The following is a 54,548-nucleotide window of genomic DNA, read 5'->3' on the forward strand; positions in this document are numbered from 1 at the left end:
CTACACCGACGACGCGGTGTTCGAGGCGGAGAACGAGCTGATCTTCGAGAGCCAGTGGTACTACGTCGGCCGCGCCGACGAGATCCCGGCGCCCGGCCGGTTCCTCCGCCGCCGGGTCGGCCGCGAGACCGTCCTGCTGGTGCGCGGGCGCGACCAGGTGATCCGCGGGTTCCTCAACGTCTGCCGGCATCGCGGGGCGCAGCTGTGCCTCACCGAAACGGGAGATACCGGCAAGGCGATCCGGTGCCCGTACCACGCGTGGACGTACGGGCTGGACGGCCGGCTGATCACCGCGCCGAACTGGCAGGCCATGGACAGCCTCGACCGGGACGGGTACGGCCTGCACGACGTGCACGTCGAGCAGTGGGAAGGCCTGCTGTGGGTCAGCCTCGCCGAGCGGCCCGAGCCCCTGCGTGACCAGCTGCGTCCGCAGATCGAGGCCCGGCTGGCCGACTACGCGAAGTTCGAGCGGTACGACCTGGGCGGGCTGAAGGTCGGCGGGCGCGTCGAGTACGACGTCGCGGCGAACTGGAAGCTCATCTACGAGAACTTCCAGGAGTGCTACCACTGCGGGACGATCCACCCCGAGCTGGTGCACACGATCCCGGAGTTCCAGTCCCCGGCCATGGGCACCGGCGGATACGACCCGACCGGGTACGCCATCGCGGCCGAACTGGACTCCTTCTCGCTCAGCGGCCGCACCGTGCTGCCGACGCTGCCCCACTTGCTGCCGGAGGACGACCGGCTCTACTACGGCATGGTCGTCCGGCCGAACTGCTTCATCTCCCTGGTGTCCGACCACGTCATCGTCCACCGGTTCGAGCCGCTCGCCCCGGACCGGACCAAGGCCGTCTGCGAGTGGCTGTTCCCGGCCGAGGTCGTCGACTCGGGCGACTACGACGTCAGCGACGCGATCGCGCTGTTCGGCAAGGTCAACGAGCAGGACTTCGCGGCCGCGCAGTGGTGTCAGCCGAACATGTCCTCGCGGGCCTACCGCGACGGCGGCGTGCTCGTGCCCAGTGAGCAGACCCAGATCGGCGTCTTCTACCGGTGGTACCTGGCTTCGCTCGGAGAAGTGGCATGACGCGGGCGGCCGTCTTCGCCGGGCGGGCGGCGGACATCCCCGAGGGCGCCGCCGTCGTCGTGGAACTCGACGCCCGGGTCGCGGTGTTCAACGTGGACGGCGAATTCTTCGCGGTCGAGGACCGGTGCAGCCACCAGGAAGCCTTCCTGTCCGAAGGCTTCGTCGACGGTCGCACGGTCGAATGCCCGCTCCACGCCTCCTGTTTCGACCTGCGGACCGGGCGTCCGTCCGGGCCGCCCGCCGTGCGTCCGGTCCGGACGTACCCGGTGGTCGTCCGGGACGGCTCCGTCTTCGTCACCCGGCCGGCGCCGTGATCGGCTCGGTCGCCGTCGTCGGCGCGTCCCTGGCCGGTACCGGCACGGCCCGCGCGCTGCGTGAACTCGGCTTCGACGGGCGCCTGGCCCTGATCGGCGCGGAGCCCCACCGGCCTTACGACCGGCCACCGCTGTCCAAGGACCTCTTGGCGGGCAAGGTGACCGCCGCGGACATCGCCCTCGACGAAGACCTCGACGTCGAATGGCGACTCGGCCGCAGGGCCGTGTCGCTGGTGCCCGGCGACCGCGCGGTCCGGCTCGACGACGGTTCGGACGTCCGCGCGGATGCCGTGGTCGTCGCGACCGGCGCGCGAGCCAGGAGCATCCCGGCGCCGCGCGGGGTGCACGTCCTGAGGACGCTGGAGGACGCCCGCCGGCTCGCCGCCGTGCTGCTGCCGGGTGCCCGCCTGGTCGTGGTCGGGGGCGGGTTCATCGGGTGCGAAGTCGCCGCGACCAGCCGCGGCCTCGGCGTCGAGGTGACCATCGTGGAAGCGGGGCCGGCGGTGCTCGCGCCGCTCGGACCGGCCGTGGCGGGCCGCCTGCTGCGGACCCACCGCGAACACGGCGTCCGGGTCGTCTGCGGGGCTCCGGTCTCGGCGATCACGCCGCACGCGGTGGTCCTCGGCGACGGGACCGAGCTGCCCGCCGACGTCGTGCTGGTCGCGGTGGGCGCGGTCCCGGAGACGGACTGGTTGCGGGGCTCCGGCGTCGCGCTCGCCGCGGACGGCGGAGTGGCCGCCGACCGGTACTGCCGCACAACGGTCCCGTCGGTGTTCACGGCCGGCGACGTCGCCACGGCCGAGTTCCCGTGCGGTCCGGCCAGGGTCGAGCACTGGACGAACGCCGTCGACCAGGCACAGGTCGCGGCCGCGGCGCTGCTCGGCTCGCCGGGCCCCGCGGTCGGGGACCGGCCGCCGTACTTCTGGTCCGACCAGTACGGGAGCCGGCTGCAGCTGGCGGGCCGCCCCGGTCCGGGCGACACGTTCCGCGTCGTCGAAGGGGAACTGGACGGCGAGAGCTTCGCCGGGGTCTACGAAGACGAAACCCGGGTGACGGCCGTCGCCGCGCTCGATCGGCCGAGAGCGTTCGGTGCGCTGCGTCGCCGGCTTCGACAGCTGTAGCAGCGCCGGCCACCAGGTTCCGACATCGGCACGACGTCCCGGCGGGTCCGGACTTGCCACGATTCCCGCACCCCACGCCAGAGCGGAGGGCATCATGCAGGACAGCACCCCAGCCCGGACGGCCGTCGACGCCGTCCAGACCACGCCCGGCGCGGTCCTGCGGCTGTCAGGCCTGACCAAGACCTTCCACCCGCACCGCCACGCGGAGGTTCCGGTGCTGCGCGGGGTCGACCTCGACGTCCGCCGCGGCGAAGTCGTCGCGATGATCGGCCCGAGCGGCTCGGGCAAGAGCACCGCGCTGCGGTGCACCAACCTGCTCGAACGCCCCGATGCCGGCTCGGTCCGGCTGGACGGCGACCTCGTCTTCGAGGCCGTCGACGGCGCTGCCACCGTGTGCCCGTCGGTGCGCGAGCTGCGGGAGCTGCGCCGCCGGATCGGGATGGTGTTCCAGGGATTCCACCTGTTCCCCACGATGTCCGTCCTGGACAACGTGACCATGCCGCAGGTCCGCAGCCTCGGCCGCAGCCGGGACGCGGCCGTGCGCCGGGCCCGCGAACTGCTCGAGTCGGTGGGCCTGGCGGACAAGGCCGGCGCGCGGCCGCTGACGCTGTCCGGCGGGCAGCAGCAGCGCGTCGCGATCGCCCGCGCACTCGCGCTCGACCCGGAGATCATGCTGTTCGACGAGCCGACCTCGGCGATCGACCCGGAGCTGCGGATCGAAGTCCTCCGCGTCATGCGCGGCCTCGCCGACGCCGGCATGACGATGATCGTCGTGACCCACGAGCTCGGCTTCGCGCGGCAGGTCGCCGACCGGATCGTGTTCTTCGACGCCGGCACCGTCCTCGAGTGCGGCCCGCCGGGCCAGGTGCTCGACGACCCGAGGCACGACCGGGTGCGGAACTTCCTGGCCGCGGTGGAAGGGACACTGGGATGATCGACTTCCTCGCCCGCGGCATCCTCGCGACCGTCCAGGTGACACTCGGCGCGTTCGCCGTCGCCGCGGTCCTCGGCGCCCTCGTCACGATCGCCCGGCGCAGCCCGCTCGCCGTGCTGCGGCTCGCCGGGGGAGCGTACGTGGCGGTGCTCCGGGGAGTTCCGCCGGTTGCCTGGCTGCTGTCCGTCTACTATGGACTGGGCAACGTGGTCGAGCTGCCGCCGATCGCGGCCGCCGTCGTGGCACTCGGGCTGGTCGGCGCCGCCTACATGGCGGAGATCTACCGGGCGGCGCTGGAGGCCGTGCCGCAGGGGCAGATCGACGCGGCTGACGCGCTCGCACTGACCACCTGGGACAAGTACCGGCGCGTGATGCTGCCGAACACGGCCGCTCTGCTGGCCGCGTCCACGGCGTCGTACGCGATCTCGTTGCTGAAGGACAGCTCGCTGGCCTCCCTGCTCGCCCTGTCGGAGCTGACCTTCCGGGCGAACCAGTACCGGCAGGCCCTCGGCGAGCCGATCCAGGTGTTCGCGGTGGCCGCGGCGTTCTACATCGTTCTGAGCGTCCTTGTCGCCGTGCCCGCGCGCCGGGTCGAACAGCGCATCCTGCAGGGGCGGTCATGACCGGCGTGCCGCACGACCTCGCGCTGCTTCTCCCGGGGTTCGTGACCACGCTCGGGCTGACCGCGCTGACCCTGGCGATGGGACTGCCCCTTGCGGTCGTCGCCGCCGTCTGCCTCCGCAGCGGCCGCCGCTGGGTGACGGTCCCCGTGATCGTCGTGATCGAAGTGCTCCGCGGCATGCCCGCGCTGGTCACCCTCTACTTCGTCTACTACGGACTACCCGCGGCAGATGTCGTCCTGACCGACACCTTGAGCATCTGTGTCGCGTTCGGGCTGACGTTCGTCGCCTACACGGCACCGATCCTGGCCGCGGCCATCGCCACCGTGCCCCACGCCCACGTCGAGGCGGGGGACGCGCTGGGGCTGCCCCGCTGGACCGTGCACACCAAGGTGGTGCTGCCGCAGGCGATCCGGGCCGCGGCGCCCCCGCTGATCTCCTGGACGGTGATCCTGTTCCAGGGTACTTCCCTGGCGAGCGTGGTCGGCGCGTCCGACCTGTTCGCCCGCGCGACGAGCCTGGGCGCGCAGCAGTTCGCCTACACCTACTACATCCTGCTCGCCGCCGTCTTCTACGCCGCGCTCAGCATCCCGTTCCTCGCGCTCGCGGCCCGGTTGCACCGGCGCCGTCCCGCTCTCTGAAAGGCAGACGCACCATGGCTCGACGCACGATGACCGCCGTGGCCGTCCTCGGCACCCTGTCGCTGGCCGCTTGCTCCGGTGCCGACGCCGGAACGTCGCCCGCCGTCGCCGCTGACTGCAAACCAGCTCACACTTTTCCGACGGTCAAGCCGAAGACGCTGACCGTCGGGGTGATCTCGTCGCTGCCGTACTCCGCGGTCAACCCGGTCTCCCAGAAGTGGGAAGGTATCGACGCCGAATTCGGAGCTGCCATCGCGGCCAAGGAATGCCTTACCGTGACCGCGGTCGCGGTCGGCGGCGCCGACGCGATCCAGAGCCTGAACGCGGGCAAGATCGACCTGCTGTCCGCGGGCGCCTACATCACCCCGGCGCGCGGCGAGGTCGTCGGGCAGACGGATCCGTTGTACTACCAGTACACCGTGACGGTGTCCGCGACGCCTGCCGCCACGATCGACGCCCTGCGCGGACGCCGGATCGGCGCACTGTCGGGCGCCGCGTACGTCGAACCGCTGCGTGCCGCACTCGGTGCCGGCCGCGTCCGCGAGTATCCGTCCACATCGGACCTGCTCGCCGACGTGAAGAACAACCGGGTGGAAGTCGCGGTCGCCGCGTCCGCCGAAGCGCGGTACCAGATCGACAAGTCCGGCTACTCGGGACTGCAGGTGACCCGCCTCGTGCCCGGTGCCGCGACGCCGGATCTGCGGCCGATCTACGGCGTCGACATGCCCTTCGCCAAGACCAACACCGAGTTCGGGAAGGCCCTGAACGCCGACATCGCGGCGCTGCGGGCGGACGGCACCACGCAGAAGATTCTGGCGAACTGGAAGCAGGACGACAGCTTGACCCTCAACGGGAAGTAGCTGCGAACATCGACGTATGATGGCCTATCTGCTGCTGGCGGCGGCCGTGCTCTGCGGCGTCGCGGGAACCGTGCTCGTCAAGCTTTCCCGGGGATTCCGCCGGTGGCGCCCGGCCCTCGGGTCACTTGTCGCGTACACCGGCGCCACCGTGCTGCTGGCCCGATTGCTGGAAGTGCTGCCGGTCGGTGTGGTCTATGCCGTGTGGAGCGGCGTCGCGGCCGTCGTGCTGCTCATCATCGACCGCGTGTTCTTCGGGGAACGGCTGACCTGGCGCCATGCACTCGGCGCCGGCCTGGTCGTCAGCGGCATCGCGCTGGTCCACGTCGGCGGCGCCCTGTGACGAAGGCACGGAGCCGGCTGCTCCTGGGACTGACGATCGCCGTCGAAGTCACCGCCACTTTGCTGCTGAAGGTCTCGGACGGCTTCGCCCGGCCACTGCCGTCGCTCGGCGCGCTCGCCGGCTACCTCGCCGCGGTGGTGCTGCTCGCCCGGACCGTCACGACGATTCCGGCGAGCATCGCCTACATCGTGTGGACCGGAACGGGATCCGCCCTGGTCGTCGTGGCGGGCGCGGTGCTGTTCTCGGAAGTCGTCACCGTCCCCGCACTCGCCGGAATCGTCCTGATCGTGTGCGGCGTGATCGTGCTCAACGCGCGGACGTAGCGTCAGCCAGCCGGGTTGTCGAGCACCGGTTGCGCCCCGGCAACTGCGTGCACCCTGCGGTGCTGCTTCGGTGGTCAACCCGCCCGGCAACTTCCACGCCCTGCTCGTCGGTGAGCCCGCGCGGGTTGGGGAGTTCTCCGTGTTGGCGGTCGGCACGCCGACGTGAACCGGCTGGCGTTTGGCTGCGATGCAGCGCTATGGTGATCGCATGAACACGCATCTCGCGCAGGGATGCTACGAACATGTGTTCGAGTCCCCTTGAGCACGCAGACATGGGAGATTTCCCGTGCTCCGCTCGGGTCTTATGAAGCGATCGGCGACCGTTCGCGTCGTTCGCGAACCGGGCCATCGTCACTCGAGCAGCAGGTCGGTGGCGAACTTCAGGTTGGGGTTATAGATCAACTCGGTCCTCCGACTGGTACCAAAGCCCATCGGAAAGAGCGCGGTCGGGCAGACGAAACGTTACGTGTTGTGCCCGATGGACCGGGCATCTACCGCGACCCGTCGGAGGCCGAGACGTACCGGCGGCTGTCACCTTGGGAACACGTGCGCTGGAAGGCTGGTCTCCGCATGTCTCCAGTAGAGCCGATTGCCGGAGTTAGGAGCGCCGGTGTGCCGCACTCGGCACACCATCGCTACTTCGGAGGAGTCATGAGAATACAGACGTGCTTCGATGCTGAGGGAGCATCATTTTCGTGGTTTGGTGCGCCGCTTAGCCACTGTTCCGGTCGGACGCTTCCGACTGGTTTCGGTGCTGCCGTGCTGGCGAGATGAGTGGTATGCCTCGACCACTGTCTTGGAGATGCGCCCCTGATCGGCTACTTCGTACCCGTTTGCTCGAGCCCACGTGCGAATATCGTGAGTCGCCGTGTAATTCAAACTTGGCTCCGATTCCTGTTTCGTGCTGTCGGTCGGCTGGCCGACGGCGACCTTGATCCGGCGGCCTCCGGTTCGGCGTGCCGCCGCCACATACGGGGCCAGTGCTTCGCGTAATTCGTTGGCGTTCGTTGTGGACAGGTCGATCTCGTAGGCGACGCCGTCGAGTCCGAACGGGACGGTCTGCTCGGCCCGGCTGCCGTCCGTGTCGTCGAGTATCTCGATCGTGACCCTCTTGGTCATCTGCTCATCCTTTCGTTCTGGTGCCGTTTCGGATACCGGTGCGTCGAACAGTAGCGTCGCGGAATCGCGGGGTGTTGCGGGGTTTGCTCATGTACGAGGCTCTTTGAGTTTCTTTCGAGAGCCTATTGACTGCCGGTCGTGTTTCGGTGTGGATAGGTGTATGCCGGGGCGAACACTTCCCTGACCGACTCGATTTCTGACAACAAGAATGGAGTGCGTGATGGAGAACGAATGCGACCACGGAAACGGAGACGGCTGTGCCGTCGCCATGGCCATTCGTGAGCTGGCCGCGGCGGTGCAGGCGACCGTGCCGGAGCCGCCGGCGGATCCGGATGCGTTGCTGACCGCGGAGCAGGTGGGGGAGTTGCTGCAGCTGTCGCCGAGGACGTTGAAGGACCAGGCAGCCGCCGGGGTGTTGCCGCATCACCGGTTCGGGAAGCACTACCGGTTCACCCACGCCGATGTCGCCGAGATCGTGCGCCTCAGCGCTACCCCCGTGAAGGCGCCGCGGCGGCGGGTGTCCGTTCAGGACGTTGCCCAGGACTTCCGCGCCGCGTGAGGCGGGCGGAGCAACAGAGAAGAAGAGGAGCTGAAGGATGGCCCACGGCCAGGAAGAGCCCGGCACCGGTGAGTGGCGTGCCCGGTACAAACGTCCCGACGGGACATGGGGGAGCAGGTCAGGATTCCCCACCAAGAAAGCCGCCGAGGAGTGGGGGCTGGAGCAGGAGGCCCTGATCCGGCGGAACCTCTGGCTGGACCCCCGCGACGGCGAGACCCGGTTCGACGACTTCGCCGAGGAATGGCTGGCGGCTGTCGCGCCGCGGCTGGAGTTGAACACTGTCGCGAAGTACCGGTCGTTCCTCGACACCCAGCTGCTCCCGCAGTGGAAGGCGTGGCCGCTGATCGCCATCTTCAACGGCTACGTCGAGATCGAACGGTGGCTGTCGGAGCTGCACGAGGACTATGCCGAGTCGTCGGTGGCCTCGTACTTCGCGCTGTTCTCCACCATCCTCAACGCCGCCGTGCGGGCGCGGATGATCCCGGCCAACCCGTGCAGCGGGGTCCGGGTGTCCAGCGGCGAGTTCGACACCGAGCGATTGGTCGCCACGCCAGCCCAGGCGCTGCGGGCCGCAATGCGGCTCTACGAGCTCGGGCTGGGCAAGTCAGGGTTCGTGTTGTGCTTGATGGATTTCTATACCGGCGCCCGATGGGGTGAACTTGTCGGGCAGCAGCGGCACGAGTACGACTCCGAGCGTCGTGGCATCGAGATTCGGACACCGTTGAAGGAGGTGGCGGGGAAGGTCTACAAAGGAGGCCGGAAGAGTGATGATCATCACGCGGATGGTCGTCAGCGGCCGCCGACGCGGCGCGGGAACTCCCGGCCCAAGAAGGGCCGGACCAAGACCCCTGCGGGTACGAGGTTCGTGGCGTTGCCGCCGGGGATTGCGGTGCTGTACGAGGAGTTGATGGACAGCCATCGGGAGCCCTTCGTGCTGTGCACGCCGGAGGGGTATCCGTGGCGGCGGTCGAACTTCCGGATCCGGTTCTGGCGGCCGGCGTGGGACGGTGTCGAGCTCGACGATGCCGGGGCGGGGGAGCGGCGGCCGCCGATCCTGCCGACGTTCACCTTCCACGAGGGCCGCCACACCCACAGCACGTGGCTGACTGAGGAGGGGATCCCGGAGGTCGCGCGGCGGGCGCGGCTGGGGCAGAAGATGAAGGGCATCGCGCGGGTCTACGACCACGTGACCCCGGCGATGGTGAACCAAATCCTGGACGCCCTGGAGGAACGCTGGCTGCGATCCGTGGCATCGCTGTACCCGGGGGAACGGGCCAAGCTGGTGTCGTGGTTCCCGCACCTGCGGTCCCAGCGGGCGATCGGGCCGGGTCCGGGGGCCGTCGCCGGATCGTCGCCGACTGACAGCTGAAAGCCCCGCCCCTCCGGGGAGGGACAGGGCTTCTGACCTGCGTAAACATGTGGTGCGCGATACTGGGATTGAACCAGTGACCTCTTCCGTGTCAGGGAAGCGCTCTCCCGCTGAGCTAATCGCGCGAGGTGGAGACGGGATTCGAACCCGTGTACACGGCTTTGCAGGCCGTTGCCTCGCCTCTCGGCCACTCCACCGTGCCAGGCTCGAGAGCCTACCGAGCGGATGACGGGATTCGAACCCGCGACCCTCACCTTGGCAAGGTGATGCGCTACCAGCTGCGCTACATCCGCACTCCGCCGCTCCGGGAACCCGTGTCCCCGTCGCCGTGGTGTGGGAAAACCATATCGGACCCCGAAAACGGGGCCGACACCGGGGTGTCACTTCGCCGTTGCGAGCCTGTCATCAGGCCAGATCGTGGGGGATGAGGTGGGTGAGCGCGTCGTCGACGTCGACCCACAGGTGCTCGTTGCCCGGGAGGACCACGTCATACGTCCGGTCGAGGAAGTCGGCCAGCTCCTGGGCCGATGCCTCGAACATGGCGTGCCCGGACGGCGAGTTCAGCTCGATCAGGACCGCTTCGGGGTCCTCGACGGAGGGGCGGATGCGGACGTCCCCGTCACCCGCGTCGGCCAGGAGGCCGTCCGCGAGGAGGTCGCGCGCGTACACCCACTCGACCCAGCCGGCGCGGCCGGTGCGGAAGGCGGCGACGACCGCGTACGGGTCGCGTGTGTCGTAGCGCAGCTCCACCTTCACCGGAACCGCGGGAGTCCGCGGTGCCAGCAGGTCGAAGACCGCCGTCGAGCGGAGCGTCACGTGATCGTTGCGCATCGTCCTACCCTTCGTCTCCCTTCCCGGCCCGGCCCGGCCGAGGGCGTCACCACTTGGACGCATCAGGAGGCCGAATCCGTCGCGGGTGCGCCGCAGATCACCCGTCCGGGCTCTTCGGCCCCCGTCTCCACCCGTGACCACCCGCGACGCGCAACTGACCGGCGCGCCCCGCGGAGCCCACGCCTCCATACTGCGCGGTTTAGTCGCCGGGCGATAGCACCGTCGCACGGATGTCGAACGTGGTGTCGGGCGGCCCCCTGCCGGCACAACCCCGGCTAGCTCGGGGTTGTGCGTTCCGTACTCACCGGTAAGCGGAGTGTGGTTGTCCAGGACCACCCGTTTGCAGGCGCCTGAAAGTCGTACGCTAAAGTTCACCACAACACCGCGAGCGGGCGATTAGCTCAGCGGGAGAGCGCTTCGTTCACACCGAAGAGGTCACTGGTTCGATCCCAGTATCGCCCACCCGATCGCCAAGAGAGCCCTGTCTGCGGAAAGCGCAGACAGGGCTCTCTTGGCGTGTCCTGTGGGGGCCGAGCCCCCACGCCCCGTCCGGGGGCAAGCCCCCGGACCCCCCAGGTTGGGTCGCCTTTTTGAGGCAAAGCTCGGCAAGTGCGTGGTCGCGTCGCAAAAACGGAGTGAACGATCCGTTCGGGTCATGCGTATCAGCTTGCGAGAGTGGTTCGCGCCCCCCGCCGCCCGGGCCCGCTGGAACCGCCTTCGAACGCTGTCGCTGCGGCCGCTTTTTGTCGAACGCCGTCCCTTCGGGAGGTCCGATGTGATTCTCGGCACGTCGTGCCCCTTCGATGCGGTTCGACGTGTGACAAAAGCCGGTGTGCGTGACGTGGTGACGGCGAATGTCACCGTCGGTGGCGACCGGGTCCGCGAGCCGGCGTCCGCAGCTCCGGCTGGTCCACTGTGGACCTTCTTGATCGGGAGTGTCCACAGTAGATTCCACGGGGGTCGGCTGGGCCGTTTGGCGGTGCTTGGTCCACCCGGGTGCGGGCATCGCCCTGTTCGTTACTCAACGTAATTTTCACGGGGATACGCCCTATTACGCATCGTCATCATCTTGTTATGTTCCGGCCATTTTCTGGCCGGGAAGTCCCGCAGGATGTGGCTGGAAATCCTTGTAACACTGCCGAGACAGCCGCCGATAACTTGCCGTGTGATGCCTCCGCGGGCGCCGCGCGACTACCGAGATGTAGTGACTCTCCGAAATCGTTTTCGGTGACGCTGCGTGCCTGCGGCTCAACTCGATCCAGTTCCCGGGAGGTCAGATGGAAGAGTCGGTGCGGCCTTCGTACACGGTGAGCCAGCCACCGCCGCACATCGACCTCCAGGCCATCCCGCGTCCCGCCAAGCGGGACGACCGACCCGGCGACGCCGGGGACCCGGCCGCCAAGGCGTGGCCCGCGGCCTGGGAAGCGCGGTACAGAGCCTGGGTCATCGGCAGCGACGTCTTCATCACGCTGCTGGTGATCGCGATCAGCGCGTTCGTCATCGATCGCGTTGCCCCCCATGACATGCACGCCTTCGGCACGATCCTCGCGGTGTTCGTCTCGCTGCCCGCCAGCCGGGCCTGGAGCCCGCGCGTGCTCGGCGAAGGCGCGGAGGAGTACCGCACCCTCGGCCGCGGCTTCATCACCGCCGCCGTCCTGGTCGCCCTCGGCGGCCTGCTGTTCGGCGCGCTCGAGGTCCAGGTCTGGGTGTTCGTCGTCGTCCCGGCCATCGCGCTGGTCGCCTTCCCGCAGCGCTACCTGCTGCGCCAGGTCCTGCACCGCAAGCGCGCCAGGGGACTCTGCCTGCTGCCGGTGATGGCGGCCGGCAGCCCGGAAACCGTCGCCGACCTGATCGCCCGCACCCGCTCGGAAGCCCACGTCGGCTGGCGCGTCGAAGCCGCCTGCACGTTCAACGGCCACGGCGCCGACCGCGACAGCGGCGAGATCGACGGCGTCCCGGTGGTCGGGCGGCTGGACGAGCTTTCCCGGCACGTGCGGCGCGGCGGCTACCGCGTCGTGGCGATCACCGCCGACCAGTACTGGACGCCGAAACGGCTGCAGCGGCTGGCCTGGGACATGGAAGGCACCGGCGCGGAGATGGTCGTGGCGCCCGTGCTGATGGAGGTCGCCGGGCCCCGGCTGAACGTCACCGGCGTGCTCGGCATGCCGCTGCTGCGGGTCACCGCGCCCATGTTCACCGGCGGCCGCCGGGTGGTGAAGGAGATCGTCGACCGCTTCGGCTCGGCGCTGCTGCTCACCCTGCTCTCCCCGGTGCTGGTGGCGATCGCCGTCGCGATCAAGCTGAACGACCGCGGCCCGGTCATCTACCGCCAGCGCCGCGTCGGCCGCGACGGCGCGACGTTCACCATGCTCAAGTTCCGGACGATGGTCACCAACGCCGACGAAATCCGGAAGACCCTGGAGCAGGACAACGAAGGCGCGGGCCCGCTCTTCAAGATGAAGCACGACCCGCGTATCACCCGCGTGGGTGGTTTCCTGCGCCGGTATTCGCTCGACGAGGTGCCGCAGCTGTTCAACGTCCTGGCCGGGAAGATGTCGCTCGTCGGGCCGCGGCCGCCGCTGCCGGAGGAAACCGCGCAGTACGCGCCCGACGCCCGCCGCCGGCTGCTCGTCAAGCCGGGCCTCACCGGCCTCTGGCAGGTCAGCGGCCGCAGCGACCTCACGTGGGCGGAGAGCATCCGGCTCGACCTGCGCTACGTCGAGGACTGGTCGCTCGCCCTGGACCTGGTGATCCTCTGGAAGACGTTCCGCGCGGTGATGGGCGGGCAGGGCGCCTACTGACCCGTCTCCGCCGCGCCGCGCGCCACGGCCGCCGATTCCCGCCGCGGGGAGCCGGCGGCCGTGCTCGTTTCCGGGTCGCGCCCGCTGCAGCGCGCTACCGGCCACGGCCGCGGGGGTCGTCGGACGGCCCGCGCACCGCTGAGTGCCCCAGAGGTCTGCACCTGTCCGGGTGATCCGGAATGCGCCTGCTCGCCCGGATTACCGGCAGGCCTGTGGGCCACATCACCGCCGATGGGTAGTTGAGCGCGAAATAGTTCAACGCTCAACCTGGTTGCACGGGATACCGACCCAACGGAAGGAAGCACAGCCCCATGACCACCTTTGCCGAGCAGACCGAGGCCCTCGAGCTCCCCGCGGACGTCCAGAACCTGCTGTTCCGCGAGGCGCGCACGGCCAACAGTTTCAGCTCCGAGCCGGTGACCGAGGAGCAGGTCCGCGCGATCTACGACCTCGTCAAGTGGGCCCCGACGTCGATGAACACCCAGCCGCTGCGCGCGCTGGTGCTCCGGACCGCCGAGGCGAAGGCCCGCCTGCTCCCGCACCTGTCCCCGGGCAACCGGGACAAGACCGAAGCCGCTCCGCTGACCGTGGTGCTCGCCGCGGACGTCGACTTCCACGAAAACATCCCCCAGGTGTTCCCGCACAACCCGGGGGTCAAGGACAACTTCGCCGACGAGCAGGGCCGAGTCGAGTTCGCCAAGCTCAACTCGCTGCTGCAGGTCGGCTACTTCATCATCGGCGTCCGCGCCGCCGGCCTGGCCGCCGGCCCGATGACCGGCTTCGACGCCCAAGGTGTCGACGACGAGTTCTTCGCGGACAAGAAGTGGCGCTCGCTGGTCGTCGTCAACGTCGGCAAGCCGGGCGAGAACCCGTGGTTCGACCGCCTGCCGCGGCTGGATTTCGACCAGGTCGTCGAGACCCTCTGACCACGATCGGACGGGCCGCCTCCGGAGCCGGGGGCGGCCCGTCCGGCGTTCGCCCAACGCGCGTGAGGCGCGCGAGCGCAGCCGACTAGCATCGACGACGTCATCTTTGTCACTCCAGCTTGAGGAGCCGATCGTGTCGCAGTCGCCCCCCGTTTCCCCCGTGGCCGCCTCCCGCGTGGTGGTACCGGCGGGCACTACGGCGGGCGCGGCGGTCCGCGAGGCCGGTCTGCCGACGAAGGGCGAGGACACGATCGTCGTGGTCCGCGACGCCGACGGGAAGCTCCGCGATCTCGCCTGGGCACCGGAAGCCGACGCCGAGGTGGAGCCGGTCGCCGCGAACACCGACGACGGCCGCAGTGTCATCCGCCATTCGGCGGCGCACGTGCTCGCCCAGGCCGTCCAGCAGCAGTTCCCGGATGCCAAGCTGGGCATCGGCCCGCCGGTCAAGGACGGCTTCTACTACGACTTCGCGGTCGACAAGCCGTTCACCCCGGAGGACCTGCAGGCGCTCGAAAGGCGCATGAAGCAGATCGTCAAGGGCGCCCAGCAGTTCTCGCGGCGCGTTTTCGACTCCGTCGACGAGGCGAAGAAGGAGCTCGCGGACGAGCCGTTCAAGCTCGAGCTCGTCGACCTCAAGTCCGAAGTGGACACCTCCGAGGTGATGGAGGTGGGCGAGGGCGAGCTCACCATCTACGACAATCTCGACCCGCGCACCAAGGAACGTGTCTGGAGTGACCTCTGCCGCGGCCCGCACGTGCCGACGACGAAGTTCATCCCGGCGTTCAAGCTGACCCGCGTCGCCGCCGCGTACTGGCGGGGGAGCGAGAAGAACCCGCAGCTGCAGCGGATCTACGGCACGGCGTGGGAGTCGGCCGAGGCGCAGGACGCCCATCTCGAGCGCATCGCCGAGGCCGAGCGCCGCGACCACCGCAAGCTCGGCGCCGAGCTGGACCTGTTCTCCTTCCCCGAGGAGATCGGCTCCGGCCTGCCGGTGTTCCACCCGAAGGGCGGCATCATCCGCCGCGAGCTGGAGAACTACTCGCGCCGCCGCCACGAGGAGGCCGGCTACGAGTTCGTGAACACGCCGCACATCAGCAAGGGCGAGCTGTTCCACACCTCCGGCCACCTGCCCTACTACGCGGACACGATGTTCCCGCCGGTGCAGTTCGACGAGGAGAGCTACTACCTCAAGGCCATGAACTGCCCGATGCACAACCTGATCTTCCGCTCGCGCGGGCGGTCCTACCGCGAGCTGCCGCTGCGGCTGTTCGAGTTCGGCACCGTCTACCGCTACGAGAAGTCCGGCGTGGTGCACGGCCTCACCCGCGTGCGCGGCCTGACGATGGACGACTCGCACATCTACTGCACCAAGGAGCAGATGCCGGGCGAGCTCAAGTCGCTGCTCAAGTTCGTCCTCGACCTGCTCGCCGACTACGGCCTTTCCGACTTCTACCTCGAGCTGTCCACCCGCGGTGACTCCGACAAGTTCATCGGCGAGGACTGGGAGTGGGAGGAGGCCACCGAGACGCTGCGGCAGGCCGCGATCGACTCCGGCCTCGAGCTGGTCCCGGACCCGGGCGGCGCGGCGTTCTACGGCCCGAAGATCTCGGTGCAGGCCAAGGACGCCATCGGCCGCACCTGGCAGATGTCGACCATCCAGCTGGACTTCAACCAGAACAAGCGGTTCGAGCTCGAGTACACCGCGCCGGACGGCTCGCGCCAGCGGCCGGTGATGATCCACCGCGCGCTGTTCGGCTCGATCGAGCGCTTCTTCGGCGTGCTGACCGAGCACTACGCGGGCGCGTTCCCGGCGTGGCTCTCGCCGGTGCAGGTGGTCGGCATCCCGATCACCGCCGACCAGGTCGAGTACCTGCAGGACGTCGAGAAGGCGTTGCGCGCCAAGGGCATCCGCGCCGAGGTCGACGCGAGCGACGACCGGATGCAGAAGAAGATCCGCACGCACACCACGCAGAAGGTGCCGTTCATGCTGCTGGCCGGCGCCAAGGACGTCGAGGCGGGCGCGGTGTCGTTCCGCTTCCGCGACGGCGGCCAGATCAACGGCGTCCCGGTGGCGAAGGCGGTCGAGGCGATCGCGTCGTGGGTCGAGCGCCGCGAAAACGCGTCGCCGTCGGCCGAGGCGCTGGAGACGGTCGTTCGGTGAGCGATGGTCCCGAGCTCGTCGAACAGCAGGGCGTCGGGGTCCAGGACGCGTTCCAGCGCCTCTGGACCCCGCACCGGATGGCCTACATCAAGGGCCAGGACAAGCCGGACGGCGACGACGAACCCGGCTGCCCGTTCTGCCGCATCCCTTCGCTGGACGACAAAACCGGCCTGGTCGTCGCCCGCGGCGGCGTCGTCTTCGCGGTGCTGAACCTGTACCCGTACAACCCGGGGCACCTGATGGTGGTGCCGTACCGGCACGTCGCGGACTACACCGACCTGACGGTCGAGGAGACGCGCGAGGTCGCCGAGTTCACGCAGCACGCGATGAAGGTGATCCGCGCGGTCTCCGGCGCGCACGGGTTCAACATCGGCCTGAACCAGGGCCACATCGCGGGCGCGGGCATCGCGGCGCACCTGCACCAGCACCTGGTGCCGCGGTGGGGCGGGGACGCCAACTTCATGCCGATCATCGGCCAGACGAAGGTGCTGCCACAGCTGCTGGGGGAGACGAGGGACCTGCTCGCCGACGCCTGGTGAAATCGTCTGGACCACGGGTGGCGGACGGGCGAAAACTCCTGATTGAGTGTTCAACCGAGAGTATGATGGGGTTATGTCCGGAACCCGATGGCTCAGCGATGACGAACAGCGCGTCTGGCGTGAGTTCAACGCGGCCACCCGCATGCTCAGCGCGCACCTCGAAGGGCAGCTGCAGCACGATTCGGGCATGCCGCACACCTACTACGAGGTCCTCGTCGCCCTCTCGGAAGCGCCCGGCCGCCGGCTGCGGATGAGCGAGCTCGCCGACGCGCGCCAGGCGTCGCGCAGCCGCCTTTCGCACGCCGTCGCGCGGCTGGAGGCGAACGGGTGGGTGCGGCGCGAGGCGTGTCCCACCGACAAGCGTGGCGCCTGGGCGGTGCTGACCGACGCCGGCTTCGCCGCGCTCGAGGCGGCCGCGCCCGGCCACGTCGAGGCCGTCCGCGAAAGCCTGTTCGACCCGCTGACGCCGGAGCAGGTGACGGCGCTCGGCGAGATCAGCGCGGCCATCCGCCGTCAGCTGTCGCCGAAGTGCGCCGCCGCCGCGGCCGCCGAGGAGGCGCGGGAGCACGAGGGCCAGCTCACGAAATCCGGCTGACCCGGGGCGGCGCGTCGGGGCCGTGCACAAGGGTCGATAGGCTGCATTCGCCCACCCGACCCTCGTAGCCAGGTGCCTCGACGAACCGATGCTCAATATCTTCGCGCGTGCCTCCGTCTCCCGCGTCACCGATCCGATCGGCCAGGCGCTGGTCCGCGCCGGGCTGACCCCGAACGTGATGACCGTGCTCGGCACCGCCGGCGCGGTGGTCTCCGCACTCGTCTTCTTCCCGAACGACCACCTCCTGTGGGGCACCTTCACGGTGTGGGGCTTCGCCATGCTCGACATCCTCGACGGCGCCATGGCCCGGGCCCGCGGCTACGGCACCCCGTTCGGCGCGGTGCTCGACGCGACCTGCGACCGCCTGGTCGACGGCGCCCTGTTCGCCGCCATCGCCTGGTGGTGCTTCGTCGTCGACGACAACCACCCGGCCGCCGCCGCGGCCCTCCTGTGCCTGGTGCTCGCCCAGGTCATCTCCTATGTGAAGGCCCGGGCCGACGCCTCGGGCCTGCCGGTCGACGGCGGGCTCGTCGAGCGCGCCGAGCGGCTGATCATCGCGCTGGTCGGCACCGGCCTGCACGGCTTCGGCATCCCGTACACCGTGGACGTGACGCTCTGGCTGCTCGCCGCCGGGTCGGTCGTCACACTGCTGCAGCGCTTCGCCGCCGTGGCGAAGGCGGCCCGCGAGGCCGCCGCCGGGGAGCAACGGGCATGAGTGCGCTGTCAGAGCGGTTGAGCGCCTTCGGCTACGCGGCCGGGTGGAAGCTCGCCGGCTGGCTGCCCGCCGGGTTCGGCGGCACGGTCTTCTCGCTCGGCGCGGACCTCGCCGTCCGCCGCGACGGCGGGGGCGTGCGGCAGCTGCGCGCGAACCTCGCCCGCGTGGTGCCGCAGGCCGACCCGGTCGAGCTCGACGAGCTGACGCGGCGCGCGATGCGCTCGTACGCCCGGTACTGGCACGAGACGTTCCGGTTGCCGTCGATGGACCACAAGGAGGTCAGCACCAAGGTCGCGGCGTCGATCACCGGCGTGGAGAACCTCGACGCGGCGCTGGCCGAGGGCAACGGCGCGGTGATGGCCCTGCCGCACAGCGGGAACTGGGACATCGCCGGCGTCTGGCTGGCCGACTACCTCGGCGGCTTCACGACCGTCGCCGAGCGCCTCAAGCCCGAGTCGCTCTACCGCCGGTTCGTCGAGTACCGGGAGTCGCTCGGCTTCGAGATCGTGCCGCTGACCGGCGACAGCTCGGCGATGCGCGTGCTGCTGAAACGGCTGCGCGAGAACAAGGCCGTCTGCCTGGTCGGCGACCGCGACCTCACCACCAGCGGCATCCCGGTGAAGTTCTTCGGCGAGCAGGCCCGGCTGCCCGGCGGCCCGGCGCGGCTGGCCGCGACGACCGGCGCGGCGCTGATCCCGGCCGGCTGCTGGTTCACCGAGGACGGCTGGCAGATCCGGCTGCACCCGCGCATCCGCGTCACCGCGCGCGCCGAGGTCCCGGCCGCGACCCAGGCCCTGGCGGACATCTTCGCCGGCGACATCGCCGCGCACCCGGCCGACTGGCACATGCTCCAGAAGTTCTGGCCTTCCGACCTCGAGGCCGCCGAGCAGGCAAGCCTCGAAGAAGCGAGCTGAACGGTGGCCACGCGGCCGATGCGGGTCGGGATCGTGTGCCCCTACTCCTTCGACGTGCCCGGCGGGGTCCAGGGGCACGTCATCGACCTGACGAAGGCGCTGCTCGCGCGCGGGCACCAGGTCTCCGTGCTGGCGCCCGCGGACGAGGACGCCGAGCTGCCGGAGTTCGTCCACCCGGCGGGCAAGGCACTCGGCATCCCGTACAACGGCTCGGTCGCGCGGCTGCAGTTCGGCCCGGTGTCCTACGCCCGGGTGCGGCGCTGGATCCGCGAAGGCGACTTCGACGTCCTGCACCTGCACGAACCGGCGGCGCCGAGTCTCTCGCTGCTGGCGCTGCTCATCGCGGACGGCCCGATCGTGGCGACGTTCCACACCGCGACGACCCGCTCGCGCACGCTCTCGGCGTTCCAGCCGGTGCTGCGGCCGCTGCTGGAGAAGATCACGGCACGGATCGCGGTGTCCGCGCTGGCCCGCCGCGTCCAGGTCGAGCACGCGGGCGGCGACGCCGTGGAGATCCCCAACGGCGTCGACGTCGAGTTCTTCTCCTCGGCACCGCCACTGGCCGGGTACCCGCGGGCCGGCGGCACGGTCGGGTTCGTGGGCCGGTTCGGCGAGCCGCGCAAGGGCATGGGCGTGCTGCTGGAGGCGCTGCGGCGGATCCTCCCGGAGTTCGAGGACCTGCGGCTGGTCGTGGTCGGCCGGGGCGACTCCGAGCAGCTGCGCCGCGACGCCGGGCCCGAGCTGGCCCCCCACCTGGAGCTGCTGGGCCAGGTCGACGACGCCACGAAGGCCCAGGCGCTGCGCAGCGTCGACGTCTACTGCGCGCCCAACACCGGCGGCGAGAGCTTCGGGATGATCCTCACCGAGGCGATGGCGGCCGGCACCCCGGTGCTGGCCAGCGGGCTCGACTCGTTCCGGCGGGTGCTCGACGACGGCCACGCCGGGATGCTCGTCGAGACCGGCGACCCGGCCGCGCTCGCGGACGGGCTGCGTGAGCTGCTCGGTGACCCGGCGCGCCGGGCGTCGCTGGCCGCGGCGGCGGGGGAGCGCGTCACGATGTACGACTGGTCGGTCGTGGCCACGCAGGTGCTGCGCGTCTACGAGACGGCCGTTGCCGCCGACCCGCGGCGCGTCGCGGCGCCGGAGGGGGAGCTCGCCCGGTGAACGTGCTCGGCTGGCTGCTCCCGCTGCTCGCGCTCGTCGTGGTGCTCGGCGGGCTGTTCCTGGTGGCGACCGCGAACCGGCTCGACCGGCTGCACGTCCGCACGGACGCCGGCTGGGCCGCGCTGGACGCGGCGCTGGCCCGCCGGGCGGTCGTCGCGCGCGCGGTCGCTTCGGTGCTGGGTTCTCCGGGCCTGCGGACGTCGGCCGAACGCGCCGAGGCGGCGCCCCGGGCCGAGCGCGAAGCCGCGGAGAACGAGCTGACGCTGCACCTGGGCCGCGTCGACCGGGACCGCCTGCCGGCCGAGCTGGCCGAGGAGCTGACCGACGCCGAGCACCGGGTGGTGATCGCCCGCCGCGTCCACAACGACGCCGTCCGCGACACCCTGCGGCTGCGGCGGCGGCGCAAGGTGCGGTACTTCCGCCTGGCGGGGACCGCGCCGTTGCCGGAGTACTTCGAATTCGCGGAGCCGGAGGTCTGACATGTGGTGGGTGGTCGTCGAAGAACAGCGTGGCGGCGGGGACGCGCGCGCCTGGAACGTCACGAAGACGAAGCCGGCGGGCGGCGATCGCGAGCACGCCGACGCGGTGGCGCGGAGCCTGGCGTTCTCGCATGAGCCGATACACCCGTCGAAGGTGACCGAGCGGAAGGTGCTGCAGGTCGCCGACGGGTATCTGGTGATCGCGTCCGGCCCTACGGCTAAGTTTCACTTCCGTGTGACACTTGGCCATAGGGTGGCGGCACCGTGACCTGGTGGGTGGTCGTCGAGGAGCAGCGCGGGTCGGAGCGGAACTGGGCGCTGTCGGAGCGGGTGCGGTTCGCCGACCGGGAGACCGCCGAGGCCGAGGCGCTGCGGCTCGCGCGTGAGCACGAACCGGCCCACCCGTGGTCGGTGAAGACGCGGACGGTGCTGCGCGGCCCGGGCGGCTACCTGGTGATCGCCGAGGGCCGGACGGCGACGTTCCACTTCCGGGTGAGCGTGCTCGAAGAGGTCTGAAGCTGCCAAACTGAGCCCATGAGCGAGACTTGCGACGTCGCCCACGGCACGGCCCCGGCCGACCCGGGGGTGCGCACCCTGGTGGCGGTGTTCGCCTCGCCGGTTTCCCGGTTCCTGCTGAAGTTCGCGAAGGACCTCGGCTACCACGTCGCGCTGTACGAGCCCGACCCCGCGCGCGTCACCGACGTCCCCGAGGGCTTCGACGCGGACACGGTCCTGCCGCCGCTCGACGCCGCCACGGACGTGGTCGTCACCGACCACCACCGGCCGGAGCTGGGCGCGGTGCTGAAGGCGGCACTCGAAGGCGAGCCGCGGTGGGTGGGGGTGCTCGGCAACCCGCGTCACGCCGGCCCGCACGTGGCCGCCCTGCGGGGACTCGGCGTGCCCGACGCCGACATCGCCCGCGTGCACCGCCCGGTCGGGCTCAACATCGGTTCCCGCACCCCGCCGGAGATCGCCCTGGCCACGCTGGCCGGTCTCCTCGCCGACCGCAACAACCGCCCCGGCGGCTTCGACTTCACCCCGTGACCCGCGTGATCGGAGCCGTGACTCGCGTGATTGAAGCCGTGACTCGCGTGATCGGGGCCGTTCCGCCTCGAAGCACGCGAGTCACGGGCTCGATCACGCGAGATCCGGCTTAGTGCACGGCCATTCCCTCCGGCATCGGCTCGAAGCGGGCGTGGCGGCGGGTGAACGTGGCAGTGCCCGAAGTCATCGAGCGCAGGTCGATCAGGTACCGCACCAGTTCCGTCGCCGGGACTTCCGCGCGGATCACCGTCCGGCCGCCTTCGCCCGCTTCGGTGCCCAGCACCCGGCCGCGGCGGGACGACAGGTCGCCGAGGACCGTGCCGAGGTGCTCGTCCGGGAGGCGGATCGCCACCTCCTCCAGGGGTTCCAGCATCGTGATGTGCCCGTTCGCCGCGGCCTCGCGCAGGGCGAGCGCGCCCGCCGTCTGGAACGCCGCGTCCGACGAATCCACGCTGTGCGCCTTGCCGTCGACCAGGGTCACCTTGACGTCGACCACCGGGTGGCCATCGGCCAGGCCGCGTGCCAGCTGGGCCCGCACGCCCTTCTCCACGCTGGGGATGAACTGGTGCGGCACCGCGCCGCCGACGACCTTGTCCACGAACTCGAACCCGCTGCCGCGCGGCAGCGGCTCGACCTCGATGTCGCAGACGGCGAACTGGCCGTGCCCGCCGGACTGTTTCACGTGCCGCCCGTGGCCCTTGGCCGGCTTGCTGAACGTCGAGCGCAGGCTGACCTTCACCGGTTCGGTGTCGACGTCGGCGCCGCCCGCGCGCAGCCGCGAGAGCACGACGTCGGCGTGGGCCTCGCCCATGCACCACAGGACCAGCTGGCCGGTCTCGGCGTTGCGGTCCAGCCGCAGCGTCGGGTCGCCCGCGACCAGGCGCGAGAGGTTGCGGGCCAGCGTGTCCTCGTCGCTGCGGGTCTTCGCGACGACCGCCACCGGCAGCAGCGGCTCCGGCATCGCCCACGGCTCCATGAGCAGTGGGTCGTCGGGGGAGGAGACGGTGTCGCCGGTTTCCGCCGAGCCGACCTTCGTCAGCGCGCAGAGGTCGCCCGCGACGCAGTAGGGCACTTCCCGCAGGGCGGAGCCGAGCGGCGAATACAGGTGGGCGACGCGCTCGTCGGCGTCGTGGTCCTCGTGACCGCGCTCGGCGAGGCCGTGGCCGGACACGTGCACCGGCCGCTCCGGCCGCAGCGTGCCGGAGAACACCCGGACGAGTGATACCCGGCCGACGTAGGAGTCCACCGCCGTCCGGACGACCTCCGCGGCGAGGGGGCCCGCGGGGTCGGCGGTGATCGCGGCGTGCTCGCCGCCGTCCGGCGTGGTGACGTCGGGTGGCCGGTGCTCCAGCGGGGAGGGGAACGCCCGGACGATGCCGTCGAGCACCTCGGCCAGCCCGATCCCGCTGGTCGAGCACACCGGGATGACGGGGTGGAAGGACCCGCGCGCGACCGCGGTCTCCAGGTCGGCGATGAGGGTCGCCTCGGCGATCTCCTCGCCGGCGAGGTAGCGGTCCATCAGGGACTCGTCCTCGCTCTCGGCGATGATCCCTTCGATCAGCTCGTTGCGGGCCTCGGCCAGCCGCTCCAGGTCGGCCGCGGCGGGCTCGCCGATCTTCGGCGGGTGCCCGCCGGAGTAGTCGAAGTACCGCTGGGTGATGAGCCCGACCAGGCCGTCGGCCGCGGGGAGGTACAGCGGCAGTACCCCGGCGCCGAACGCGGCCTGGCAGGCGGCGATCTCGGCCATCGCGTCGGCCCGGTGGTGGTCGAGCCGGGAGACGACGACCGCGCGCGGCATCCCGACCGCGGCGCACTCCTCCCACACCGCGACCGTCGAGGCGTCGACGCCTTCGGCGGCGGAGACGACGAACAGCGCCGCGTCGGCCGCCCGCAGCCCGGCCCGCAGCTCCCCGACGAAGTCGGCGTACCCGGGCGTGTCGATCAGGTTGATCTTGTGGCCCTGGTGCAGCACCGGGGCGACCGAGAGGCCGACCGAGCGCTGCTGGCGGACCGCCGCCGGGTCGTGGTCGCACACCGTCGTGCCGTCGACCACCGAGCCCGCCCGCGGCACCGTGCCGGAGACGGCGAGCAGGGCCTCGGCGAGCGTGGTCTTCCCGGACCCCGCCGGCCCGACGAGCACGACGTTGCGGACCTTGGCGGGGTCGTCCACAGCGACGGCGGCCCCGGTGTCGGCGTGCTTGGCTTGTTTGTCTGCCATGACGACTCCTCGGCGAACGGCTGGTGTACGGGATGTGTCCTCGATCACACACCCGCTACCCTGGTCACGGCAAGGCAAGGCCCCCGGGACCAGCCGAATGCCCGGGGGAAGTGCGGCGCGGGGGAGCGGTATGGACAGGCGGGCGTTCTTGCGGATTTCCGGCGCGGTGCCGGTGGCGGGCCTGGCGGGGTGGCCCCCGCCGGACGACTGGGAGCGGCTCCGGAAACGGCTTTCGGGGCCGCTGTTCCGGCCGGGCGACCCCGGCTACCCGGAGGCCAAGCAGGGCTTCTTCACCATGTACGACCACCGGATGCCGGCCGCGGTCGTGGGCGCGGCGCGCGTCGAGGACGTCCAGGCCGCGGTGGGGTTCGCCGCCCGGCGCCGGCTGCCGGTCGCCGCGCGCAGCGGCGGGCACAGCTACCCCGGCTATTCCACTGTGGACGGCGGCATCGTGGTGGACCTGAGCCGGTTTTCCGGCATCGACGTGCGCCCGGACGGCCGCGCGGTGATCGGCGCGGGCGCCCGGCTGGGGCCGATCGCGACGACGCTGGCCGCGCACGGCCGGGTCCTGCCCGCCGGCTCGTGCGAAACCGTCGGCATCGCCGGGCTCGCCCTCGGCGGCGGCGTCGGCCTGGTCGACCGGAAGCACGGACTGACGTGCGACCACCTGGAGGCGGCGCGGATCGTCACCGCCGACGGCCACGTGCGCACGGTGTCCCCGGCGGCGGAGCCGGACCTGTTCTGGGCGCTGCGCGGCGGGGGCGGTGGCAACTTCGGGATCGTCACCGGCTTCACCTTCCGGACCGTGCCCATCGCCGACGTCGTCACCTTCAAGCTCGTCTTCCCGCCGGGCACCCAGGCCGCGCTGCTGGCCGGGTGGCAGGAGTGGCTGCCGGGGATGCCCGACGAGCTGTGGTCGGGGGTGTATCTCGACGCGGGAGCCGCCGAAACCAGCGGGACGTTCCTCGGCACCGAAGCCCGGCTCAAGGCGTTGCTCGACGACCTCGTCCGCCGCGTGGGCACCCCGCCGGCCGGCCGGGAGGCGCGGCGCACCGACCACCTGAGCGCGCTGCGGTCGTTCGACGACCACGAGACCCGGCCCGGCGTCGTCGCGAACCGGGCGGCGTACGTCGGCACCTCGCGCATGCTGCGGCGGCCGGTGACCGACCCGGCCGCCGTCGTCGAGGTGCTGACCCGGGCGCCCCGCGTCGGCACGCTCATCGACTCCGCCGGCGGCGCGATCGCCCGCGTCGGCGCCCGCGAGACGGCCTTTCCACACCGCTCAGCCCTGGCGAGCTTCCAGTTCCTGCACGGCGCGACGCCCGAAGACGGCGGCGAAGCCGAAGCGCGGCGCGCGCTGGCCGCCGTGCGCGACGGGCTGGGGCCGGAGTTCGGCACCACCGGGTACGTCAACTACCTCGACCCGGACATGCCGGACTGGGCGCGGGCGTACTACGGGGTGAATCTGCCGCGGCTGCGCGCGATCGCCCGGAAGTATGACCCGCGCGGGCTTTTCGCCTTCCCACAAGGGCTTTCCGGGCCCCGCTCGACTGTCCAAAGGGGAGAGTCCTAGACTGCGCCGGACCCGGCCGGCAGGAGGCAGCAGTGCTCGACCTGGCATTCTCCACCGAGGACCTGGCGCACACCCGGTTCGCGTTCTCCCCGGCCTGGGAGGTCGTCGCGAGCGTCCGCGTCCTGAACTCCCCGGGACAGCACGCGCTGCACCTGCCGTGGATCAAGCGCGCCACCGCGGCGCTGGCCGAGGCCGGCCTCGACATCGGGCTGCTGCGCGACCTCGTCCCGCTGCGGCACCTGCCCGGGTTCCTGGCCGGCACGCCGTCGACGCCGCTGCCCGACCTGGCCGACGAGCTCGCCGACCTGCGGGACGTGCCCGCCCGCCTGGTCCGGCGCGAACTGGACGCGATGGCCGGGCCGCGCTCGCCCGCGCTGACCCGCTTCCACCGCGAGCCCGAGGCGGGCCTCGAACGGCTCGCGACGCTGATGGAGCAGTACTGGCAGCTCGTGCTGGCCCCGGACTGGCCCCGGATCCGCGCGCTGCTCGAGGCCGACGTGCTGTACCGGTCCCGGCTGCTGGCCCAGGGCGGGGCCGCCGAGCTGTTCAACGACCTCACGCCGCTGGTCCGCTGGCAGGGCGGCACGCTCACGGTGGCGCACCGGCACCTGCACGCCGCCGTCCCGCTCGACGGACGCGGTCTCGTGCTCGTGCCCTCGGCGTTCGTCTGGCCGCGTGTCTTCTCCAAGACCGACACGCGCTGGCAGCCGGTGCTGCGCTACCCGCCGCGTGGGATCGCCACGCTGTGGGAGACCGGCACGGCCACGGCGCCCGGCGCGCTTGCCGCCGTGGTGGGCCGCGGCCGGGCGATGCTGCTGGCCGAGCTGGCCGCACCGGCGTCCACCGCGGAGCTGGCCCGGCGGACCGGGCTGAGCGCCGGCGCGGTGTCGCAGCACCTGGGCGTACTCCATGCTGCGGGCCTGGTCAACCGGCATCGTGCCGGACGTCACGTGCTCTACGTGCGCACTTCGCTCGCGGAATCCCTGGTCGCGGGCACCGGCGAAGTGGACTGCTGAGATACCCGCGTACTGGCCTGCTTGAAGGGGCCACCGCCGACCTACCCTCGGACTCGTCCACCCCCGAACCGTGTCGAAAGGCCTCGTCGTGTCCGAGCAGCAGCCCACTCCCTCCAGCGGCACCGTCCAGTCCGTCACCGGCACCGCCAAGGTGAAGCGCGGCATGGCCGAGATGCTCAAGGGCGGCGTCATCATGGACGTGGTCACCGCCGAGCAGGCCAAGATCGCCGAGGACGCCGGCGCGGTCGCGGTGATGGCCCTCGAACGCGTGCCCGCCGACATCCGTGCCCAGGGTGGCGTCGCCCGGATGAGCGACCCGGACCTGATCGACGGCATCATCGAGGCCGTCTCGATCCCGGTGATGGCCAAGGCCCGCATCGGCCACTTCGTCGAGGCGCAGGTCCTGCAGTCCCTCGGCGTCGACTACGTCGACGAGTCCGAGGTCCTGACCCCGGCCGACTACGCCAACCACATCGACAAGTGGGCCTTCACCGTGCCCTTCGTCTGCGGCGCGACCAACCTCGGCGAGGCCCTGCGCCGGATCACCGAGGGCGCGGCGATGATCCGCTCCAAGGGCGAGGCCGGCACCGGCGACGTCTCCAACGCCACCACGCACATGCGGCAGATCCGCGCCGAGATCCGTCGCCTCACGTCGTTGCCGGAGGACGAGCTGTTCGTCGCGGCGAAGGAGCTGCAGGCGCCGTACGAGCTGGTGCGCGAGGTCGCGGCCAACGGCAAGCTCCCGGTCGTGCTGTTCACCGCGGGCGGCATCGCGACCCCGGCCGACGCGGCGATGATGATGCAGCTCGGCGCCGAGGGCGTGTTCGTCGGCTCGGGCATCTTCAAGTCCGGCAACCCGGCCCAGCGCGCCGAGGCGATCGTCAAGGCGACGACGTTCTACGACGACCCGGACGTCCTGGCCAAGGTCTCGCGCGGCCTGGGCGAGGCGATGGTCGGCATCAACGTCGAGGAGCTGCCGGAACCGCACCGCCTCGCCGAGCGCGGCTGGTAAGGCGGCTTCGGTCGATCGAGGCCCCGTGAACGTCTGCTCACGGGGCCTCCCCGCGTCTTGCGTCTGACCCGGGTCCGTGCGGAATGGGAAATCCGCGGCTGTTCGCCGGTCTCGCCCTGCTGCACCTGACGCCGCCGGCACTCCTCTCGGACGCGAGGCTGCCCAGGACGAGGCCGCGCGGGTGGCGGCGGACGAGGTCGCGGATCGGGATCCTGGCCACCGCGCCGTCCCGCTTGACGCGCTCGAACTCGGGCGTGTCCCGCAGCCGGGAAGGGACCAGGAAGCCGACGACCACCAGCACGACGCTGATCAGGAACGGAATGCGCCAGCCGTAGGCGAGCAGGCCGTCGTCGGCCATCCCGGACCCGGGGAGGAACGCCAGGTTCGACGTCAGCACGCCGATCGGCACGCCAAACTGCGCGAAGCTGCCGTAGAGCGCCTTGCGCCGCGGCGACGCGTTCTCGGTGGCGATGAGGATCGCGCCGCCCCACTCGCCGCCGACGCCGAAGCCCTGGACCAGCCGGAGTACCACGAGCAGGCTCGGCGCCGCGAGACCGATCGAGGCGTAGGTCGGCAGTACGCCGATCAGCCTTGCAGCCGGTCCGGTCGCCGAAGTGCCCGATCACCGCGGTGGGGGAGGTCCTGGGGTAGAAGAGTGTGCCGAAGACCAGGGCGGCGGCAGTGCCGAGGATCTAGTAGTCGTACCACTCGATGGACGTGCCGACGATGCTGGCGGCGAAGATCCCCTTCCGCGACTGCTTCGCCGGAACCGGTCCTGAAGCGATGGACGCCTCCCGCTCGGTGTCGGTCCCCGGGAAGACCGCCCGGCCCGATCTCGTCGAGCCGCCGGCCTTCGCCGCGATCGCGGAGCTGCGGTGCAGGAGAAAAAGTATTCCGAGGCGCCCGGTCCGGCGGCAACACGTGCGCGGCAAGATACGTCAGCCGGCCGTCTTTCAGCGGCCCAGCGGCGCGGTGAACTGCTTGTCCGAGGACGCCTGAAGCGTGCAGACGGCGTGGAACTTCCCGGCCAGCCAGGCCTTCGAGTCCGGGTAGAACACCCCGAGTTCGGCCTCGACCGGCGGCGTGTGGCCCGGCCCGAACTTCGCGGCGCGACGCAACTCGCAGCCGGTCTTCGCCTGGTCCTCGAGGTAGTCCTCGCCGGGGTACTCGCCCTTGAGGTAGCCCTTCAGCGGCACGGTGTCGAACGCCTCGCCGTCGTGCGGCTGGGCGCAGTCGGCCTTCGTCGCGTCCAGGCCGTACCCGTCCGGGGTGTTGTAGCACTCGCCGACCTTGAGTCCCACGATCGTGGGAGTCGTCCCGGTCGTCCTGGCCTTGTCGGCGATGTAGATGACGCCGATGGTCAGCCCGCCCGCCCACAGCAGGCTCAGCACGATGCCGGCGATGGCCCGGCCGCGCCCCGCCTGCCCGGTCCGGCCGATCTGGACCAGCGCGACGATCCCCAGGACCAGGCCGAGGACCAGGGAAAGGCCGCAGAGGCCCAGGATGCCGAGGATCAGCGAGGCGGTCGCGAACCCGTTCGTGCCCGTCGGTTTCGGCGGAGCCTGCACCCCGGGCATCCACTGCGGCGGGTTCGGCGGGTACTGCTCGGACATGGTCCCCCCCTGCGTGATCGACATCGAGCGATGGCCAGTATGGACAAATATGGGGGAAAGTGTCACATCGGGTTAGACCATCCGGCAGAATGGCCCCGACACGGGCGGGCGAGGACCGGAGGCGCTGTGCAGGGGCGGGACGTGGTCGTGGCCGGGCGGACGACCGAGATGTGGGAGCGGCTCTTCCAGCCGACCGAGCGGTGGGGCTGGGAGTTCGTGAAGCCCGTGCCCGCGGCGGTCAGCCCGGAGGCGAGCACCCCGCCGATCGCGGAACAGGTGTACGCGCCGCAGGACTACCAGCTGCGGGAAAAGCGCAGCAAGCGAGCGTGGATCGGGCTGCTCGGCTACGTCGTGCTGGCCTTCGTGGTGGCGCTGATGGCGGCCGGCATGGTGCAGGCGGTCGCGAAGCAGGTCCCCGCCGCCGTCGAGGTGACGGGCTGGGTCGTGCTGGGCATCGGCGTCCTGCTGGCGGTCTGGAACCTCCTCCGCACGCGGCGCCGGTTCAGCGTGATGAAGCGGGACTACACCACCCGGTACAACGGCGCCGTCGAACGCTACAACCAGGCGTACACGTCGTGGCAGCAGCGCGTCGCCGAGCACGACCGGCGCGAGGCGCAGCGGGTGGCGTCGGAGATGCGCTGGTACCCGGTCCAGCTGACCTCGCGCCCGGCCCGGATCGACGTCTTCGGCGGTACCGAGGACGGCTGGGCGAGCCTGCTCATGACCGTCGGGTCGACGCAGCTCGCCGCCGGTTCGTCGGTGTTCCTGCTCGACTTCACCGACCTCGCGGTGGGGGACAACCTCGCCGTCGCGGCCGCGGGCAAGGGCTACGCCGTCGCCGTCCAGGAGCTGCCGCGCGACCTGGCCGAGCTCGGCATCATCGCCGACCTCGACGCGACGGAGCTGGCCGAGGTGATCGCCGAGACCATGCACACGATGAACCGCACGCAGTTCGGCGCGGACCTGCGCGGCCTGCACATCGACCTGCTCACCGCCGTCGGCGAGCGGCTGAGCGGCCCGCCCACCTTCGCCAAGCTGGTCGCCGGGCTGCAGGTGTTCCGCCGGGTCTACGACGCGGGCTCGGACGACACCCTCTCGCCGGACGAGGTGCGCAACCTCAACTCCTATGTGGACACCGTCGGCAGCACCGAGCAGACCCGGAACGAGCTCCAGGCGCTCGAAGGCGAGCTGCGCGGGCTGGCCAGGGCGGAACGCGCCGCGGAGACGCAGACGACGGCGGGGTTCCGCGCGCTGTGGCCGGTGCGCGGGTACTCCGTCGTCGCGACCAGGTCCAAGACCGGCCGGCACCGCCGGCTCGTCGAGCACATCGTCTTCCACCGCACGCTCCAGGAGCTGCACACCCGCGAGCCGACCGGCCGCGAGACGCTGATCGTCGCGGGTGCCGACCAGATCGGCCTCGAATCGCTCGAGGCCATGGCACGCCAGGCACGCCGCGCGGGCGTCCGGCTGATCTTCCTCGTCCAGCACCTGCGCGACGACATGCAGAAGCTGCTCGGCGCCGCCGGCACCGTCACGCTGCTGATGCAGCTCGGCAACGGCGACGAGGCGGCGACCGCGGCGGAGTTCATCGGCCGCGGGCACAAGTTCGAGCTGTCGCAGCTGACGCTCCAGGTCGGACGGACGCTGACCCACGGCACGTCGTCGACCGAGGGCGGATCCGTGGGCGTGCAACGGTCCCGTGGCTACACCTACGGCGGGTCGTCCGGCGGATCGACGGGGCCCGGTGGCTCGAGTTCGAGCTCGAGCAGCTCGTGGAGCACCACCAACACCACGACCCACAGCCGGGAACAGAACTGGTCGGAGACGGTCTCGCAGTCCGAGGCCGACTCCCAGAACCGGGGCGTGACCGCGGCCCGCGTGTACGAGTTCGAGGTCGAGCCGACCGCCCTGCAGGGGCTCGCGCCGACGGCGTACGTGATGGTCGAGAACGGGGTGTCGGGCCGGCGGGTGCTGACCGGCGACTGCAATCCGGGCACCGTGCTGCTCGACCGGGTCGCCGATCGCCCCCGCATCGGCTGAGGCCCGCCGTGCTGGAAGGGTTCGCGTTCCACGACCTGCTGGCCGTCCCGCGCGGCGACGACCTCGCGGCGGGGGTGGACCGGCCCGACGAAACCGGCGGACGTTCCCCGGCGCAGTTGTTCGCCGCGCTTTCCGCGGCGCACGCCGACCTGCGGTTCCGCGGCCCGGACGCGGCCTTCGCCGTGGCGTGGGAGCGCCCGGCGGGCAGCCGCGCGCTGCGTGTCCTGGTCGGGGGCCGCCCGCACTCTCCCGTCGCCCGCGTCAACGGGGGCGGGGTCGTCCCGGTGCTGTACCCACCGGGCGGGCTCGGCCGGGCGGCGGACACCGCGGAACTCGCGGACCGGTGGGCGGCGCTGCCGTCCTGGACGCGCTGCGCGGGCGGCTCGGATCCACTGTGGACACCCCAGTCCGGCGCCGAGGCGCCCGGCCGGGGCGGGTTCGACGACTACGTCGCCCACATGCCCGGCGCGTTCGCCTGGCTGGTCGTGGCGGAACCCGTGGGTGCCGAAGCGATCGAACGCGAGCTGCTCGGGCTGGAGACCACGATGCCGCGGCTGCGGCAGCGGGAGAACTCCGAGCCGGACCGGATCGCCCTGCTGCGCGCGGAAGGCCGGTACCGGGAGCTGTCGCGCGCCCAGCCGGCGGGCCTGTGGAGCGTGCACGTCCTCGTCGGCGGCCCGGACGAGGCGGCGACCCGCGCGGCGGCCGCGTTGCTGTGCAGCGCCAGCGACCTCGACGCGCTGCCCTACGTGCTGACGCCGGGCACTGACTGCGCCGGGTTCGCCGAAGTCTGGGACAAGCCGCTCGAGAACGGCACCCTGAGCTCGCCGTTCCGGGCGACCGGCGAGCTCGTCGCCGCGGTCGCCCGGCCGCCGAGGCGGGAGCTGCCGGGCATCCGGATGACCGAGCCGCCGCTGTTCGACGTCACCCCCGAATTCGACGGCGACGTCCCGCTGGGCACGGTGCTCGACGACGCCGACCAGCCGGTCGGGGAGTTCGGCGTCGCGCTGGACACGCTCAACCGGCACACGTTCGTCGCCGGGGCCACCGGCTCGGGCAAGTCCCAGACCGTGCGGCACCTCCTGGAGGGGCTGCACCGCGCCGGGGTGCCGTGGCTGGTGATCGAGCCCGCGAAGGCCGAGTACGCCGCGATGGCGGGACGGCTCGGCGACGGCGGGCCGGTCACGGTGATCCGGCCCGGCGACCCCACGGCGTACCCCGGCGGGCTGAACCCCCTGGAACCCGTCGCGGGCTTCCCGCTGCAGACGCACCTGGACCTCGTCCGCGCGCTGTTCCTGGCCGCGTTCGACGCCGACGAGCCGTTTCCGCAGGTCCTGGCGCAGGCCTTGACCCGGTGTTACACCGACCAGGGCTGGGACACGGTGACCGGGCAGGTGCGCGGCCGGGTGGGGCCGGTGAAGTACCCGAGCCTCGGCGACCTGCAGGCGACCGCGATCGAGGTGGTCAAGGGCATCGGCTACGGCAAGGAGGTCGCCGACAACGTCCGCGGCTTCGTCGACGTCCGGATCGGCTCGCTGCGGCTGGGCACGCCCGGCCGGTTCTTCGAGGGCGGGCACCCGCTGGACGTCGCGGCGCTGCTGCGGGGCAATGTCGTGCTGGAGATCGAGGACATCGGCTCCGACGCCGACAAGGCGTTCTTCATCGGGGCGGTGCTGATCCGGCTGTTCGAGCACCTGCGCGTCCACCACCGGCACGGCTCGCGCGGGCTGAAGCACGTGCTGGTGCTGGAGGAGGCGCACCGGCTGCTGAAGCGCGCCGAGCCGGGCAGCCCGGCCGAGCACGCGGTGGAGCTGTTCACGTCGCTGCTGGCGGAGATCCGCGCGTACGGCGAGGGAATCGTGGTCGCCGAGCAGATTCCGGGCAAGATCGTGCCGGACGTCATCAAGAACACCGCGTGCAAGATCCTGCACCGGCTGCCCGCCGAGGACGACCGGCTGGCCGTCGGCGCGACGATGAACCTGAGCGAGGCCCAGTCCCGCCACGTCGTGACGTTGCCGCCGGGCCGCGCCGCGGTGTTCACCGACGGCATGGACCGGCCACTGCGGTTGCTGATGCCGCTGAACGAAGCTGCCGAGGACACCACGCGGGTTTCGAAGTCGCCGCCGGTGCTCGCGCGCCGGAGTGCCGCTTGTGGACGGTTGTGCGCGGCATCGCCGTGCACGCTGGGCCGGATCGGCGACGCCGCGCACCGGGCGGACAACGATCCGAAGCTGGTGCTGTGGCTGGAACTGCTGACGGTCTCGCACATCACCGGCCGCCGGGCACCCGAGCCGGACCAGGCGTGGATCGCGTCGCTGCGGCGTTCGTTCGACGAGCAGACGCTGGAATGCGCGGTGGCGCACCGCATCCAGGCCGCGGTCGACGCGCGCTACGCGGGCATCGCGGAGTACAACGCGCCCGGCGAGTTCGTCGCACACCTGGCCGGCAGTGCGACGCGCACGCTGAACGGCGAGCCTGGTTGCGCCTTCCCGGAAGTCCGGTGGCAGGCAGGCACTTACCGCTGGTTCGACGTCAAGCGCGCCTTGAAACCCCGAGGTGGCTCGGACGACGCACCGCACCCCGCGACGGAATCGTGGGCCGCGCGCGGCCTGGTTCTGGCCGGGCGCACCCGGGCCGAGCAGCTGGCGGAGCTGCTCGACCGCCCCGAATGCTGGCGCGACGACGACGCAACGGTCCTCGGCACGGTGCGGCCGACGTTGATCGACACGGCGGTCCGGAAGCTCAGCCGGGAGACCGACCCGGCGAAGCGGCTGCTGCACGCGGCCGGGTTCCTGAACCTTCCCAACAGCTGGGCGGTGGCGGTGCTCAAAGTGGCGGGGAGGGACTGATGCGGGAAACCGGCGGCTCGGCGGCGGTCACTCCGATCGCGCGGGACGCGTACGAGAACCGGGGGCGAGAATGAGCGAGACGAGCGAAACACCGGAGCGTCCCGAACCCGCGGATGAGGGCGACGACCCGGGCCAGGGCGCCGGAGAGCCGGAATCGGCCGACCGGAGCGGCCCGCAGGAAGCCGACGACGAGGACGATGCGCCTTCCCCGGAGTCCGATGCTTCCGAGGAGACGCCGCTGCCGGACGAGCAGGAAGACGACAACGTCGATTCACCGCCGGCCGCCGATAACCAGCAGGACGGCGAGCCTCCCACCGCGGGACCCCAGGAAGCGGAGGACGAGGGCGACGGCTCGGACCACGAGGTTCCTGCAGCCGAAGGCGAGGAAACCGGCGATACGGAGGGCACGGAGGTCGAGGGCGCGGAGACTGCGAGCGCGGAGGCTGAGGCTGCGGAGACCGCGAGCGCGGAGACTGAGGCTGCGGAGACCGCGAGCGCGGAGACCGAAGCCGCGGAAACCGCGAGCGCGGAAGCCGACGACACGGAAACCGACGACGCGCAGACCGATGCGGACGACGCGGCTCAGGAGAACGCACAAAACCCGGAGGCGGCCGACAACCAGCCTCCGCCCGAGGACCACGAACTCGAGCTGGAGCTGAAGCCGCGGGAGCCGGGATGGGATGGCAACTGGTCGTCCCCGGAGTCGAAGCCGCAAAGCGAGCAGCCCGTCGCGCAGCAGGAAACCGTGGTCACCACTGAGACCGAGCCGAGCGGTGAGGCCGCCGGGCAACAAGCCGAGCAGCAAACCGAGCGCCAAGCAGACCAACAAGCCGAGCAGCAAACCGAGCGGCAAGCCGACCAACAAGCCGAGCGGCAAGCCGACCAACAAGCAGACCAACAAGCCGAGCAGCGAGGGCCCGAGGCGCCCAACCCCTACCGCGGCGAGTTCGACCCCAAGACCGGCGAACTGGAACTCGACCGGGACGCTCCCGGCAAGCCCACGGAAGCCCAGCGTGAGCACGAGGCCGGAGACGCCGTCGCCGGGCCGTGGAACACGGACTTCGACAACAGTGAGGTCGTCGCGCGGTACGAGGACGGGGACGGCTGGGAGGTCGGCCCCGATACGCCCGCCGAACGCGAACAGCGGATGGAAGACCTGGCCGAAAAGCTCAAGGGCGAGCAGACGGTCGCGGAGCGGCTCGCCGAAGACGGGGCCGATCTCGCCGAGCCGGCCGTCAAGCTCTGGGAGGCCGCGCAGGCCAAGAACGAAGCCCAAGCCGAAGCCAAGGCGGACCCGGCGCACGAACACACCGTCACCACCGAGGACCACCCACACTTCGAGCCGGCCGAGTCGCAGGCCTCCACCCCGGACATGATCGGCTCCGTGGCCATGACCGGGGTGGCGCTGGCGGCCATGGCGCGGCAGTGGCTCGCCGATCGGCGCGGCGGCGCGACCGCCCCCGACGAAGACGACGGGTGAGCCGCTAACCCTCGGGGTAGAAGAGGAACAGCGTGCAACCGGTAGCGCTGGCGGGCACGTGCCAGGATCCGGCCGGGGCGTGCAGGAACGTCCCGGCCGGATGACTGCCGGCGCCGTCGTCGAAGGTGCCCGCTACCACGTAGACCTCCTCCGGACCGGGCTCGTGCACGTCCCGGTGCGGCCACGACGTGCCGGGGTCCATCTCCAGGACGTGGGCGTGGGCGCCGTTCGCACCCGTCCACAGTGGACGCAGCCGGATGCCGGGGAACAGCTCCCGGACGGGAGCGTCGGCGACGGACACGGACGTGTAGCCCTCTTGGGCGAGGATCTCCGGGTGCATGACTTCACCGTGCCGGGCGCCGCCGCGGCGGGACAGTGTCCGAAAAGACGCCGTGGGGTACATTCCTGCCATGCATCGCGTGGTGGCCCTCGTCCGGCCGGTGCAGTCGACGTTCGAGCTCGGCATCGCCGCCGAGGTGTTCGGCACCGCGCGGGCCGGGATCCCGCGGCACTACGAGTTCGAGGTGTGCGCCGAGACGCCGGGTCCGGTGCCGACGACGGCCGGGTACGCGATGGCCGTGCCGCACGGCCTCGAGGCGCTGGAGACCGCGGACACCGTGCTCGTCCCGGGCTGGGCGTCGGTGGAGGCGCCGCTGCCCGCCCGCGTGCGGCGGGCGCTGCTCGCGGCGCACGCGCGTGGCGCACGGCTCGTCACGATCTGCTCGGGGGTCTTCGCGCTCGCCCGCACCGGGCTGTTGGACGGCCGCTCGGCGACGACGCACTGGGCGCGGGCCGCGCAGCTCCGGCGGGAGTTCCCGGAGGTCAGCGTGGAACCGGACGTCCTCTACGTCGACCACGGCGACGTCGCCACGAGTGCCGGGGCCGGCGCCGGCTTCGATCTGTGCCTGCACCTCGTCCGGAAGGACCACGGAGCGGCGTACGCGGCCCTGCTCGCGCGGCACATGGTGCTGCCGCCGCACCGCGAAGGCGGGCAGGCGCAGTACGCGCCGCCGCCCGGCGCGGACGACGACCTCGACGGCCTCCTGGAGTGGGCCGGTGCCCGCCTCGGCACGCCGTTGCCGGTGGGTGAGCTGGCCGCGCGGCTCAACGTCTCCCCGCGCACGCTGGCCCGGCGCTTCGCCGACCGGCTCGGGACGAGTCCGGGCGCGTGGCTGCTGGCCCGCCGGGTGGCGGCGGCGCGCACGCTGCTGGAGGAGACGGACCTGCCGGTGGAGGCGGTCGCGGCCCGCGTCGGCCTGGTCTCGGCGGTCAACCTGCGCCGCCGGTTCCGCGAGCGCGTGGGCACCACGCCGGGCGCTTACCGGCGGGCGTTCCGGGCTCCCTAGATGTACTCGGAGATCTCGACGCCGTACGTCCCCGGCTCGAGGGCCTCGAAGATGTGCGGGACGTCGCCGGGGTAGCAGATGTAGTCCCCGGGCAGGAGCTCCTCCGGGTCGTCCATGACGCCGACGCGGGCCCGGCCCGCGCACAGCACGATGTGCTCGACCACGCCGGTCATGTGCGGGTCGGAGCGCCGGGGCGTGCCCGGCTCGCCGCGGACGACGTAGATGTCGCGGCGGGCGCCGGTGGGGCAGGCCGACAGCAGCGTGCACGCGTAGTCGGCGTGTTCGGCGAACACCGTCGGTCCCTTGCCCGCGCGGACCACCCGGACCTTCGGCCGCTCCGGTTCGACCAGCCGGGAAAAGGGTACGTCGAGGGCGACGCCGAGGGCCCACAGCGTCTCGACGCTCGGGTTGCCGGTGCCCGACTCGAGCTGCGAGAGCGTCGACTTGGCCAGGCCGGCGCGCCGAGCGACCTCGGTGAGGGACAGCCCCGCGCGGGTGCGTTCGCGGCGCAGGGAGGCCGCGATGATCTCCAGCGGTGCCCCGCCGGCTTCCTGGGACATACCTGTTCGCTCCATCGGTCTTCTCGTTCGCCTTGACGAACACGGGGCTGTGCGTTCACTCTAGAACACATGCGTTCGATATGGCGAACACTCGATCGTGGCCTCGCCCGTGACATCGGCCTGGTCTGTCTCGCCGATTGTCTCGTGGGGGTCTCCTACGGCGCCATCGCGGTGAGCTCGGGCTTCCCGCTGTGGCTGCCGATGCTGATGTCGGTGCTGGTCTTCGCGGGAGCGTCCCAGTTCATGTTCATCGGCATCGTGGCGGCGGGCGGCAACCCGTTCGCGGCCGTGCTGGCCGGGCTGCTGGCCAACGCCCGCCACCTGCCCTTCGGCTTCGCGATCGGCGACGTCCTGGGCAAGCGGTGGGCGGCCCGGCTCGCGGGCAGCCACCTGATGATCGACGAATCGGTGGCGTTCGCGCTGGCCCAGCAGGAGGCACACCGCCGCCGCGCGGCCTACTGGGCGTGCGGGATCGGCCTGTTCGCCTGCTGGAACCTCGGCGTGGTCGCCGGCGCGTTCGCCGGGACGGCGATCAGCGACACGGACGCGTTCGGCCTGGACGCGGCGTTCCCGGCGGTCCTGCTGGCGCTGGTGCTGCCGTCGCTGCGCGACAAGGCGGCCCGGCTGCCGGTGCTGATCGGGGTGCTGGTCGCGCTGGCCGCGACGCCGTTCCTGCCGGCCGGGCTGCCGGTGCTGCTGGCGCTGGCGGGCGTGCTGGCCGGGGTGTTCGCGAAGGAGCCGGAACCGGCGGAGGCGCGCTGATGGACGGGACGGAACTGCTGGTCGCCACGGCGGTGCTGGCGCTCGGGACGTTCGCGTTCCGGTTCGCGGGGCCGGCGTTGCGCAGCCGGGTGAAGCCGACACCGAAGGCGGAGCGGCTGATGGCGCTGGCGGCGGTGGTGCTGCTGGCGGCGCTGGTCGCGGTGAGCGCGCTGACCGAGGGGCACGGGTTCGCGGGGATCGCCCGGCCGGCCGGGGTCCTGGTCGCCGGGGTGCTGGCCTGGCGGAAGGCCCCGTTCGCGCTGGTGGTCGTCGCGGCCGCGGCGACGGCGGCGCTGCTGAGGCTGGCCGGCGTCCCCTGACGGCCCGCGCCCGGCTCGGCTTGACGTGCGGAAAGGGGCATTACGCGTGATCGGAGGGGCATCATGCGTGATCAGGCGGGCATCACGCGTGATCGGAGGGGTTCTGACCTGCCGGTAAGCTGCCTGGCCGGTACGTCTAGGCTGGTGGGAAGGTCTTTCGGGAGGTCGGGTGTCGTCGGAACCACTCATCGGGGTGCTCGCCATGCAGGGTGCCGTGCGCGAGCACGTCGCCATGCTGGCCGAAGCCGGCGCGCGGGCCGTGCCGGTGCGGCGCGCCGCTGAGCTGTCCGAAGTGGACGGTCTGGTGCTGCCCGGTGGCGAGTCCACCACCATGTCGCGGCTGCTGGAGAGCTTCGAACTGCTGGAACCCCTCAAAGCGCGGATCGCCGGCGGGCTGCCCGCCTTCGGCTCCTGCGCCGGGATGATCCTGCTCGCCCGGCAGACCCTCGACGGGCGGCCCGACCAGCAGCAGCTCGGCGGGCTCGACGTCGTCGTCCGGCGGAACGCCTTCGGCAGGCAGGTCGACTCCTTCGAGGCCGACCTGGACTTCGCCGGGGTCGACGGACCGGTGCACGCCGTCTTCATCCGCGCTCCCTGGGTCGAGAAGGCCGGTGACGGCGTCGAGGTGCTGGCCACCGTCAGCGGCGTGCCCGGCGTCGGGGAGGACACCGCTAGGATCGTCGCGGTCCGGCAAGGGGCGGTGCTGGCGACCGCGTTCCACCCGGAACTCACGCCCGACGTGCGGGTGCACCGGCTGTTCGTCGACCTCGTGCGAAAGGCTGCCTGAGACGCGGTGCCCGGCCGGGGTACGGAACAGATGGAGGAGAGATGAGCGGCCACTCCAAGTGGGCCACCACGAAACACAAGAAGGCCAACCTCGACGCGAAGCGCGGCAAGCTCTTCGCGCGGTTGATCAAGAACATCGAGGTGGCCGCCCGCACGGGCACCGGTGGTGGCGACCCGGACGGCAACCCCACGCTCTACGACGCCATCCAGAAGGCGAAGAAGAACTCGGTCCCGCAGGACAACATCGAGCGCGCCCGCAAGCGCGGCGCCGGTGAAGAGGCCGGTGGCGCCGACTGGCAGACCATCACCTACGAGGGCTACGGCCCGAACGGCGTCGCCGTCCTGATCGAGTGCCTCACCGACAACCGCAACCGCGCGGCGTCGGAGGTCCGCACCGCGCTGACCCGCAACGGCGGCTCGCTCGCCGACCCCGGCTCGGTGGCCTACCTGTTCAACCGCAAGGGCGTCGTGCTGATGCCCAAGGGCGACGCGGCCGAGGACGACGTCCTCATGGCGGTCCTCGACGCCGGTGCCGAAGAGGTCAACGACCTCGGCGAGAGCTTCGAAATCGTGTCCGAGGCGACCGACCTGGTGCCGGTCCGCAAGGCGCTGCAGGACGCCGGCTTCGAATACGAGTCGGCCGACCTGACGTTCCTGCCCTCGGTGAGCGTCCCGCTCGACGCCGACGGCGCGAAGAAGGTCTTCAAGCTCATCGACGCCCTCGAAGACTGCGACGACGTCCAGAACGTCTTCGCCAACTTCGACGTCTCCGACGAGGTGCTCGCCGAAGTCGGCTGACGGGGTCCAGAACGTCTTCGCACTGCGTAGCATTCCACGTCTCCGACGAGGTGCTCGCCGAAGTCGGCTGAGTTTTGCTGCGCCGTTTCCCTTGCGCCGCAACGCTTTCGTGCCCGGGCCGGAAATTTCCGGCCCGGGCACTGGGCTGTGGCGGGCCCGTCAGGCAGAATGTGCGCCGTGACCTCGACGACCCCCGCCGCAGCCGCCGACATCACCGCCGAACTCTCCGCGGAAGAACTGCGCCTCATCGAATGGATCGAGGGGCAGGCGAAGGAACGCGGCAACGCCGTCATCAACGTCGCCTCCGACGACGAAGGCGCCGGCTACTCCTTCACCGCTTGCGCGTGGGCGCTGCACAACGTGCCCGAGGCGGTCGTGGTCGGGCTGCCCGGCCAGATGGGGCAGGTGCTGCTCGACGCCTACGTCGACCGCGCCGCCAACGGCGAGATCTTCGAGGTCGGCAAGCGCTACGACGACTTCTTCGAGGGCGTCCCGGTGGTGCTCGAGCGCGTCAACAAGGGCCACTACCCGGAGTACTTCGGCACCGCGTTCCTGATCTACCCGGACGGCGACTTCCCGGCCCTGCAGCTGATCGTCGCGACGCCGGAGGGCAAGTTCCCCTGGCACCCGGACGCACCCGAGGGCTTCGACCGGTGGCAGCCGGTGCTGACCGAAAGCGGTGACCCCGAGAGCTGGACCCCCGGGGTCGACGGCCCCTAACGCGGTTCCTGGAACTTCCGCAGGTCGGCGGCCGCTTCCGGGTACCGCAGCGCCAGCTCGGCGGCAGGCGCGAACTCCACGCAGTCGTCGGTGTAGGGCGGCACGACGATCGTGCCCAGCAGGCTCCACTCGCCCCGCGTCACCGTCGCCTGCCAGGTCCCCGCGGGCACCACGACCTGCGGCCGTTCCCCGGCGGCGACGTCGGTGCCCAGCACCGGCCGCGCCACCGAGCCGTCCGGGTGCAGCAGCAGCATCTCCGCCGGCGCGCCCGCGTGGTGGACGTACACCTCGACGCGGTCCAGCCGGTGCGGCGCGGAGAACTCCGGCGCGACGAGCAGGTAGTAGATCGCGGATCCGTCGGGTGAACGCCAGCTCTGCGCCCACCGCCCGCCTTCGACGGGAAGCGGCTGAAGACCCAGGTGGGTGACGAAATCCGACGGCTGCGGCATGTCCTCCATCCTGCCGCAGACGCGCCCAGTAGCCTGCAAGCTCGAACTGATGTTCGCGGCGGGAGGAATGCGGGTGCGGGTGCTCGGGGTCGACCCCGGTCTGACCAGGTGCGGCCTGGGGGTGGTCGACGGCGGCAAGGGCCGGGCCGTCCGCTGCGTCGCCGTCGACGTCGTGCGGACGCCGGCGGACGCCGACCTGGCGCACCGGCTGCTCGGCATCTCCGACGAGGTCGAGCGCTGGATGGACCGGTACAAGCCGGCCGCGGTGGCGGTCGAGCGGGTCTTCGCCCAGCACAACGTCCGCACCGCGATGGGGACCGCGCAGGCCGGCGGGGTGGTCGCGCTCGCCGCCGCGCGCCGCGGGCTGCCCGTCGTCTTCCACACGCCGAGCGAAGTCAAGGCCGCCGTCAGCGGCTCGGGCCGGGCGGACAAGGCGCAGGTCACCGCCATGGTGATGCGCCTGCTCAACCTCGAGGTCGCGCCGAAGCCCGCGGACGCCGCCGACGCGCTCGCCCTCGCCATCTGCCACCTCTGGCGGGAGCCGATGCGGGCCCGGCTCGCCGAAGCCGAAGCCCGCGCGGCCGAAATGGCCCGCACGCATAAAGCCCGCCTCGCCGCGGCGGCGAAACAAGTCAAGAACCCAGGAGCAGCACGATGATCTCGTCGGTACGCGGAGAAGTCCTCTCGGTCGGTCTCGACCACGTCGTGGTCGAGGTCGGCGGGGTCGGCTTCGCCGTGCAGGCCACCCCGGCGACCCTGGCCACCCTGCGCCGCGGCGAAGAGGCCCGGCTGCACACCGCGCTGGTCGTGCGCGAGGACTCGCTGACGTTGTTCGGCTTCGCCGACGCCGACGCGCGCGAGCTGTTCGGGCTGCTGCAGACGGTCTCCGGCATCGGGCCGCGGCTCGCGCTGGCCACCCTCGCCGTGCTCGACCCCGACAAGCTGCGGGCCGCGCTGGTGGAAGGCAACATCACCGTGCTCACCTCGGTGCCCGGCATCGGCCGCAAGGGCGCCGAACGGCTCACCCTCGAACTGCGCGACAAGGTCACCGCGCTCGGTGGCGCCGGCGACGCGCCCGCCGTCACCGCGCCGGGCGCGCTGCGGGCCGAGGTTGTCGAGGCCCTCGCCGGGCTCGGCTTCCCGGCCAAGCAGGCCGAGCAGGCCGTGGACAAGGTCCTCGCCGACGGTGACGGCCACACCACGTCCAGCGTGCTGCGCGCCGCGCTGGCCACCCTCGGCCGGAAGCGGTAGGCCCGGCCGTGGAGTATGAGGCGGTGGACGAGGAAGAGGCCCTCTCGGCGTGGGCCCAGACCGGCGAGGAGAACGTCGAGGGCACCCTGCGCCCGCGCAAGCTCGACGAGTTCGTCGGCCAGCCGCGCGTGCGCGAGCAGCTGGAGCTGGTGCTGGAGAGCGCGCGCCGCCGTGGCGTGCCGCCCGACCACGTCCTGCTGTCCGGCCCGCCCGGGCTCGGCAAGACGTCCATGGCGATGATCGTCGCCGCCGAGCTGGGCGCGGCCATCCGGATCACCTCCGGCCCGGCCCTGGAACGCGCCGGCGACCTCGCCGCGATGCTGTCCAACCTCGCGCCCGGCGACGTCCTGTTCATCGACGAGATCCACCGGATCGCCCGGCCCGCGGAAGAGATGCTCTACCTGGCGATGGAGGACTTCCGGGTCGACGTCGTCGTCGGCAAGGGCCCGGGCGCCACCAGCATCCCCCTCGAGATCGCGCCGTTCACGCTGGTCGGGGCCACCACCCGGTCCGGCTCGCTGACCGGCCCGCTGCGCGACCGGTTCGGCTTCACCGGCCAGATGGAGTTCTACACCGATGCCGAGCTGGAGCTGGTCGTCCGCCGCGCCGCGACGATCCTCGACATCCCGATCGACCGCGACGGCTGCGCCGAGATCGCCCGCCGCTCGCGCGGCACGCCCCGGATCGCGAACCGGCTGCTGCGGCGCGTCCGCGACTACGCCGAGGTCCGCGCCGACGGCAAGGTGACCCGCGAGGTCGCCCGCGCCGCGCTGGCCGTCTACGACGTCGACGAGCTCGGTCTCGACCGCCTCGACCGGGCCGTGCTGACCGCGCTGACCAGGTCGTTCGGGGGCGGGCCCGTGGGCATCTCGACACTGGCGGTGGCCGTGGGGGAGGAGGCGACCACCGTGGAAGAGGTCTGCGAGCCGTACCTCGTGCGCGCCGGTATGCTCGCCCGCACCCCGCGTGGGCGCGTCGCTACCGCGGCCGCGTGGGAACACCTCGGCATGGTGCCGCCCGCGGACCTCCCGGGGCGCCCGGACCAGGGCGGGCCGTCGCTGTTCGAGCAGGACTGAGCGGCCCGTACCGGCGGGTGGGTGCTGGCGTCCGCGCTGGTACCTGGCACACTTGACCGGAGCACATACCCAAAAACCGGACATTTCGGCAGGGCCCGGGTGTCCGTCGAACGGAGAATCATGCAACAGCTATTGCTGCCCCTGCTGCTCGTGCTCGTCCTCGCCGTGCCGCTGGTGATGAGCACGCGTAAGCAGAAGAAGCAGCAGGCCGCGCAGCAGGAACTGCAGAGCAGCCTGGCGCCCGGTGACCGCGTGATGACCACGTCCGGTCTCTACGGCACCGTCGCCGACGCCTCCGGTGACACCACGATCGACATCGAGATCGCGCCCGGTGTCGTCACCACCTGGCTGCGGCTGGCCGTCCGCGAGAAGGTCGAGCCCGTCGTCGAGACCGACGAGGACTCCGCCGACGAGGTCGAGGAGACCGTCGAGGAGCCGAAGGCCGTCGAGGCGGCCTCCGTCAAGGACAGCGAGCCGCAGACCACCGCGCAGGTGGCGCCGCCGCTGGAGCACGGCAAGAAGTAAGCCCCCGCGGCACTCCTGGGCGGGGCCGGGAATCCCGACGAAAGTCGGTACGGCCTCGCACGCCGGGCTCACGCAGCACCGAGTAGTGTCTCGGTGCTGCGTGCGTGTCCGCCGTCATACCCGTGCCCGGGGGTGAATCGCACACAGTCCCTCCCGGTAACCCTCCGGGCGGGCACCGCAACGTTGGGGTCCACCCCGTCCGAGGAGACCGAAGCACCGTGGCAGCTTCAGCCGGGCATCTCCGCCCGGGACGCTATCTCGCCCTGTTCGCCCTGATCGTGATCGTCTTGTACGCGCTGGTGTTCCTCACCGGCAACCACAAGCCGACCCCGAAACTGGGTATCGACCTGCAGGGCGGCACCCGGGTCACGCTCACCGCCCGCACCCCCGACGGTGGCCAGCCGACCCGGGAGTCCCTGAACCAGGCGCGCCAGATCATCGAACGGCGCGTCAACGGGATCGGCGTCAGCGGCACCGAGGTCCTCCTCGACGGCAACAACGTCGTGATCACGGTCCCGGGCGAGCAGGGCGACCAGGCGAAGAACCTGGGCAAGACCGCGAAGCTCGGCTTCCGGAAGGTCGTCTCGAACGCCACCCAGCCGGTGGTGCCGCCGCAGCCGAACACGCCGCCGCCCGCCACGGGTACCCCGACCTCGGGCGCGCCGACCACGCCGACTTCGGGTGCGCCGAACAGCACGCCGCCGACGTCGAGCGCGCCGCCGACGGCAGGCGGGGGTGGCGGGGCCGCGGCCGCGCCGCAGCAGAACACCACGCCGGCCCCGCCGAGCAGCAGCACCCCGCCGCCGCCCGCGTCGACCCCGGCGCCGGCGCCCTCCGACGGCTCGGTGGACGCCAAGACCGCGCAGGAGATCCAGGCCGCCAAGGCGGTCCGGCAGAACCCGCAGCTGATCGGCGCCGACGGCCAGCCGAACCAGGAGCTCGTCGCCCAGGCGATGGCGTCGCTGACCTGCGCGCCGAACGCCAAGGACCCCCTCGAGGGCAACGACGACCCGAAGCTGCCGCTGGTCGCCTGCGGTGACAACGACACCTACAAGTACCTGCTGGAGCCGGAGTTCCTGCCGGGCACCGAGATCGCGGACTCGACCTCGGGCTACGACCAGCAGCGCGGCCAGTGGGTGGTGAACCTCAGCTTCAAGAGCGAGGGCACCAAGACCTGGGCCGACTTCACCTCGAAGAACACCGGCCAGCAGGCCGCGTTCGTGCTCGACACGCAGGTCGTCTCGGCGCCGAACATCCAGGTGGCCATCCTCGACGGCAACACCCAGATCACCGGCAAGTTCACCCAGACCGAGGCGAAGAACCTCTCGGACATCCTCAAGTACGGCTCGCTGCCGCTGTCGTTCGCGTCGTCGGACGCGACCACGGTGTCGGCGACCCTCGGCCTGGCGTCGCTGCAGGCGGGCCTGATCGCCGGCGGCATCGGCCTGCTGGTGGTCTTCGTCTACTGCCTGTTCTACTACCGGCTGCTCGGCGTGCTCACCATCCTGTCGCTGGCGTTGTCCTTCTCGCTGGTGTACGCGGTGCTGGTGCTGCTCGGCCGCTGGATCGGCTACACGCTGGACCTGGCGGGCGTCGCCGGCCTGATCATCGCCATCGGTATCACGGCGGACTCGTTCGTCATCTACTTCGAACGGCTCAAGGACGAAATCCGGGAGGGCCGGACGTTCCGGTCCGCGGTGCCGCGCGGCTGGGTCCGCGCCCGGCGCACCATCCTGGCGTCGGACGCGGTGAGCTTCCTGGCCGCGGCCATCCTGTACGTCATCGCGGTCGGCGACGTCCAGGGCTTCGCGTTCACCCTCGGCATGTCCACGGTCCTCGACCTCGTCGTCGTGTACCTGGTGACGCACCCGCTGGTCGCGCTGGTGTCCACGTCCAAGAACGCGTTCCTGTCCAATCCGAGGCACCTGGGCCTCGGTGCCGTGCAGCAAGTGGGTTCGCAGCGGAAGAAGTCGACCTCGGTCGGCCGCGCGAACGTGAAGGAGGCCTGACATGGGGGTCGAAGAACTGGGCACGGACGCCGAAGGCAACGCCAAGGTGGCGGCGAAGCCGGGCAAGAAGGAAAGTGTCTTCCGCCGGCTGTACGTCGGCACCGGCGCGTTCGACGTCGTCGGCAAGCGCAAGCGCTGGTACGTCTTCTTCGGCGCGCTGGTGCTGGTGTGCCTCGCCTCGATGATCATCCGCGGCTTCAACCTCGGCATCGACTTCGAGGGTGGCACCCAGATCCAGATGCCGGCCAACGGCATCCACGGCGTGATCACCGAGGAGCAGGCGAAGGAGTCGTTCCAGAAGGCGCTCGGCCGGCCGGCCACGGAGGCGCAGAAGGTCGGCACGGGCAACGCGGCGACCATCCAGATCCGCACCGACACGCTGAACGCGGCCGACGTCGCGAAGGTCAAGCAGGGCCTGTTCGACGATCTCGGGCCGAAGGGCTCCAACGGCCAGCCCAGCGTCCAGGCCATCAGCGACAGCGCGGTGAGCGCGTCCTGGGGTGGCGAGATCTCGCAGAAGGCGCTGATCGCGCTGGGCGTGTTCCTCGTCGCGGTGGTCATCTTCCTGGCGGTCTACTTCGACACCCGGATGGCGGTGGCCGCGCTGATCTCGCTGCTGCACGACATCCTGGTGACGGCCGGTGTGTACTCGCTGGTCGGCTTCGAGGTCACCCCGGCGACCGTGATCGGCCTGCTGACCATCCTCGGGTTCTCGCTGTACGACACGGTGGTGGTGTTCGACAAGGTCCGCGAGAACACGCGCGGCCTGCTCGGGCTGACCCGCCGCACCTACGGCGAGGCCGCGAACCTCGCGCTGAACCAGACCCTGATGCGGTCGTTCAACACGGCGTTCATCGCGCTGCTGCCGATCCTCGGCCTGCTGGTCGTCGGGTACATCCTGCTCGGCTCGGGCACGCTGCAGGACCTGGCGCTGGTGCAGCTCACCGGTACCCTCGTCGGCGTCCTGTCGTCGGTGGCACTGGCGACGCCGCTGCTGGTCGACCTGAAGATGCGCGACCCGAAGTACAAGCAGCAGGCCGAGCGGGTCCGCCAGCGCCGTGCCAACCAGGAGCGCAAGGCGGCGGGCGAGGACTTCGACGCCTCGGACGACGACGCTTTGGCGAAGGAACTGCGCAAGGAGAAGGCGTACGCGGCCGCGGCCAGCGTTCCCGCCCGGATCCAGAAGCAGCGCCCGGCCGGCAAGCCCGCGGGCAAGCGGAAGCGCTGACGTGGAGCTCGACGACGCCCTCGGCCTGATCGCCGAGGTGCCGGACTTCCCCGAGCCCGGCGTGCTGTTCCGCGACCTGAGCCCGCTCTTCGCGGACGCGGGCGCGTTCAAAGCGGTGACCGACGCGCTGGCGAGCACCCTCGACCCTTCGGTCGAGGCTCTCGCCGGCGTGGAGGCCCGCGGGTTCCTCCTGGCCGCGGCCGTCGGGTACGCCCGCGGCCTCGGCGTGGTGCTGATCCGCAAGCCGGGCAAGCTCCCGGCCGTCGCGGGCCGCGTCGACTACGCCCTGGAGTACGGCACGGCGACGGTGGAGCTGCCGGCCGGCGTGGTCCGGCCGGGTCAGCGCATCGCGGTCCTCGACGACGTCCTGGCCACGGGCGGCACGGTCGCGGCCACGGGCAAGCTCCTGGAGGACGCGGGCGCGGTGGTCGACAGCGTGTCGGTGGTCCTGGAACTGGCCGCCCTCGGCGGCCGGGACGTCCTGGGCGACCGCAAGGTCCACGCCCTCCGCACCTGCTGAACCGCCGCACCAGCCGGAACGTGCGCGTTCCGGCTGGTGACGGGTCCCACATCCCCCTGAACGGGCGCACTCGACAGGGCTGCGAGGCGCAACGGCTACCCTGGTGGTCCGAAGGCCGCACGAGCAGCAGGAGGTGCGGGTGAGCCAGGAGCTCGACGCCGCGGTGCCCGCGAAGCAGGGCGCCCAGCAGAACGGGCAGGCGGCGGCACAGCCCGCGTCGCCGAAGCCGAACGGTGCGGCGCCGAACCCGTCCGCGACCCGGCGGGTCCGGGCGCGCCTGGCCCGGCGGATCACCGCGCAGCGGGCCGCCCCGGTCAAGCAGGTCCTCGAACCCCTGGCCGTCATCCACCGCGAACTCCACCCCAACGGCGACCTCGGGCTGCTCCAGCGCGCCTACGACGTCGCCGAGGAGCTGCACCGCAACCAGCGGCGCAAGTCGGGCGACCCGTACATCACCCACCCCCTCGCCGTCGCCACCATCCTCGCCGAGCTGGGCATGGACACCACCACGCTCGTCGCGGCGCTGCTGCACGACACGGTCGAGGACACCGGCTACGCCGTCGAGAGCCTGAAGGCCGACTTCGGCGAGAAGGTCGCCGAGCTGGTCGACGGCGTCACCAAGCTGGACAAGGTGCAGCTCGGCTCGTCGGCCGAGGCCGAGACCATCCGCAAGATGGTCATCGCGATGGCCAAGGACCCCCGGGTGCTGGTCATCAAGCTCGCCGACCGGCTGCACAACATGCGCACCATGCGCTTCCTGCCGCCGGAGAAGCAGGCCCGCAAGGCCCGCGAGACCCTCGAGGTGCTCGCGCCGCTGGCCCACCGGCTCGGCATGGCCACGGTCAAGTGGGAGCTCGAAGACCTCGCGTTCGCGATCCTGCAGCCGAAGAAGTACGACGAGATCGTCCGCCTGGTCGCCGACCGCGCGCCCTCGCGTGACATCTACCTGCGCTCGGTCATCACCGACCTGACCAGCAACCTCGTCTCGTCGCGGATCACCGCGAAGGTCGAGGGCCGGCCGAAGCACTACTACTCGATCCACCAGAAGATGATCGTCCGCGGCCGCGACCTGGACGACATCCACGACCTGGTCGGCGTGCGGATCCTGGTCGAGGACGTCCGCGACTGCTACGCGGCGATGGGTGTCGTGCACGCGCTGTGGCAGCCGGTGCCCGGCCGCTTCAAGGACTACATCGCGCAGCCGCGCTTCGGTGTCTACCAGTCGCTGCACACCACGGTGATCGGTCCGGACGGCAAGCCCCTCGAGGTGCAGATCCGCACCTACGAGATGCACCGCACGGCCGAGTACGGCATCGCCGCGCACTGGCGCTACAAGGAAACCAAGGGCACGCACACCGGCAACGCGATGGACGTCGACGAGATGGCGTGGATGCGCCAGCTCCTCGACTGGCAGCGCGAGGCGGCGGACCCGGGTGACTTCCTCGAGTCCCTGCGCTACGAGCTGGCCGCGCGCGAGATCTTCGTCTTCACGCCGAAGGGCGACGTCATCACGCTGCCGGTCGACTCGACGCCGGTCGACTTCGCCTACGCCGTGCACACCGAGGTCGGCCACCGCTGCATCGGCGCCCGCGTCAACGGCCGCCTGGTCGCCCTCGAACGCAAGCTGGAAAACGGCGAAGTCGTCGAGATCTTCACGTCGAAGGCGGAGAACGCCGGGCCGTCGCGCGACTGGCTGCAGTTCGCCGGCTCGCCGAAGGCACGCGCCAAGATCCGCCAGTGGTTCGCCAAGGAACGCCGCGACGAGGCGATCGAGGGCGGCAAGGAAGCCATCACCAAGGAGATCCGCAAGGTCGGCCTGCCGATCCAGCGGCTGGTCTCGGCGGAGTCGATGGGCGCGGTGGCCACCGAGCTGCGCCACGCCGACATCTCGTCGCTGTACGCGGCGGTCGGCGAAGGACACACGAGCGCGAAGCACGTCGTGCAGCGCCTGGTGGCGCTGATCGGCGGGGTCGACGCGGCGGAGGAGGAGCTCGCCGAGCGCGCGACACCGTCCACGGTGACCCGCCGCCGCGGCTCCAACGACGTCGGCGTGGTGGTCAAGGGCGCCAGCGACGTCTGGGCGAAGCTCGCCCGCTGCTGCACCCCGGTCCCGGGCGACGAGATCCTCGGCTTCGTGACCCGCGGCGGCGGCGTTTCGGTGCACCGCACGGACTGCACGAACGCCGGCGACCTGCAGTCCCAGCCCGAGCGGCTGGTCGAGGTCGAGTGGGCGCCCTCGGCGTCGTCGGTGTTCCTGGTGGCGATCCAGGTCGAGGCGCTCGACCGCCACCGCCTGCTGTCGGACGTCACCAAGGTGCTGGCCGACGAGAAGGTCAACATCCTGTCGGCCTCGGTGACCACGTCCCGCGACCGGGTCGCGGTCAGCCGCTTCTCGTTCGAGATGGGCGACCCGAAGCACCTGGGCCACGTCCTGAAGGTGGTCCGCGGCGTGGAGGGCGTCTACGACGTCTACCGCGTGACGTCGGCTTCCTGAGGCTGCCGGTCCGGTCGCCGCGCCCGCAGGCGGCCATCGCGGTGCGCAGGGCACCGGAAAGGCGCTAGAACAGCGCGGCGACCAGCGCGCCCAGCGGCGGCAGCGCCTGGGCGAACGCGCCACCCCGGCCGGCCCCACGGGGACGGCTGAGGGCCAGCACGTCCGAGACGCCGAGGGCGATCCCCGCCAGCAGCAGCCGGGCGCAGGCGGTGCGGCGGGACGTCGCCGCGCTCCCCACCGCGGGCCTCGGCGTCGCCGAGCTGCACGCCGCCGCCATCGAGCTGGTCGACCGGGTGGTGCCCGCCGAGCTGACCTGCTGGGCGTCGCTCGACCCGGACACCGCGGTGATCAGCTCGATGACCAGCGGCCGGGCCCGCATCCCCGGTGAGTACGAGCCCTTGCTGGCCGCCTACGAGTACGACGGCGCCCAGCCCACACCTTCGCTGACCTGGCACAGCTGCTTGTGGGGGTTCCGGGTGGCGGAGCCCCCGGCCCGGGGCGGAGCCCCCGGATGTCGCAGCGGCCGGTGCCGGTGGCGCGCCTGTCCGACCTGCCCCGCCGGGCCGTCGAGCGCAGCGGACGGCTCACCGAGGTCTGGCGGCCGCTGGGACTCGGTCACGAACTGCGCGTGGTGTTCCGGGTCGACGGCACGGCGTGGGGCGCGGCCGGCCTGGTGCGCCGCGGCGAGTTCGGCGACCGCGAGGTCGAGTTCCTGACGTCGGTCGCCCCGGCACTGACGGCGGCGACGCGGGTGGGGCCGCCCGCACCCGCGGTGCGGGGGAGCGGGCGGACCCGGCGATCGTGGTCGTCGGCCCGGACGGCAGGCAGCGGACGGCCACCGCGGCGGCGGAGACCTGGCGGTCCGAGCTCGACGAGATCGCCCCGGGCCGGTTCGCGGTCATGGTGCGCGCGGTGGTGACCGGGGCCCGCGCGGCGGCGACGGGGACGTTCCGCGCCCGCGTCCGCGACGCCCGCGGCGGGTGGATCGTGGTGCACGCCGGCCGGTTGGTGGCCGGGGAGGACGACGGCGAGACGGTCGTGACGTTCGGCCGCGCCTCAGGTGCCGAGCTGCTGGGCGTGCTGCTCGCCGCCTACGGCCTGACCGCCCGGGAACGCGACGTCTGCCACGAGGTGCCGGCCGGACTGTCCACATCGGACATCGCGGCCCGGCTGGCCATTTCGGCGCACACGGTGCAGGACCACCTCAAGTCGGTGTTCGGCAAGGTCGGCGTCCGCAGCCGTGGGGAACTGACCGCCGCGCTGTTGTCGTGACAGAACCGCGCCGGAATTACCGTCCCGGGGGCCGCGGCTGCATGATACGGTCCGCAACTTGCGGGGGAGCGACCCCGCTCCCGGCCTGACAAGGGGAGCCGCATGGCCGACGACACCACGCGCTACCTCTGCGCCGCGTCCTACCTCGATCCCGCCTACGGCAAACGGGCCATCACCGAGTTCCTCGTCGAGCCCACCCGGCCGGTCCCGCCGTCGACCGGGCTCGACGCGGGCGTCGTGCTCACCGAGGCGGTGCGGGCGCGGGCGCGCCGCAAGAACTACGACGGGCTGCTGGTGCTGCTCATGGCCGTCGTGATCGGGCTGCTGTGGGACAACCCGTTGCTCTACGCCTGGATCGTGGTGTCGCTGGTGCTCGTCGGCGTGCGGATGGGGCGGAAGGCGACCGCGCCGGAGAAGCCGGTCAAGCCGAAGGCGATGATCCTGCTCGCCGCCGGGATCGTCGTCGCCTGGCTGCTGCTGTCCTATTCGGACGAGCTCTTCGGCTCCGGGAGCCGGTACTCCTCGCGCTACTACGACGACATCGAATACGACGACTCGTCCGGTGGCGAGACCGCGCGGACCGTCATCGGCATCGTGCTCGCGGTGGTCGTGTGCGTGGTCGTGACGATCGAGCGCTGGTCCCTGTGGAACCTGGTGACGACGCGCTTCCGGCGGTTCGCCCAGCCCGCCGACGACGGTGGCGGCGGCCTCACCGGGCTGCTCACCGAAGACTTCCGGGGACAGCTCGCCCGCTACCGGGCCGGCGCGGAGGCCGCCGAGCCGGCCGGGGCGCCGTTGGTCGTCTACCGCGGGTACAACCCCTTCGTGGGCGCCGGGTTCCGGCGTGACGCCTGGTCCATGGCGGTCCCGCTGGAGCGGGTCGAAGACGGCGAAGGCCGGCCGCGGCTGACGACCGAGGCGTTGTACGACGGGATCCGCGAGGCGTTCGCGAACCTCCGCCACGCGAACGCGCTGACGCCCGACAACCGGCTCGGCGCGCTGACCGTGACCGAAGCGGTGTTCACCCCGGCCGCCGCGCTCATCGACCACCTGGGGGAGCCGGACGCCGCGACCTACCTGCCGGACGTCGCGCACCCGCCGCAGACCCGGCTGACCCCGGCCGCCGTCGCCCGGCTGCGCACCGAACCGAAGGAATGGGCGCGCTACTACCTTTCCTTCCAGGTGGAGACGTGGGACCGCGAGCTGGTGCTCACGACGTTCCTGCACGTCGCCGTGGACGACACGACGCTGTACGTCGAGTGGACGCCGTTCATGCTGCCGCCGATCCGGGCCGACTACCGCGTGGTGGACAAGATGCGGCCGGACTCGCTGCGCCCGCTCGGCCAGGGGCTGCTGGCCTGGCTGGAGATGCCGGCGAGCCTGCCGGGCCGGATCCTGAACCTCGTGTCGTGGATCCGCCACCCGAAGCGCGAGCCCGGCGTCCTGGACCCCGACCGCTACGGCGCCGCGCACACCCTGCGCGAACTCGGGTCGGTCAACCTGTTCACCGACTACTTCCAGCTCGTCGACATCGAACGGTACGAAAAGATCCTCGAAAGCCGGCTGCTCCCGGCGATCGGCAAGCTGCTGGACGACGCCGGGTTCTCGACGGCGAAGTTCGAGGAGCAGGCGGCGGTCGTGATCAACAACGACATCACCATCGGCGGCGACAACAGCGCCCCGATCAGCCAGACCGGGCTGCGCGGCCGGCGCCCGCGCCCGCCGGCCGCACCCGGCGGACGGACCAGGACGGAGGCCTGATGGGACACCGGATCACCAACAAGGTCAGCATCGGCGGCGACAACTCGGGGACGATCAGCCAGACCGGCATCGAAGGCGGCGGCGCCGAGACGGCGCTCCCGGCGTTGCTGGAGCTGGTCGAGCGGCTGACCACCGACGTGCGCGGCAAGGACCTGGCCAAGCAGGAGGTCCTGGAGGACACGCTGACGGATCTGGCGGCCGACCTGCGCGCGGGCGAGGCCGCGGAGCCCGCGGTGGTGCGCAGCCGCTGGGCGAAGGTCAAGGGGCTGCTGGGCGGGGTGGCGCAGTTCTCGGAGCTGGTCGCGAAGATCTCCGAGCAGGTGCAGAAGATCTTCGGCTAGAGGAACTTCCGCAGCAGGGCGTTGACCTCGTCCGGCCGTTCCATCGACGGCAGGTGCCCGGTGCCGGCCAGCTCGACGAACTCGGCCCGGGGCAACGACTCCGCCAGGTGCGCCGACAGCTCCACCAGTCCCGGCGCGTCCGACGTCCCGATCACCACCAGGGCTGGCGTGGTGATCTCGGCGAGCCGGTGCCGGGTGTCCGGGATCCGCTCCGTCCACTGTGGAGCCGTCCAGTCGTGCCGGTACACCTGCTCGCACATCTCCCGGACCAGCGCGAGCATTTCACCCGGCAGCACGGAGACATCGCGCGCGGGGCCGGCGACCAGGTACCGGATGTTGGCCTCCGCCATGGCCCGGACGTCCGCCGGGTCGACGTCGCCGTCGCGGGCCTGGTAGCGGGCGAGCCGGTCGGCGGGGACGGCCGCGGCGGTCAGCCGGGCGATGTCCGCCTGCATGTGGTCCGGCCAGGTGTGCCCGGTGAGACCCGAGCCGAGCAGCACCAGCCGGGTGACCCGCTCCGGCGCGGCGAGGGCGGCGTCCAGCGCGCACGCCCCGCCCATCGAGGCCCCGACCAGCGCGGCCTGCTCGATCCCCCGGGCATCGAGCAGGGCCAGCAGGTCCTCGTAGTGGGCGTGTTCGCCGGTTTCGCCGCCGGTTTCCCCGAACCCGCGGCGGTCGTAGCGGATCACCCGGTGGGTGGCGGCGAGCTCGGTGAACTGCGCGTCCCACATCCGGCGGTCGCCCAGTGCGGCGTGCAGCAGCACGACCGCGGGCCCCTCTCCCGCTTCGTCGTAGCCGAACGCCGTCCCGCCCACCTCGATCGCCGCCATGGTGCCAAGCTAGCCACACGACCGCGTCACACACCGCCGGTTTCGCTGAGGGCGAGAAGCTACTGTGCGGTCATGACCGACGGATTCGAGCTGACCCGCGACGGCGAAGCGGCCCGCCTGACGCTGACCCGGCCGGAGAAGATGAACGCCATCACCTACGGCATGTGGGCGGCCATCCCGGACGTCGTCGCCGAGGTGGAGGCCGATCCCGCGCTGAAGGCGCTGGTGATCGCCGGGGCCGGGAAG

At 71.5% G+C, this 54,548-nt stretch carries 59 protein-coding genes and 4 tRNA genes (2 of these 63 cut by a window edge); 50 read left to right on the forward strand and 13 right to left on the reverse strand.

Annotation, left to right across the window (positions count from 1 at the left end; translation table 11 throughout):
- The 9 genes from I4Q55_RS20265 to I4Q55_RS20305 all read left to right on the forward strand — a co-directional run.
- Positions 1–1,084 carry the 3' portion of an aromatic ring-hydroxylating dioxygenase subunit alpha gene (locus I4Q55_RS20265; protein WP_307793262.1) on the forward strand. It extends 50 nt beyond the left edge of the window, so the window shows 1,084 of its 1,134 coding nt (coding positions 51–1,134); its start codon lies beyond the left edge, outside the window; it ends in the stop codon at positions 1,082–1,084.
- Complete coding sequence (locus tag I4Q55_RS20270; RefSeq protein ID WP_206789727.1) at positions 1,081–1,398, forward strand: bifunctional 3-phenylpropionate/cinnamic acid dioxygenase ferredoxin subunit; 318 nt, start codon at positions 1,081–1,083, stop codon at positions 1,396–1,398. Before I4Q55_RS20265 ends, I4Q55_RS20270 begins: the two co-directional genes overlap by 4 nt.
- Positions 1,395–2,519: an FAD-dependent oxidoreductase gene (locus I4Q55_RS20275; RefSeq protein ID WP_307793263.1), complete on the forward strand. Its 1,125-nt coding sequence runs from the start codon at positions 1,395–1,397 to the stop codon at positions 2,517–2,519. The genes I4Q55_RS20270 and I4Q55_RS20275 overlap by 4 nt, the downstream gene beginning before the upstream one ends.
- Positions 2,520–2,613: 94 nt before the next feature.
- Entirely contained in the window at positions 2,614–3,453 is an 840-nt protein-coding gene (locus I4Q55_RS20280; RefSeq protein WP_206789729.1) for an amino acid ABC transporter ATP-binding protein, read from the forward strand.
- Positions 3,450–4,076, forward strand: coding sequence for an amino acid ABC transporter permease (locus I4Q55_RS20285; RefSeq protein ID WP_206789730.1), 627 nt, complete (start codon positions 3,450–3,452; stop codon positions 4,074–4,076). The genes I4Q55_RS20280 and I4Q55_RS20285 overlap by 4 nt, the downstream gene beginning before the upstream one ends.
- Positions 4,073–4,714 carry an amino acid ABC transporter permease gene (locus tag I4Q55_RS20290; protein ID WP_206789731.1) on the forward strand — a complete coding sequence of 214 codons (642 nt, stop codon included), beginning with the start codon at positions 4,073–4,075 and terminating at the stop codon, positions 4,712–4,714. Before I4Q55_RS20285 ends, I4Q55_RS20290 begins: the two co-directional genes overlap by 4 nt.
- Positions 4,715–4,728: 14 nt before the next feature.
- Positions 4,729–5,574 (forward strand): ABC transporter substrate-binding protein, encoded by an 846-nt coding sequence (locus I4Q55_RS20295; RefSeq protein ID WP_206789732.1) that lies wholly within the window; start codon positions 4,729–4,731, stop codon positions 5,572–5,574.
- A 16-nt stretch (positions 5,575–5,590) separates the two neighbouring features.
- Complete coding sequence (locus I4Q55_RS20300; RefSeq protein ID WP_091314444.1) at positions 5,591–5,914, forward strand: multidrug efflux SMR transporter; 324 nt, start codon at positions 5,591–5,593, stop codon at positions 5,912–5,914.
- Positions 5,911–6,237 (forward strand): multidrug efflux SMR transporter, encoded by a 327-nt coding sequence (locus tag I4Q55_RS20305; protein ID WP_307793264.1) that lies wholly within the window; start codon positions 5,911–5,913, stop codon positions 6,235–6,237. Before I4Q55_RS20300 ends, I4Q55_RS20305 begins: the two co-directional genes overlap by 4 nt.
- 687 nt (positions 6,238–6,924) lie before the next feature.
- Here the strand turns inward: I4Q55_RS20305 and I4Q55_RS20310 are convergent.
- On the reverse strand, positions 6,925–7,356 hold the full coding sequence (locus tag I4Q55_RS20310) for an Lsr2 family protein (protein WP_206789733.1): 432 nt from the start codon (positions 7,354–7,356) through the stop codon (positions 6,925–6,927).
- A 220-nt stretch (positions 7,357–7,576) separates the two neighbouring features.
- On the opposite strand from I4Q55_RS20310, the gene I4Q55_RS20315 reads away from it, so the two are divergent.
- The gene (locus I4Q55_RS20315) at positions 7,577–7,915 is read left to right on the forward strand and encodes a helix-turn-helix domain-containing protein (RefSeq protein ID WP_206789734.1); all 339 of its coding nucleotides are present in this window, start codon (positions 7,577–7,579) and stop codon (positions 7,913–7,915) included.
- A 157-nt stretch (positions 7,916–8,072) separates the two neighbouring features.
- Positions 8,073–9,284 (forward strand): integrase, encoded by a 1,212-nt coding sequence (locus tag I4Q55_RS20320; protein ID WP_206789929.1) that lies wholly within the window; start codon positions 8,073–8,075, stop codon positions 9,282–9,284.
- 50 nt (positions 9,285–9,334) lie between these two features.
- Here the strand turns inward: I4Q55_RS20320 and I4Q55_RS20325 are convergent.
- The 4 genes from I4Q55_RS20325 to I4Q55_RS20340 form a co-directional block, all read right to left on the reverse strand.
- Positions 9,335–9,409 (reverse strand) — tRNA-Val (locus I4Q55_RS20325).
- Between the two features lies 1 nt (position 9,410).
- A tRNA-Cys gene (locus tag I4Q55_RS20330) sits at positions 9,411–9,481 on the reverse strand.
- Between the two features lie 23 nt (positions 9,482–9,504).
- A tRNA-Gly gene (locus tag I4Q55_RS20335) sits at positions 9,505–9,577 on the reverse strand.
- Between the two features lie 112 nt (positions 9,578–9,689).
- Positions 9,690–10,115, reverse strand: a complete 426-nt coding sequence (locus tag I4Q55_RS20340) for an SsgA family sporulation/cell division regulator (protein WP_013227152.1) — start codon at positions 10,113–10,115, stop codon at positions 9,690–9,692.
- A 390-nt stretch (positions 10,116–10,505) separates the two neighbouring features.
- Between I4Q55_RS20340 and I4Q55_RS20345 the strand changes: the two genes are divergently transcribed.
- The 13 genes from I4Q55_RS20345 (at position 10,506) to I4Q55_RS20405 (ending at position 21,453) form a co-directional block, all read left to right on the forward strand.
- A tRNA-Val gene (locus tag I4Q55_RS20345) sits at positions 10,506–10,577 on the forward strand.
- Between the two features lie 815 nt (positions 10,578–11,392).
- Positions 11,393–12,916 carry a sugar transferase gene (locus I4Q55_RS20350; RefSeq protein WP_206789735.1) on the forward strand — a complete coding sequence of 508 codons (1,524 nt, stop codon included), beginning with the start codon at positions 11,393–11,395 and terminating at the stop codon, positions 12,914–12,916.
- Positions 12,917–13,227: 311 nt separating this feature from the next.
- The gene (locus I4Q55_RS20355; RefSeq protein ID WP_206789736.1) at positions 13,228–13,842 is read left to right on the forward strand and encodes a malonic semialdehyde reductase; all 615 of its coding nucleotides are present in this window, start codon (positions 13,228–13,230) and stop codon (positions 13,840–13,842) included.
- Between the two features lie 133 nt (positions 13,843–13,975).
- Positions 13,976–16,003, forward strand: a complete 2,028-nt coding sequence (gene thrS, locus I4Q55_RS20360; RefSeq protein ID WP_206789737.1) for a threonine--tRNA ligase — start codon at positions 13,976–13,978, stop codon at positions 16,001–16,003.
- On the forward strand, positions 16,000–16,542 hold the full coding sequence (locus I4Q55_RS20365; protein ID WP_206789739.1) for an HIT domain-containing protein: 543 nt from the start codon (positions 16,000–16,002) through the stop codon (positions 16,540–16,542). Before thrS ends, I4Q55_RS20365 begins: the two co-directional genes overlap by 4 nt.
- 73 nt (positions 16,543–16,615) lie before the next feature.
- Entirely contained in the window at positions 16,616–17,137 is a 522-nt protein-coding gene (locus I4Q55_RS20370) for a MarR family winged helix-turn-helix transcriptional regulator (RefSeq protein ID WP_206789741.1), read from the forward strand.
- An 88-nt stretch (positions 17,138–17,225) separates the two neighbouring features.
- The gene (pgsA, locus tag I4Q55_RS20375) at positions 17,226–17,852 is read left to right on the forward strand and encodes a phosphatidylinositol phosphate synthase (protein ID WP_206789744.1); all 627 of its coding nucleotides are present in this window, start codon (positions 17,226–17,228) and stop codon (positions 17,850–17,852) included.
- Complete coding sequence (locus tag I4Q55_RS20380; RefSeq protein ID WP_206789746.1) at positions 17,849–18,766, forward strand: phosphatidylinositol mannoside acyltransferase; 918 nt, start codon at positions 17,849–17,851, stop codon at positions 18,764–18,766. The genes pgsA and I4Q55_RS20380 overlap by 4 nt, the downstream gene beginning before the upstream one ends.
- Before the next feature lie 18 nt (positions 18,767–18,784).
- Positions 18,785–19,930: a glycosyltransferase family 4 protein gene (locus I4Q55_RS20385; RefSeq protein ID WP_206789930.1), complete on the forward strand. Its 1,146-nt coding sequence runs from the start codon at positions 18,785–18,787 to the stop codon at positions 19,928–19,930.
- Entirely contained in the window at positions 19,927–20,409 is a 483-nt protein-coding gene (locus I4Q55_RS20390; RefSeq protein ID WP_206789747.1) for an NUDIX hydrolase, read from the forward strand. The genes I4Q55_RS20385 and I4Q55_RS20390 overlap by 4 nt, the downstream gene beginning before the upstream one ends.
- Position 20,410: 1 nt before the next feature.
- Complete coding sequence (locus I4Q55_RS20395; protein WP_206789748.1) at positions 20,411–20,677, forward strand: hypothetical protein; 267 nt, start codon at positions 20,411–20,413, stop codon at positions 20,675–20,677.
- Complete coding sequence (locus tag I4Q55_RS20400) at positions 20,674–20,925, forward strand: hypothetical protein (RefSeq protein WP_206789749.1); 252 nt, start codon at positions 20,674–20,676, stop codon at positions 20,923–20,925. Before I4Q55_RS20395 ends, I4Q55_RS20400 begins: the two co-directional genes overlap by 4 nt.
- 18 nt (positions 20,926–20,943) lie before the next feature.
- Positions 20,944–21,453 carry an XdhC family protein gene (locus I4Q55_RS20405; RefSeq protein WP_206789750.1) on the forward strand — a complete coding sequence of 170 codons (510 nt, stop codon included), beginning with the start codon at positions 20,944–20,946 and terminating at the stop codon, positions 21,451–21,453.
- A 109-nt stretch (positions 21,454–21,562) separates the two neighbouring features.
- On the opposite strand, the gene I4Q55_RS20410 is transcribed toward I4Q55_RS20405, so the two are convergent.
- The gene (locus tag I4Q55_RS20410) at positions 21,563–23,671 is read right to left on the reverse strand and encodes an elongation factor G-like protein EF-G2 (RefSeq protein WP_206789751.1); all 2,109 of its coding nucleotides are present in this window, start codon (positions 23,669–23,671) and stop codon (positions 21,563–21,565) included.
- Positions 23,672–23,801: 130 nt separating this feature from the next.
- Between I4Q55_RS20410 and I4Q55_RS20415 the strand changes: the two genes are divergently transcribed.
- The 3 genes from I4Q55_RS20415 to pdxS all read left to right on the forward strand — a co-directional run bounded on the left by I4Q55_RS20415 (position 23,802) and on the right by pdxS (position 27,272).
- Positions 23,802–25,244: an FAD-binding oxidoreductase gene (locus I4Q55_RS20415; protein WP_206789752.1), complete on the forward strand. Its 1,443-nt coding sequence runs from the start codon at positions 23,802–23,804 to the stop codon at positions 25,242–25,244.
- Positions 25,245–25,276: 32 nt separating this feature from the next.
- Positions 25,277–26,260 (forward strand): DUF5937 family protein, encoded by a 984-nt coding sequence (locus I4Q55_RS20420; RefSeq protein ID WP_206789753.1) that lies wholly within the window; start codon positions 25,277–25,279, stop codon positions 26,258–26,260.
- An 88-nt stretch (positions 26,261–26,348) separates the two neighbouring features.
- Complete coding sequence (gene pdxS / locus I4Q55_RS20425) at positions 26,349–27,272, forward strand: pyridoxal 5'-phosphate synthase lyase subunit PdxS (protein WP_206789931.1); 924 nt, start codon at positions 26,349–26,351, stop codon at positions 27,270–27,272.
- A 37-nt stretch (positions 27,273–27,309) separates the two neighbouring features.
- Here pdxS and I4Q55_RS20430 read toward each other — a convergent pair whose 3' ends face one another.
- Entirely contained in the window at positions 27,310–27,804 is a 495-nt protein-coding gene (locus I4Q55_RS20430; RefSeq protein ID WP_307793266.1) for an MFS transporter, read from the reverse strand.
- A 179-nt stretch (positions 27,805–27,983) separates the two neighbouring features.
- On the opposite strand from I4Q55_RS20430, the gene I4Q55_RS20435 reads away from it, so the two are divergent.
- Positions 27,984–28,271: a hypothetical protein gene (locus I4Q55_RS20435; protein WP_206789943.1), complete on the forward strand. Its 288-nt coding sequence runs from the start codon at positions 27,984–27,986 to the stop codon at positions 28,269–28,271.
- Here I4Q55_RS20435 and I4Q55_RS20440 read toward each other — a convergent pair.
- Positions 28,226–28,885, reverse strand: coding sequence for a DUF4190 domain-containing protein (locus I4Q55_RS20440; RefSeq protein WP_206789754.1), 660 nt, complete (start codon positions 28,883–28,885; stop codon positions 28,226–28,228). The two genes, I4Q55_RS20435 and I4Q55_RS20440, sit on opposite strands and share 46 nt — an antisense overlap.
- A 126-nt stretch (positions 28,886–29,011) precedes the next feature.
- Here I4Q55_RS20440 and I4Q55_RS49250 point away from each other — a divergent pair, with 126 nt between their 5' ends.
- The 3 genes from I4Q55_RS49250 (at position 29,012) to I4Q55_RS20450 (ending at position 35,254) form a co-directional block, all read left to right on the forward strand.
- Positions 29,012–30,925, forward strand: coding sequence for a hypothetical protein (locus tag I4Q55_RS49250; protein ID WP_242546366.1), 1,914 nt, complete (start codon positions 29,012–29,014; stop codon positions 30,923–30,925).
- Positions 30,926–30,933: 8 nt separating this feature from the next.
- The gene (locus I4Q55_RS49255; RefSeq protein WP_307793267.1) at positions 30,934–33,774 is read left to right on the forward strand and encodes a helicase HerA-like domain-containing protein; all 2,841 of its coding nucleotides are present in this window, start codon (positions 30,934–30,936) and stop codon (positions 33,772–33,774) included.
- Positions 33,775–33,844: 70 nt separating this feature from the next.
- Positions 33,845–35,254 (forward strand): hypothetical protein, encoded by a 1,410-nt coding sequence (locus I4Q55_RS20450; protein WP_206789756.1) that lies wholly within the window; start codon positions 33,845–33,847, stop codon positions 35,252–35,254.
- Positions 35,255–35,258: 4 nt separating this feature from the next.
- Here the strand turns inward: I4Q55_RS20450 and I4Q55_RS20455 are convergent, their stop codons facing one another.
- On the reverse strand, positions 35,259–35,594 hold the full coding sequence (locus tag I4Q55_RS20455; RefSeq protein ID WP_206789757.1) for a cupin domain-containing protein: 336 nt from the start codon (positions 35,592–35,594) through the stop codon (positions 35,259–35,261).
- Between the two features lie 70 nt (positions 35,595–35,664).
- Here I4Q55_RS20455 and I4Q55_RS20460 point away from each other — a divergent pair, with 70 nt between their 5' ends.
- Positions 35,665–36,600: a GlxA family transcriptional regulator gene (locus I4Q55_RS20460; RefSeq protein WP_206789758.1), complete on the forward strand. Its 936-nt coding sequence runs from the start codon at positions 35,665–35,667 to the stop codon at positions 36,598–36,600.
- On the opposite strand, the gene I4Q55_RS20465 is transcribed toward I4Q55_RS20460, so the two are convergent.
- Positions 36,597–37,160 (reverse strand): helix-turn-helix domain-containing protein, encoded by a 564-nt coding sequence (locus I4Q55_RS20465; RefSeq protein ID WP_206789759.1) that lies wholly within the window; start codon positions 37,158–37,160, stop codon positions 36,597–36,599. The two genes, I4Q55_RS20460 and I4Q55_RS20465, sit on opposite strands and share 4 nt — an antisense overlap.
- Before the next feature lie 69 nt (positions 37,161–37,229).
- On the opposite strand from I4Q55_RS20465, the gene I4Q55_RS20470 reads away from it, so the two are divergent.
- The 5 genes from I4Q55_RS20470 to I4Q55_RS20490 all read left to right on the forward strand — a co-directional run bounded on the left by I4Q55_RS20470 (position 37,230) and on the right by I4Q55_RS20490 (position 40,546).
- The gene (locus tag I4Q55_RS20470; protein ID WP_206789760.1) at positions 37,230–37,922 is read left to right on the forward strand and encodes an AzlC family ABC transporter permease; all 693 of its coding nucleotides are present in this window, start codon (positions 37,230–37,232) and stop codon (positions 37,920–37,922) included.
- A complete protein-coding gene (locus I4Q55_RS20475; protein ID WP_206789761.1) occupies positions 37,922–38,242 on the forward strand; it encodes an AzlD domain-containing protein in 321 nt (106 codons plus the stop codon). The genes I4Q55_RS20470 and I4Q55_RS20475 overlap by 1 nt, the downstream gene beginning before the upstream one ends.
- A gap of 169 nt (positions 38,243–38,411) precedes the next feature.
- Entirely contained in the window at positions 38,412–39,029 is a 618-nt protein-coding gene (gene pdxT / locus I4Q55_RS20480) for a pyridoxal 5'-phosphate synthase glutaminase subunit PdxT (RefSeq protein WP_307793268.1), read from the forward strand.
- Positions 39,030–39,070: 41 nt separating this feature from the next.
- Positions 39,071–39,826, forward strand: a complete 756-nt coding sequence (locus tag I4Q55_RS20485) for a YebC/PmpR family DNA-binding transcriptional regulator (protein ID WP_206789762.1) — start codon at positions 39,071–39,073, stop codon at positions 39,824–39,826.
- 168 nt (positions 39,827–39,994) lie between these two features.
- A complete protein-coding gene (locus I4Q55_RS20490; protein ID WP_206789764.1) occupies positions 39,995–40,546 on the forward strand; it encodes a DUF4262 domain-containing protein in 552 nt (183 codons plus the stop codon).
- On the opposite strand, the gene I4Q55_RS20495 is transcribed toward I4Q55_RS20490, so the two are convergent.
- Positions 40,543–40,995, reverse strand: a complete 453-nt coding sequence (locus I4Q55_RS20495) for a cupin domain-containing protein (protein WP_206789766.1) — start codon at positions 40,993–40,995, stop codon at positions 40,543–40,545. The two genes, I4Q55_RS20490 and I4Q55_RS20495, sit on opposite strands and share 4 nt — an antisense overlap.
- 73 nt (positions 40,996–41,068) lie before the next feature.
- On the opposite strand from I4Q55_RS20495, the gene ruvC reads away from it, so the two are divergent.
- The 8 genes from ruvC (at position 41,069) to I4Q55_RS20535 (ending at position 50,098) form a co-directional block, all read left to right on the forward strand.
- Positions 41,069–41,653, forward strand: a complete 585-nt coding sequence (gene ruvC, locus I4Q55_RS20500) for a crossover junction endodeoxyribonuclease RuvC (protein WP_206789935.1) — start codon at positions 41,069–41,071, stop codon at positions 41,651–41,653.
- Positions 41,650–42,246, forward strand: a complete 597-nt coding sequence (gene ruvA / locus I4Q55_RS20505) for a Holliday junction branch migration protein RuvA (protein ID WP_191306392.1) — start codon at positions 41,650–41,652, stop codon at positions 42,244–42,246. Before ruvC ends, ruvA begins: the two co-directional genes overlap by 4 nt.
- An 8-nt stretch (positions 42,247–42,254) precedes the next feature.
- Positions 42,255–43,322, forward strand: coding sequence for a Holliday junction branch migration DNA helicase RuvB (gene ruvB / locus I4Q55_RS20510; protein WP_206789768.1), 1,068 nt, complete (start codon positions 42,255–42,257; stop codon positions 43,320–43,322).
- Positions 43,323–43,442: 120 nt separating this feature from the next.
- Positions 43,443–43,847: a preprotein translocase subunit YajC gene (gene yajC, locus I4Q55_RS20515; RefSeq protein ID WP_206789770.1), complete on the forward strand. Its 405-nt coding sequence runs from the start codon at positions 43,443–43,445 to the stop codon at positions 43,845–43,847.
- 218 nt (positions 43,848–44,065) lie between these two features.
- Positions 44,066–45,856 (forward strand): protein translocase subunit SecD, encoded by a 1,791-nt coding sequence (secD, locus tag I4Q55_RS20520; protein ID WP_206789771.1) that lies wholly within the window; start codon positions 44,066–44,068, stop codon positions 45,854–45,856.
- Between the two features lies 1 nt (position 45,857).
- Positions 45,858–47,084 (forward strand): protein translocase subunit SecF, encoded by a 1,227-nt coding sequence (secF, locus tag I4Q55_RS20525; protein WP_206789774.1) that lies wholly within the window; start codon positions 45,858–45,860, stop codon positions 47,082–47,084.
- 1 nt (position 47,085) lies between these two features.
- Entirely contained in the window at positions 47,086–47,604 is a 519-nt protein-coding gene (locus I4Q55_RS20530) for an adenine phosphoribosyltransferase (protein WP_206789775.1), read from the forward strand.
- Positions 47,605–47,743: 139 nt separating this feature from the next.
- Positions 47,744–50,098 carry a bifunctional (p)ppGpp synthetase/guanosine-3',5'-bis(diphosphate) 3'-pyrophosphohydrolase gene (locus tag I4Q55_RS20535; RefSeq protein WP_206789777.1) on the forward strand — a complete coding sequence of 785 codons (2,355 nt, stop codon included), beginning with the start codon at positions 47,744–47,746 and terminating at the stop codon, positions 50,096–50,098.
- Between the two features lie 64 nt (positions 50,099–50,162).
- Here I4Q55_RS20535 and I4Q55_RS49260 read toward each other — a convergent pair whose 3' ends face one another.
- Complete coding sequence (locus tag I4Q55_RS49260) at positions 50,163–50,477, reverse strand: hypothetical protein (protein ID WP_242546367.1); 315 nt, start codon at positions 50,475–50,477, stop codon at positions 50,163–50,165.
- Positions 50,478–50,609: 132 nt separating this feature from the next.
- On the opposite strand from I4Q55_RS49260, the gene I4Q55_RS49265 reads away from it, so the two are divergent.
- From I4Q55_RS49265 to I4Q55_RS20555, 4 genes are all read left to right on the forward strand, one after another.
- Entirely contained in the window at positions 50,610–51,017 is a 408-nt protein-coding gene (locus I4Q55_RS49265) for a hypothetical protein (protein WP_242546368.1), read from the forward strand.
- Positions 50,900–51,370 (forward strand): helix-turn-helix transcriptional regulator, encoded by a 471-nt coding sequence (locus tag I4Q55_RS49270; RefSeq protein ID WP_307793269.1) that lies wholly within the window; start codon positions 50,900–50,902, stop codon positions 51,368–51,370. The genes I4Q55_RS49265 and I4Q55_RS49270 overlap by 118 nt, the downstream gene beginning before the upstream one ends.
- A gap of 102 nt (positions 51,371–51,472) precedes the next feature.
- Positions 51,473–53,131: a hypothetical protein gene (locus I4Q55_RS20550; RefSeq protein ID WP_206789779.1), complete on the forward strand. Its 1,659-nt coding sequence runs from the start codon at positions 51,473–51,475 to the stop codon at positions 53,129–53,131.
- Positions 53,131–53,472: a hypothetical protein gene (locus tag I4Q55_RS20555; RefSeq protein ID WP_206789781.1), complete on the forward strand. Its 342-nt coding sequence runs from the start codon at positions 53,131–53,133 to the stop codon at positions 53,470–53,472. The genes I4Q55_RS20550 and I4Q55_RS20555 overlap by 1 nt, the downstream gene beginning before the upstream one ends.
- Here the strand turns inward: I4Q55_RS20555 and I4Q55_RS20560 are convergent.
- Positions 53,469–54,302 carry an alpha/beta fold hydrolase gene (locus tag I4Q55_RS20560; RefSeq protein ID WP_206789783.1) on the reverse strand — a complete coding sequence of 278 codons (834 nt, stop codon included), beginning with the start codon at positions 54,300–54,302 and terminating at the stop codon, positions 53,469–53,471. The genes I4Q55_RS20555 and I4Q55_RS20560 overlap by 4 nt on opposite strands.
- 72 nt (positions 54,303–54,374) lie before the next feature.
- On the opposite strand from I4Q55_RS20560, the gene I4Q55_RS20565 reads away from it, so the two are divergent.
- A protein-coding gene (locus I4Q55_RS20565; RefSeq protein ID WP_206789785.1) for an enoyl-CoA hydratase/isomerase family protein crosses the window boundary here: on the forward strand, positions 54,375–54,548 show its 5' portion. The gene runs 606 nt beyond the window's last position; the window shows 174 of its 780 coding nt (coding positions 1–174); its start codon is at positions 54,375–54,377; the stop codon falls past the right edge of the window.

It is taken from the genome of Amycolatopsis sp. MtRt-6, assembly GCF_017308975.1.
Taxonomy (GTDB): Bacteria; Actinomycetota; Actinomycetes; order Mycobacteriales; family Pseudonocardiaceae; genus Amycolatopsis.

Coding starts and splice junctions, on each gene's coding strand:
- I4Q55_RS20410 (WP_206789751.1), bottom strand. CDS start 23,671: ATGGCAGACAAACAAGCCAAGCACGCCGACACCGGGGCCGCCGTCGCT.
- pgsA (WP_206789744.1), top strand. CDS start 17,226: ATGCTCAATATCTTCGCGCGTGCCTCCGTCTCCCGCGTCACCGATCCG.
- I4Q55_RS20290 (WP_206789731.1), top strand. CDS start 4,073: ATGACCGGCGTGCCGCACGACCTCGCGCTGCTTCTCCCGGGGTTCGTG.
- I4Q55_RS20405 (WP_206789750.1), top strand. CDS start 20,944: ATGAGCGAGACTTGCGACGTCGCCCACGGCACGGCCCCGGCCGACCCG.
- I4Q55_RS20475 (WP_206789761.1), top strand. CDS start 37,922: ATGGACGGGACGGAACTGCTGGTCGCCACGGCGGTGCTGGCGCTCGGG.
- I4Q55_RS20340 (WP_013227152.1), bottom strand. CDS start 10,115: ATGCGCAACGATCACGTGACGCTCCGCTCGACGGCGGTCTTCGACCTG.
- I4Q55_RS20350 (WP_206789735.1), top strand. CDS start 11,393: ATGGAAGAGTCGGTGCGGCCTTCGTACACGGTGAGCCAGCCACCGCCG.
- I4Q55_RS20450 (WP_206789756.1), top strand. CDS start 33,845: ATGAGCGAGACGAGCGAAACACCGGAGCGTCCCGAACCCGCGGATGAG.
- I4Q55_RS20490 (WP_206789764.1), top strand. CDS start 39,995: ATGTGCGCCGTGACCTCGACGACCCCCGCCGCAGCCGCCGACATCACC.
- I4Q55_RS20310 (WP_206789733.1), bottom strand. CDS start 7,356: ATGACCAAGAGGGTCACGATCGAGATACTCGACGACACGGACGGCAGC.
- I4Q55_RS49265 (WP_242546368.1), top strand. CDS start 50,610: ATGTCGCAGCGGCCGGTGCCGGTGGCGCGCCTGTCCGACCTGCCCCGC.
- I4Q55_RS20385 (WP_206789930.1), top strand. CDS start 18,785: ATGCGGGTCGGGATCGTGTGCCCCTACTCCTTCGACGTGCCCGGCGGG.
- I4Q55_RS20495 (WP_206789766.1), bottom strand. CDS start 40,995: ATGCCGCAGCCGTCGGATTTCGTCACCCACCTGGGTCTTCAGCCGCTT.
- I4Q55_RS20455 (WP_206789757.1), bottom strand. CDS start 35,594: ATGCACCCGGAGATCCTCGCCCAAGAGGGCTACACGTCCGTGTCCGTC.
- I4Q55_RS20485 (WP_206789762.1), top strand. CDS start 39,071: ATGAGCGGCCACTCCAAGTGGGCCACCACGAAACACAAGAAGGCCAAC.
- I4Q55_RS20460 (WP_206789758.1), top strand. CDS start 35,665: ATGCATCGCGTGGTGGCCCTCGTCCGGCCGGTGCAGTCGACGTTCGAG.
- I4Q55_RS20470 (WP_206789760.1), top strand. CDS start 37,230: ATGCGTTCGATATGGCGAACACTCGATCGTGGCCTCGCCCGTGACATC.
- I4Q55_RS20395 (WP_206789748.1), top strand. CDS start 20,411: ATGTGGTGGGTGGTCGTCGAAGAACAGCGTGGCGGCGGGGACGCGCGC.
- I4Q55_RS20295 (WP_206789732.1), top strand. CDS start 4,729: ATGGCTCGACGCACGATGACCGCCGTGGCCGTCCTCGGCACCCTGTCG.
- I4Q55_RS20370 (WP_206789741.1), top strand. CDS start 16,616: ATGTCCGGAACCCGATGGCTCAGCGATGACGAACAGCGCGTCTGGCGT.
- I4Q55_RS20435 (WP_206789943.1), top strand. CDS start 27,984: ATGGACGTGCCGACGATGCTGGCGGCGAAGATCCCCTTCCGCGACTGC.
- I4Q55_RS20465 (WP_206789759.1), bottom strand. CDS start 37,160: ATGTCCCAGGAAGCCGGCGGGGCACCGCTGGAGATCATCGCGGCCTCC.
- ruvA (WP_191306392.1), top strand. CDS start 41,650: ATGATCTCGTCGGTACGCGGAGAAGTCCTCTCGGTCGGTCTCGACCAC.
- I4Q55_RS20300 (WP_091314444.1), top strand. CDS start 5,591: ATGATGGCCTATCTGCTGCTGGCGGCGGCCGTGCTCTGCGGCGTCGCG.
- I4Q55_RS20315 (WP_206789734.1), top strand. CDS start 7,577: ATGGAGAACGAATGCGACCACGGAAACGGAGACGGCTGTGCCGTCGCC.
- I4Q55_RS20270 (WP_206789727.1), top strand. CDS start 1,081: ATGACGCGGGCGGCCGTCTTCGCCGGGCGGGCGGCGGACATCCCCGAG.
- I4Q55_RS20280 (WP_206789729.1), top strand. CDS start 2,614: ATGCAGGACAGCACCCCAGCCCGGACGGCCGTCGACGCCGTCCAGACC.
- I4Q55_RS49260 (WP_242546367.1), bottom strand. CDS start 50,477: ATGCGGGCCCGGCCGCTGGTCATCGAGCTGATCACCGCGGTGTCCGGG.
- I4Q55_RS20380 (WP_206789746.1), top strand. CDS start 17,849: ATGAGTGCGCTGTCAGAGCGGTTGAGCGCCTTCGGCTACGCGGCCGGG.
- yajC (WP_206789770.1), top strand. CDS start 43,443: ATGCAACAGCTATTGCTGCCCCTGCTGCTCGTGCTCGTCCTCGCCGTG.
- secF (WP_206789774.1), top strand. CDS start 45,858: ATGGGGGTCGAAGAACTGGGCACGGACGCCGAAGGCAACGCCAAGGTG.
- I4Q55_RS20560 (WP_206789783.1), bottom strand. CDS start 54,302: ATGGCGGCGATCGAGGTGGGCGGGACGGCGTTCGGCTACGACGAAGCG.
- I4Q55_RS20355 (WP_206789736.1), top strand. CDS start 13,228: ATGACCACCTTTGCCGAGCAGACCGAGGCCCTCGAGCTCCCCGCGGAC.
- I4Q55_RS20555 (WP_206789781.1), top strand. CDS start 53,131: ATGGGACACCGGATCACCAACAAGGTCAGCATCGGCGGCGACAACTCG.
- I4Q55_RS20415 (WP_206789752.1), top strand. CDS start 23,802: ATGGACAGGCGGGCGTTCTTGCGGATTTCCGGCGCGGTGCCGGTGGCG.
- I4Q55_RS20285 (WP_206789730.1), top strand. CDS start 3,450: ATGATCGACTTCCTCGCCCGCGGCATCCTCGCGACCGTCCAGGTGACA.
- I4Q55_RS20440 (WP_206789754.1), bottom strand. CDS start 28,885: ATGTCCGAGCAGTACCCGCCGAACCCGCCGCAGTGGATGCCCGGGGTG.
- I4Q55_RS20550 (WP_206789779.1), top strand. CDS start 51,473: ATGGCCGACGACACCACGCGCTACCTCTGCGCCGCGTCCTACCTCGAT.